Annotated in this window: 48 protein-coding genes, 1 tRNA gene and 1 pseudogene (1 of these 50 running past the window's edge); 25 read left to right on the top strand and 25 right to left on the bottom strand. The window is 38.5% G+C overall.

Annotated elements, in window-relative coordinates; translation table 11 throughout:
* A protein-coding gene (locus tag Q0X77_RS05035; RefSeq protein ID WP_297793963.1) for an ATP-binding cassette domain-containing protein crosses the window boundary here: on the bottom strand, positions 1-567 show its 5' portion. 117 nt of this gene lie to the left of the window's left edge; 567 of the gene's 684 nt are visible here — the first part of the coding sequence; the start codon lies at positions 565-567; its stop codon lies off the left edge, out of view.
* Between the two features lie 151 nt (positions 568-718).
* Between Q0X77_RS05035 and Q0X77_RS05030 the strand changes: the two genes are divergently transcribed.
* The 5 genes and pseudogenes from Q0X77_RS05030 to Q0X77_RS05010 form a co-directional block, all read left to right on the top strand.
* The gene (locus Q0X77_RS05030; protein ID WP_297793960.1) at positions 719-3,739 is read left to right on the top strand and encodes a tetratricopeptide repeat protein; all 3,021 of its coding nucleotides are present in this window, start codon (positions 719-721) and stop codon (positions 3,737-3,739) included.
* Between the two features lie 16 nt (positions 3,740-3,755).
* Positions 3,756-5,507, top strand: coding sequence for a TonB-dependent receptor (locus Q0X77_RS05025; protein WP_297793957.1), 1,752 nt, complete (start codon positions 3,756-3,758; stop codon positions 5,505-5,507).
* A 127-nt stretch (positions 5,508-5,634) separates the two neighbouring features.
* Positions 5,635-6,756, top strand: a complete 1,122-nt coding sequence (locus Q0X77_RS05020) for an OmpA family protein (protein WP_297793952.1) — start codon at positions 5,635-5,637, stop codon at positions 6,754-6,756.
* 142 nt (positions 6,757-6,898) lie between these two features.
* The gene (locus tag Q0X77_RS05015; protein ID WP_297793949.1) at positions 6,899-7,312 is read left to right on the top strand and encodes a hypothetical protein; all 414 of its coding nucleotides are present in this window, start codon (positions 6,899-6,901) and stop codon (positions 7,310-7,312) included.
* A gap of 67 nt (positions 7,313-7,379) precedes the next feature.
* A pseudogene (locus Q0X77_RS05010) lies at positions 7,380-7,667 on the top strand (amidohydrolase family protein); the annotation flags it as partial.
* 86 nt (positions 7,668-7,753) lie between these two features.
* Here the strand turns inward: Q0X77_RS05010 and Q0X77_RS05005 are convergent.
* Complete coding sequence (locus tag Q0X77_RS05005) at positions 7,754-8,299, bottom strand: DUF2911 domain-containing protein (RefSeq protein WP_297793946.1); 546 nt, start codon at positions 8,297-8,299, stop codon at positions 7,754-7,756.
* A gap of 244 nt (positions 8,300-8,543) precedes the next feature.
* Here Q0X77_RS05005 and asnB point away from each other — a divergent pair, with 244 nt between their 5' ends.
* Positions 8,544-10,214, top strand: a complete 1,671-nt coding sequence (gene asnB, locus Q0X77_RS05000; protein WP_297794002.1) for an asparagine synthase B — start codon at positions 8,544-8,546, stop codon at positions 10,212-10,214.
* A 114-nt stretch (positions 10,215-10,328) separates the two neighbouring features.
* Here the strand turns inward: asnB and Q0X77_RS04995 are convergent, their stop codons facing one another.
* Positions 10,329-11,786 (bottom strand): DASS family sodium-coupled anion symporter, encoded by a 1,458-nt coding sequence (locus Q0X77_RS04995; protein ID WP_297793944.1) that lies wholly within the window; start codon positions 11,784-11,786, stop codon positions 10,329-10,331.
* Positions 11,787-12,012: 226 nt separating this feature from the next.
* Between Q0X77_RS04995 and gyrB the strand changes: the two genes are divergently transcribed.
* The gene (gene gyrB / locus Q0X77_RS04990; protein ID WP_297793941.1) at positions 12,013-13,953 is read left to right on the top strand and encodes a DNA topoisomerase (ATP-hydrolyzing) subunit B; all 1,941 of its coding nucleotides are present in this window, start codon (positions 12,013-12,015) and stop codon (positions 13,951-13,953) included.
* A gap of 166 nt (positions 13,954-14,119) precedes the next feature.
* Here gyrB and Q0X77_RS04985 read toward each other — a convergent pair whose 3' ends face one another.
* On the bottom strand, positions 14,120-14,491 hold the full coding sequence (locus Q0X77_RS04985; RefSeq protein WP_297793939.1) for a hypothetical protein: 372 nt from the start codon (positions 14,489-14,491) through the stop codon (positions 14,120-14,122).
* Between the two features lie 255 nt (positions 14,492-14,746).
* Here Q0X77_RS04985 and Q0X77_RS04980 point away from each other — a divergent pair, with 255 nt between their 5' ends.
* Together Q0X77_RS04980 and secDF are read left to right on the top strand one after the other, a co-directional pair.
* Positions 14,747-15,673, top strand: a complete 927-nt coding sequence (locus Q0X77_RS04980) for a malate dehydrogenase (RefSeq protein WP_297793937.1) — start codon at positions 14,747-14,749, stop codon at positions 15,671-15,673.
* A gap of 204 nt (positions 15,674-15,877) precedes the next feature.
* Positions 15,878-18,832 carry a protein translocase subunit SecDF gene (gene secDF, locus Q0X77_RS04975; RefSeq protein ID WP_297793934.1) on the top strand — a complete coding sequence of 985 codons (2,955 nt, stop codon included), beginning with the start codon at positions 15,878-15,880 and terminating at the stop codon, positions 18,830-18,832.
* 140 nt (positions 18,833-18,972) lie between these two features.
* Here secDF and Q0X77_RS04970 read toward each other — a convergent pair whose 3' ends face one another.
* The 3 genes from Q0X77_RS04970 to Q0X77_RS04960 all read right to left on the bottom strand — a co-directional run bounded on the left by Q0X77_RS04970 (position 18,973) and on the right by Q0X77_RS04960 (position 22,581).
* Positions 18,973-19,164 carry a cold-shock protein gene (locus tag Q0X77_RS04970; protein WP_297793931.1) on the bottom strand — a complete coding sequence of 64 codons (192 nt, stop codon included), beginning with the start codon at positions 19,162-19,164 and terminating at the stop codon, positions 18,973-18,975.
* Between the two features lie 92 nt (positions 19,165-19,256).
* Positions 19,257-21,260: a serine hydrolase gene (locus Q0X77_RS04965; protein ID WP_297793927.1), complete on the bottom strand. Its 2,004-nt coding sequence runs from the start codon at positions 21,258-21,260 to the stop codon at positions 19,257-19,259.
* 64 nt (positions 21,261-21,324) lie between these two features.
* Positions 21,325-22,581 (bottom strand): ATP-binding cassette domain-containing protein, encoded by a 1,257-nt coding sequence (locus Q0X77_RS04960; protein ID WP_297793926.1) that lies wholly within the window; start codon positions 22,579-22,581, stop codon positions 21,325-21,327.
* Between the two features lie 250 nt (positions 22,582-22,831).
* Between Q0X77_RS04960 and Q0X77_RS04955 the strand changes: the two genes are divergently transcribed.
* The gene (locus Q0X77_RS04955) at positions 22,832-23,038 is read left to right on the top strand and encodes a DUF2892 domain-containing protein (RefSeq protein WP_297793923.1); all 207 of its coding nucleotides are present in this window, start codon (positions 22,832-22,834) and stop codon (positions 23,036-23,038) included.
* Positions 23,039-23,095: 57 nt separating this feature from the next.
* Here the strand turns inward: Q0X77_RS04955 and Q0X77_RS04950 are convergent, their stop codons facing one another.
* The 6 genes from Q0X77_RS04950 to folE all read right to left on the bottom strand — a co-directional run bounded on the left by Q0X77_RS04950 (position 23,096) and on the right by folE (position 27,712).
* Positions 23,096-23,623: a GNAT family N-acetyltransferase gene (locus Q0X77_RS04950; protein WP_297793919.1), complete on the bottom strand. Its 528-nt coding sequence runs from the start codon at positions 23,621-23,623 to the stop codon at positions 23,096-23,098.
* A gap of 10 nt (positions 23,624-23,633) precedes the next feature.
* On the bottom strand, positions 23,634-24,125 hold the full coding sequence (locus tag Q0X77_RS04945; protein WP_297793916.1) for a DUF192 domain-containing protein: 492 nt from the start codon (positions 24,123-24,125) through the stop codon (positions 23,634-23,636).
* Between the two features lie 26 nt (positions 24,126-24,151).
* Positions 24,152-25,114, bottom strand: coding sequence for a prolipoprotein diacylglyceryl transferase (lgt, locus tag Q0X77_RS04940; protein WP_297793912.1), 963 nt, complete (start codon positions 25,112-25,114; stop codon positions 24,152-24,154).
* Between the two features lie 138 nt (positions 25,115-25,252).
* A complete protein-coding gene (gene yidD, locus Q0X77_RS04935) occupies positions 25,253-25,474 on the bottom strand; it encodes a membrane protein insertion efficiency factor YidD (protein WP_297793910.1) in 222 nt (73 codons plus the stop codon).
* A gap of 57 nt (positions 25,475-25,531) precedes the next feature.
* Positions 25,532-27,016 (bottom strand): cysteine--tRNA ligase, encoded by a 1,485-nt coding sequence (gene cysS / locus Q0X77_RS04930; protein ID WP_297793907.1) that lies wholly within the window; start codon positions 27,014-27,016, stop codon positions 25,532-25,534.
* Between the two features lie 15 nt (positions 27,017-27,031).
* Positions 27,032-27,712, bottom strand: a complete 681-nt coding sequence (folE, locus tag Q0X77_RS04925) for a GTP cyclohydrolase I FolE (RefSeq protein ID WP_297793904.1) — start codon at positions 27,710-27,712, stop codon at positions 27,032-27,034.
* A 137-nt stretch (positions 27,713-27,849) separates the two neighbouring features.
* Between folE and Q0X77_RS04920 the strand changes: the two genes are divergently transcribed.
* Together Q0X77_RS04920 and Q0X77_RS04915 are read left to right on the top strand one after the other, a co-directional pair.
* Complete coding sequence (locus Q0X77_RS04920; RefSeq protein WP_297793901.1) at positions 27,850-29,655, top strand: T9SS type B sorting domain-containing protein; 1,806 nt, start codon at positions 27,850-27,852, stop codon at positions 29,653-29,655.
* Between the two features lie 124 nt (positions 29,656-29,779).
* Positions 29,780-31,207 (top strand): T9SS type B sorting domain-containing protein, encoded by a 1,428-nt coding sequence (locus Q0X77_RS04915; protein WP_297793898.1) that lies wholly within the window; start codon positions 29,780-29,782, stop codon positions 31,205-31,207.
* Between the two features lie 45 nt (positions 31,208-31,252).
* On the opposite strand, the gene Q0X77_RS04910 is transcribed toward Q0X77_RS04915, so the two are convergent.
* Both Q0X77_RS04910 and Q0X77_RS04905 read right to left on the bottom strand, forming a co-directional pair.
* A complete protein-coding gene (locus Q0X77_RS04910) occupies positions 31,253-32,767 on the bottom strand; it encodes an outer membrane protein transport protein (protein ID WP_297793895.1) in 1,515 nt (504 codons plus the stop codon).
* A gap of 34 nt (positions 32,768-32,801) precedes the next feature.
* Positions 32,802-34,118 (bottom strand): hypothetical protein, encoded by a 1,317-nt coding sequence (locus Q0X77_RS04905; RefSeq protein WP_297793890.1) that lies wholly within the window; start codon positions 34,116-34,118, stop codon positions 32,802-32,804.
* Positions 34,119-34,247: 129 nt separating this feature from the next.
* Between Q0X77_RS04905 and proS the strand changes: the two genes are divergently transcribed.
* The 3 genes from proS to rpsT all read left to right on the top strand — a co-directional run bounded on the left by proS (position 34,248) and on the right by rpsT (position 36,165).
* Positions 34,248-35,723 carry a proline--tRNA ligase gene (proS, locus tag Q0X77_RS04900; RefSeq protein ID WP_297793888.1) on the top strand — a complete coding sequence of 492 codons (1,476 nt, stop codon included), beginning with the start codon at positions 34,248-34,250 and terminating at the stop codon, positions 35,721-35,723.
* A gap of 80 nt (positions 35,724-35,803) precedes the next feature.
* Positions 35,804-35,875 (top strand) — tRNA-Glu (locus Q0X77_RS04895).
* 38 nt (positions 35,876-35,913) lie between these two features.
* Positions 35,914-36,165, top strand: a complete 252-nt coding sequence (gene rpsT / locus Q0X77_RS04890) for a 30S ribosomal protein S20 (RefSeq protein ID WP_297793886.1) — start codon at positions 35,914-35,916, stop codon at positions 36,163-36,165.
* Positions 36,166-36,213: 48 nt separating this feature from the next.
* Here rpsT and Q0X77_RS04885 read toward each other — a convergent pair whose 3' ends face one another.
* The 5 genes from Q0X77_RS04885 to rho all read right to left on the bottom strand — a co-directional run bounded on the left by Q0X77_RS04885 (position 36,214) and on the right by rho (position 40,553).
* Positions 36,214-36,411: a hypothetical protein gene (locus tag Q0X77_RS04885; RefSeq protein ID WP_297793883.1), complete on the bottom strand. Its 198-nt coding sequence runs from the start codon at positions 36,409-36,411 to the stop codon at positions 36,214-36,216.
* Positions 36,412-36,731: 320 nt separating this feature from the next.
* Positions 36,732-37,334 carry a short chain dehydrogenase gene (locus Q0X77_RS04880; protein ID WP_297793881.1) on the bottom strand — a complete coding sequence of 201 codons (603 nt, stop codon included), beginning with the start codon at positions 37,332-37,334 and terminating at the stop codon, positions 36,732-36,734.
* Between the two features lie 7 nt (positions 37,335-37,341).
* A complete protein-coding gene (locus tag Q0X77_RS04875) occupies positions 37,342-38,025 on the bottom strand; it encodes a hypothetical protein (RefSeq protein ID WP_297793878.1) in 684 nt (227 codons plus the stop codon).
* 40 nt (positions 38,026-38,065) lie between these two features.
* Positions 38,066-38,791 carry a hypothetical protein gene (locus tag Q0X77_RS04870; protein WP_297793876.1) on the bottom strand — a complete coding sequence of 242 codons (726 nt, stop codon included), beginning with the start codon at positions 38,789-38,791 and terminating at the stop codon, positions 38,066-38,068.
* A gap of 181 nt (positions 38,792-38,972) precedes the next feature.
* Positions 38,973-40,553, bottom strand: coding sequence for a transcription termination factor Rho (gene rho / locus Q0X77_RS04865; RefSeq protein ID WP_297793873.1), 1,581 nt, complete (start codon positions 40,551-40,553; stop codon positions 38,973-38,975).
* Positions 40,554-40,880: 327 nt separating this feature from the next.
* Here rho and Q0X77_RS04860 point away from each other — a divergent pair, with 327 nt between their 5' ends.
* The gene (locus Q0X77_RS04860; RefSeq protein WP_297793871.1) at positions 40,881-41,291 is read left to right on the top strand and encodes a DUF4293 domain-containing protein; all 411 of its coding nucleotides are present in this window, start codon (positions 40,881-40,883) and stop codon (positions 41,289-41,291) included.
* Between the two features lie 135 nt (positions 41,292-41,426).
* Here the strand turns inward: Q0X77_RS04860 and Q0X77_RS04855 are convergent, their stop codons facing one another.
* On the bottom strand, positions 41,427-41,921 hold the full coding sequence (locus Q0X77_RS04855; RefSeq protein ID WP_297793868.1) for a metallophosphoesterase family protein: 495 nt from the start codon (positions 41,919-41,921) through the stop codon (positions 41,427-41,429).
* Between the two features lie 153 nt (positions 41,922-42,074).
* Here Q0X77_RS04855 and truA point away from each other — a divergent pair, with 153 nt between their 5' ends.
* Together truA and Q0X77_RS04845 are read left to right on the top strand one after the other, a co-directional pair.
* Positions 42,075-42,827 carry a tRNA pseudouridine(38-40) synthase TruA gene (gene truA, locus Q0X77_RS04850; protein ID WP_297793865.1) on the top strand — a complete coding sequence of 251 codons (753 nt, stop codon included), beginning with the start codon at positions 42,075-42,077 and terminating at the stop codon, positions 42,825-42,827.
* The gene (locus Q0X77_RS04845; protein WP_297793863.1) at positions 42,820-44,586 is read left to right on the top strand and encodes an ABC transporter ATP-binding protein; all 1,767 of its coding nucleotides are present in this window, start codon (positions 42,820-42,822) and stop codon (positions 44,584-44,586) included. Before truA ends, Q0X77_RS04845 begins: the two co-directional genes overlap by 8 nt.
* Positions 44,587-44,592: 6 nt before the next feature.
* Here the strand turns inward: Q0X77_RS04845 and Q0X77_RS04840 are convergent, their stop codons facing one another.
* The 4 genes from Q0X77_RS04840 to folP are packed head-to-tail and all read right to left on the bottom strand — an operon-like array spanning position 44,593 to position 47,042.
* A complete protein-coding gene (locus tag Q0X77_RS04840) occupies positions 44,593-45,093 on the bottom strand; it encodes a hypothetical protein (RefSeq protein WP_297793860.1) in 501 nt (166 codons plus the stop codon).
* Between the two features lie 36 nt (positions 45,094-45,129).
* Complete coding sequence (locus Q0X77_RS04835; protein ID WP_297793856.1) at positions 45,130-45,375, bottom strand: DUF3667 domain-containing protein; 246 nt, start codon at positions 45,373-45,375, stop codon at positions 45,130-45,132.
* 2 nt (positions 45,376-45,377) lie between these two features.
* The gene (gene cdaA / locus Q0X77_RS04830; protein WP_297793853.1) at positions 45,378-46,163 is read right to left on the bottom strand and encodes a diadenylate cyclase CdaA; all 786 of its coding nucleotides are present in this window, start codon (positions 46,161-46,163) and stop codon (positions 45,378-45,380) included.
* A gap of 45 nt (positions 46,164-46,208) precedes the next feature.
* Positions 46,209-47,042, bottom strand: a complete 834-nt coding sequence (gene folP, locus Q0X77_RS04825) for a dihydropteroate synthase (RefSeq protein ID WP_297793850.1) — start codon at positions 47,040-47,042, stop codon at positions 46,209-46,211.
* Positions 47,043-47,153: 111 nt separating this feature from the next.
* Between folP and Q0X77_RS04820 the strand changes: the two genes are divergently transcribed.
* From Q0X77_RS04820 to Q0X77_RS04790, 7 genes are all read left to right on the top strand, one after another.
* Positions 47,154-47,699 (top strand): DUF1599 domain-containing protein, encoded by a 546-nt coding sequence (locus Q0X77_RS04820; protein ID WP_297793847.1) that lies wholly within the window; start codon positions 47,154-47,156, stop codon positions 47,697-47,699.
* A 16-nt stretch (positions 47,700-47,715) separates the two neighbouring features.
* On the top strand, positions 47,716-48,813 hold the full coding sequence (locus Q0X77_RS04815) for a BT_3928 family protein (RefSeq protein ID WP_297793845.1): 1,098 nt from the start codon (positions 47,716-47,718) through the stop codon (positions 48,811-48,813).
* A gap of 83 nt (positions 48,814-48,896) precedes the next feature.
* The gene (tpiA, locus tag Q0X77_RS04810) at positions 48,897-49,646 is read left to right on the top strand and encodes a triose-phosphate isomerase (protein ID WP_297793842.1); all 750 of its coding nucleotides are present in this window, start codon (positions 48,897-48,899) and stop codon (positions 49,644-49,646) included.
* 7 nt (positions 49,647-49,653) lie between these two features.
* Positions 49,654-50,487, top strand: a complete 834-nt coding sequence (prmA, locus tag Q0X77_RS04805) for a 50S ribosomal protein L11 methyltransferase (RefSeq protein ID WP_297793840.1) — start codon at positions 49,654-49,656, stop codon at positions 50,485-50,487.
* Between the two features lie 21 nt (positions 50,488-50,508).
* On the top strand, positions 50,509-50,784 hold the full coding sequence (locus tag Q0X77_RS04800; protein ID WP_297793837.1) for an ATP-dependent Clp protease adaptor ClpS: 276 nt from the start codon (positions 50,509-50,511) through the stop codon (positions 50,782-50,784).
* A gap of 95 nt (positions 50,785-50,879) precedes the next feature.
* Positions 50,880-53,681: a triple tyrosine motif-containing protein gene (locus Q0X77_RS04795; protein ID WP_297793834.1), complete on the top strand. Its 2,802-nt coding sequence runs from the start codon at positions 50,880-50,882 to the stop codon at positions 53,679-53,681.
* Between the two features lie 237 nt (positions 53,682-53,918).
* Positions 53,919-57,671, top strand: a 3,753-nt coding sequence (locus Q0X77_RS04790) for a SusC/RagA family TonB-linked outer membrane protein (protein ID WP_366939198.1), incomplete at its 3' end; no start/stop codon positions are given.

The raw sequence follows: 57,671 nt of genomic DNA, 5'->3' as shown, positions 1-57,671 counted from the left end.
CTTATTTATTTCCTGTAACACTTTCATTACTTCTACACTGGTCTGTGGGTCAAGGTTACCTGTAGGTTCATCGGCCAGAATTATTTCGGGATCATTCAATAATGCCCTGGCTATCGCAATACGCTGCTGTTCCCCGCCTGATAATTCATGTGGGAATTTAAAACCCTTGGTCTTCATTCCCACCTTATCTAACACTTCCTCAATTTTGGAATCCATTTTTTCCGGGTCATTCCAGCCGGTGGCTTTTAGAACAAATAGGAGGTTTTTGTTGATGTTTCTATCGGGGAGTAGTTTAAAATCCTGAAATACAATGCCAAGTTTTCTCCGTAGGTAGGGGATATCTTTTTCTTCAAGAGTTTTTAGATTAAACCCTACGACCTGACCTTGACCCTCCAAAAGCGGGAGATCTGCATAGAGTGTTTTCATGAGACTACTTTTTCCACTGCCCGTTTTTCCAATCAGATAAACAAATTCCCCTTTTTTTACTTCCAGGGTAATATCCTTTAGCACCATATTCTCTTTTTGGAATACCGCAACATCTTTCAAATTCAGAATACTTTCACCCATAATTTAAATGTTGATATAAAAGTAATAAGTTCCTTCTAAATTAAGTGGTACCAGCAGTAAAAATCTATTATTTAGTTGCTGAATATACTTGAGAACAATATTTGACGTTATTAAGGGAAATTACGGTACTTCTTAACTGCTAGAGAACATTATGCGAGAGAAAAAAACCGCGCTACTGCTATATTTTATTGGGATGGCTATTTCCGGATTTGCCCAGGAATCCAAGATTTATTCCCATCATCAAAAAGAGTATCAGGATGCCCTGGAGTTATACAACCAAGGGCAATATCAGGCTGCCCAAACAATTTTTGAAAACGTAAAACTAAGTACTAAAGACTTCGAAACCGAGGCTAATAGTGCATATTATATTGCCAATTCAGCTGTAAGACTGAATCAGTTAGGCGCCGACAGACTGATGGAGAATTTTGTTGCCAATTATCCAACTTCCACAAAAAGAAATTCGGCATTTATAGATGTAGCTGACTATTATTTTGAAAATGGAAAATATCCTTATGCCTTAAATTGGTACAAGAAGGTGGACCAGAATTCCATGTCGGCAAAGGATAAAGAGCGCTTTAATTTTAATATGGGCTATTCCCTTTTCAGTTCTAAGAAACCACAGGAAGCTGAGCGTTATTTGAGCAGGGTTGCTACATCACCCACCTACGGATCACAGGCCAAATATTACCTCGGATATATAGCTTATCAACAAGATGATTATGAAGGTGCGAACGAACGTTTCGATCAAATTTCGGATCAGGAATTGCTAAGTGAAAAACTTTCTTATTATCAGGCAGATATGAATTTTAAGTTAGGAAGATTTGAAGAAGCCATTGAATTGGCAAAAGCACAGCTTTCCAAATCTGACAGACAGGAAGTATCAGAATTGAACAAAATAATCGGAGAGAGTTATTTCAACTTAGGACAGTACGAACAAGCTATTCCATATTTGGAAGCCTATAAAGGAAAACGCGGTAGGTGGAGTAATACAGATCATTATTTACTGGGCTACTGCTACTATAAACAGCAGGATTATGCTAACGCCATAAGCCAGTTCAACAAAATTATTGAAGGCAATAATGGGGTAGCGCAAAATGCCTATTACCATTTGGCTGAGTGCTATTTAAACCTGGACAAGAAGCAGGAAGCTTTAAACGCATTCAGAAATGCTTCTCAAATGGATTTCAATCCTGAAATACAAAAGGATGCCTATCTCAATTATGCTCGTTTGAGTTATGAAATAGGAAACCCCTATGAACCTGTTCCTAAAGTGCTTACTTCATACCTTAAAACATACCCCAATGATTCTTATTCCAAGGAAATTCAGGAGTTATTGGTGGACTCTTACATTACCTCTAAGGACTTTGAAGGAGCATTGGCCCTACTAGAAGAAAACAGCAGTTTTGCAAGTAAGGCAACATATCAGAAAGTAGCATTCTATCGTGGAGTTGAATTGTTTATTGAAACGGATTATTCCGCGGCTAATGACCTGTTTGCCAAATCTCTGAACAATGCTCCGGATGAACTTTTTAAAGCCAGGGCTAGCTATTGGCAGGCAGAATCTCAGTATATGCTCAATGCATTTGAAGATGCTTTATCTGGTTTTCTGGAGTTTAAGAATAGCCCCGCTGCATCGCGGACAGCTGAAATGAATGATCTGGATTATAACCTGGGGTATACTTATTTTAAACTAAAAGATTACGGGAGTGCAATTTCCTATTTCAAGTCTTATTCCGATAAAGCTACAGATGGATCTAAGAAAAATGATGCCAATGTGCGTTTGGGGGATTGTTATTTTGTAACAAGTAAATACTGGCCTGCTATTGAATCTTATAATAAAGTATTGCAATCCGCCAGCCCGGAGAAGGATTATGCAGCGTTCCAAAAAGCCATTAGCTATGGGTTTATTGGTAAAGGCGATACAAAGTTGGAGGAACTAAATGCCTTTATATCGAGGTACCCTAAATCGAGTTTAAAGGATGATGCACTCTTTGAATTAGGTAATTCATATATTAAAAACAACCAGGAGGACATTGGATTAGAATCCTATGACAGACTAATAAGCGATTATCCGGGCAGCAGTTTAGTCCCCAGGGCACTGCTAAGGCAAGGACTTGTATTTTATAATTCCAATAAAAATGATCTTGCTTTAAACAAGTTTAAAACGGTGGTACGCAATTATCCGAATTCACAGGAAGCCGTTCAGGCTGTGGCCACGGCCAAACTCATATATGTTGACACAGGGCAGGTTGGTGAGTATGCCAAATGGGTAGAAGGATTAGATTTTGTTGAGGTTTCTGATGCCGAACTAGATAATGCCACCTATGAATCTGCAGAAAAACAGGATCTTCAGGGGAGAAAAGAAGCAGCCATCAAAGGATATGAAAACTATATTCGGAATTTCCCTAATGGACTTCACTCGATAAATGCCAATTTTAAACTTGCCCAATTGTATTTTGCGAAAGGAGATAAGAACCTTGCACTTGCGGGATATACCTATGTTGCTAACAGCGGCGCAAGTGAATATTCGGAGCAAGCCCTGGCAAGAGTCTGTGAGATTTATATTGCAAATAAAGACTATAACTCTGCACTTCCCTTCCTTCAGAGATTGGAAACCACAGCAGATATTCAACAGAACCGGACTTTCGCCCAATCCAACTTAATGAAAGGGTATTATGAGCAAAAAAATTATGAACAGACCATAGCTTATGCGGAGAAAGTACTGGCAACAGAAAATATTGATAACAGGATAAAGAGTGACGCCCAAATTATGATTGCCAGATCTGCCATTGCAACGGGTAATGAAGAAAGAGCAGAATTAGCATATAGTGAAGTATTAAAAATAGCGAGTACGGCATTGGCGGCGGAAGCTTTGTACTATGATGCTTATTTTAAACATAAGGCAGGCTTGTATGAAGCTTCCAATACTTCGGTTCAAAAATTAGCGAAAGATTACTCCACGTATAAAGAATGGGGAGCCAAAGGTCTGATTTTAATGGCTAAAAATTATTATGCTCTGGATGATGCCTATCAGGCAACTTATATTCTTGAAAGTGTAATTGCCAATTTTGGAGATTATGCGCTGGTTGTAATTGAGGCAGAAGAGGAATTGGCAAGAATAAAATCCAAAGAAGCACAACGCAATTCATCCATTGTTCCGGAAGGACAGTAAATAGTGAACACTAAGTATGCAAAAGGAACTTAAAATCATATTAATCACTTTGATATCTTTTGTGCAGTTTATATCTGCACAGGATGAGAAAGATCTTGGAACGGAAACGGTTACCGTGGTTAGACCCTATTCACCCACTGTATCCGATGCCTTTAAGCTAAAGTCTGTTCCAAATCTCAATGATTCCATCGTATTGCAAAAGAAGAAGATCGAGTACAGTATTTTTTCAATACCTGTAGCTTCAACTTTTACACCGGCGAAGGGAAAGGCTGCCGTTGTACAAAAAGCAAAACCTGAAAAGCTTTATAATTCTTATGCTTCAGTCAGTTTAGGGAATTTCAGTAATGCACTGGCAGATTTTTATACCAGCCGAGATATTGACAGGGGAAAAAAAAGAATTGATTTTGGACTAAATCATCATTCTTCAAGAGGAGATCTGGAGGATGTAGCGCTCGACACGGATTTTTACAATACAAAACTGAATGCTACATACAACCAGAAAGACAGAGATTTGAATTGGCGGGCCGATATTGGGTTTCAACATCGTAAATATAATTGGTATGGTCTTCCGGAAGGAGTTTTTGATGCGGCTACTATAAATTCAATAAATGAAAGCCAAAATTATTATAACCTGGAAGCAGGTGCACAGCTCCAGATGGAGGAGTCAGTATTTGCAGGAGGTGAGGTGTTATATCGCAGGTTTTGGGATGCTGTTGAATCTGGTGAGAATAGGTTTTTGGTAAAACCCAAATTTCAATTTCCGGTTTCTTCTGAATTGGTAACTTTAAATGTGATTTTTGACTATGTAGGAGGAAGTTTTAAGAACGCAAGTCTAAATAGTACAACAAATACTTCGGGCATTGACTATGGACAAATGCAGGTTGGGGTTAATCCAAATTTAGAGTTATCGGGAGATTCGTATACCCTGAATTTTGGGGTCTCATTGGTTTATGGCCTGGATTCGGAGCTTAGCGATAGCAATTTTTATATTTATCCGGTAGTCAACGCTTCCTATAGATTAGTAGACGATTCCTTAATTGCATATGGAGGTATAGAAGGCGCCTTAGATCAAAATTCATATTATGGTTATGTTGGTGAAAATCAGTTTGTATCACCTACGCTGACCATAATTCCAACAGATCGGAAATACGATGCATTCCTGGGAATCAAAGGACAGATAATTCAAAGTCTAAGCTACAATATTAGAGGGTTCTACAAAGCTGAAAACAGAAAACCTCTTTATAAATTAAATCCCGAGAATAGCTTCAGGACAGATGAAAAGGGATATTATTTTGGTAATTCTTTTGAAGTCTTTTACGATGATATTAAAACTACAGGATTATTTGCCGAATTAAATGTTGACATAAACAGAGCTTTTACCCTCGGTGTTAATGTTGAACTCTTTGATTACAATACGGAAACCAATAATCCTGCGTGGAACCTGCCAGAGGTTAAAGGCTCTTTATTTTTGGATTATCAGATTGGAAAAAAATGGTACCTCGGGACCAATCTGTTTTATGTAGGTGAGCGCCAGGATTTAAGTTCACAGGCAGTAGAAAATGCGCTACCCGGAGAATTTCCTGCCACTTTGATAACCCTGGATAGTTTTTTTGACGCAAATGCCTATGTGGGATATCATGTGAATGAACACCTTTCCGTTTTTGCCAAAGCCAACAATATTGCAAATAACGCATATCAAAGATGGGCAAATTTTAAGGTGCAAAGCTTCCAGGTATTGGCAGGAATATCCTATAAGTTTGATTTTTAACTAATCTGGAATACCCTAAATCTGAATTTTAGCTCAATCATCTGTAAAAGAGACTGTTAAACGGTATTTGCTTTTTACCTGAAGATTAATGCCTAAATTTAAAGAACCATATTAGCCCCTTTTTATTTTGGTTTCGAAATTTACATACAGTTCGCTGCTCACTTGTTTTTGGGGTATTTCATCTTTATTAGCTCAGAACCTCATACATAATCCAAGCTTTGAGGAATTTGAAGCTTGCCCGGAACGTCTTGGTAACTTTGAAAATGATGTTATTTTGTGGACTACTCCTACCGAGGGATCTACGGATTATTTTAACGGCTGTAGTACCATCATGGGTACACCAGAGAATTTTAATGGTACGCAACCAGCAGATTTTGGCAATGGGTATGCAGGACTATATTTGTATGCCCCGAATGATTATCGGGAATATATACAGGCCTCGCTCAGACAGACGTTGGAGAAAGGTAAAACCTATCAGGTTTCATTCTATGTCAGTCTTGCTGAACGTTCAGATTTTGCGGTTAAGGATTTTGGCGTACTCTTTTCCAGCGATAAGTTAAACCTGCAAATAAAAAAAGAGCTCTCCAGAATGCAGCGTTACAAGATTGCGGGCAACAACTATAATTTTATGGAGATAGGCTATACTAATTTTTATAAAGATACCCGAGACTGGGTTTTGGTAAGTACCAGATTTGAAGCAAAAGGCACAGAAAATTATATGATCATTGGCAACTTTAAACATAATGCAGGTACAAGAAAGTTCAAAACTAAAAAAGGAGCGAAACAGGGGGCCTACTATTATGTGGACATGGTTGCCCTAAAACCAGTACAATCTCAGGATTCCGAGAAGAAATCCCCTTCCGGGGCAGAGGTCGTGGTGGAGAATTATGAGCTTGATAAAATTCACGTTTTTAAAAATGTACTCTTTAATTTTGATGAATTTGAGCTATTGGATTCCGCTAAAGCGGATGTTCGGAGAATCTATGATTATCTTGTTGATAATGAATCCCTGCGGATTAAGGTAGACGGACATACAGATAACATTGGTACAGAATCTTATAATCAGGAATTATCTGATAGGCGAAGTTTTGCAGTGGCTCAATATTTAATAGATCTGGGACTTTCCAAAGATCGGATCAGTTGGAAAGGACATGGTGGATTATCGCCGATTGCCAGTAATGATAATGAAGAAGGCAGGCAGCAAAACAGACGTGTGGCGTTTGTAATTTCGAAAATGGAAGAATTCTAAGATCAATAATTTCATTCATACTTCTAAGAGAAAAGTTGATTTCTTTTCCGCCAAATCGCAATTGCTCAGAAACAGTGGTTTCAATTAATTGTCAACTAAAAAAAATGCAGTAAATTTAGATTTGAACCTATACTTTTATCCAATGAAAATAATTTTGCAGAAGTCCGTCCTTTTAGTTCTCATTTTGATTGTATCTAATGGATATTCAAATAAAAAGAGTGATAACAATTATGACCTTAAAACTATTGAAGTTACAATTAAGAAAAAGAAATGGATTGGAGTTTGGGATTATTCGGTTCAGGATGTTCCCCCTGAATATAGCTCAGGAGTACTCCATATAACTAAAAAAAAGAAGGTGTATAAGGTGCAACTTGAGTTACCCAATGGAAACCTGTCTGCAAGCCGGGTAACGGTTAAAAAAAACAAACTGACTTTCTCTGTGGATATCGAAGGAAGTGCCGTAGATGTGGCTCTTGTCATGGATCGTGATTCTTTTACAGGAGAAAGTTATACCCCGGACGGAACCTTTATGCTTGAAGGAAAACGTCGTATGTAAGGTCTGCTAATTCCATGATATATATTGGAAAATCTTCAGGATTCTATTTTATTTAAACTTCAGTAAAACTTTTTACGCAGCTGTTGCCAGAAAGGACTTGGAAGATTTCCCTGAGGGTGGTTTTCAGATTCAGGATGCATTATCGCGAGAAGAAACACTAAAAGGAATGACAAAATGGGCAGCTTATTCTAATTTTGACGATGACGAAAAAGGCAGTATTGAGGCAGGCCTAAGGGCCGATTTCGTGATTTTAAGTCAGGATATTATGGAAGTAACTTTGAAGGATATTCCCTACACAAAAGCGGAGCAGGTGTATATAGGCGGCCTCCTCGAGTCCGGAAATAGTGATAATTAACCGCTTATAATTTAGGCCTGTATTGGTTGCCAATGAAAAAGCCGAAGTTTTTCACTTCGGCTCTCAATTTTTGATTTAAAAGCTTATTACATGCTCAGGCTAAATGGAACAGCTACTCTGGTAGTACCCCAACCCATTAACATATGTACGCCACCGTCAACTTCTTTGAAACCGATGGAAAAAGCTTCAAGAGACTCATCTCCAGTGCTAACAGAAGCTTTCACTCGTGCTACATCTGCAGATTCATCATAAGAATATGCTCCCCATTGATTTAAGTTACCATTTAAAATCACAGTCCACTCGCTATCCCCGGGTATAGTAAAAAGGGAATAAGTTCCTGCTTTTACAGATATATCTCCAACCATCATATCTTTGTACAGTGTAATCTCCGCAGCTTCATTAGCTCCTGTACGCCAAACTTTGCCCTCTGGTGCAAGCTGTGATAACGACCTGTCCTTCAATTGAGGTCTGCTATAGACCACCTTAATCAGTTTATCGGAAACTTTGTAACTAGATGGGTATGAAGCAATATCTGCCGGACTTTTATCCATCCCGCTAAACTCCTGTGCAGTAATTTCATTGGTAAAAACCAGGGCCAGGGCCATGATTGTTAATGTCAGTAATTTTTTCATAATTGTTTTAAATTTTGTGTTTTTCAAATCTACTTAGTTAACCTTTTGAAGTCTTATAAAAAGTCGTTAAAATTTTAACTTCTTACAAAATGATAGTTTACTGTCTTGATTTTTGGTTTTTTAATTATTAATAAGGTCAATATTTAAATATAGACTTACAGTATGAAGGTAAAAAGGGCATTTATATTTTAAATTATCAATAAAATAAACATATTTGCCTAATAAACGATATAAAACAAATGAAATGTGTGGAATAGTTTGTGCATTTAATATTAAAGAAAGTACTGAAACCCTTAGACCTCAATTATTGGAAATGTCAAAAAAAGTAAGGCATAGAGGACCTGATTGGAGTGGCATTTATGCAGACGAGAAGGCAATTTTGGCCCATGAACGCCTTGCAATTGTTGATCCGGCTTCTGGAAAACAGCCCTTATTTAGCGAAGACAAGAAATTAATTTTGGCCGCAAATGGTGAAATCTACAACCACATGGAGTTAAGGAAGCAATTTGAAGGTTCTTACAACTTCAGTACACAGTCCGATTGTGAAGTGATCCTGGCGCTTTATCAGGAAAAGGGTCCTGCATTTTTGGACGAAATGAATGGAATTTTTGGATTTGCAATTTATGACGCTGAAAAAGACGAGTATTTCGTGGCCAGAGATCATATGGGCATAATTCCATTATATATGGGCTGGGATAAGAACGGAACTTTTTATGTTGCTTCAGAACTCAAGGCCTTAGAAGGAACCTGTACTAAAATTGAACTTTTTCCTCCGGGACATTATCTTCACAGTAGTGATGGGGAATTAAAAAGATGGTACGACAGGGATTGGATGGATTACCATGCGGTAAAGGAAAACCAAACGAGTATTGATGAAATAAGAGAGGCCCTTGAGGCTGCGGTTCATAGACAGCTCATGTCTGATGTGCCTTATGGGGTATTATTATCAGGAGGTCTTGATTCCTCGGTTACTTCGGCTATAGCCAAAAAATATTCTCAAATGCGAATTGAGTCCGATGATACCAAAGAGGCGTGGTGGCCCCAATTGCATTCTTTTTCCGTGGGATTAGAAGGATCTCCGGATTTGGCGGCTGCTCAGGTTGTTGCCGATCATATTGGCACAATTCATCATGAAATCAAGTTTACCATTCAGGAGGGGCTGGATGCAATTAAGGATGTCATATATAACCTGGAAACCTATGATATCACAACCATTCGGGCATCAACACCTATGTATCTAATGGCTAGGGTAATAAAATCAATGGGGATCAAAATGGTACTATCCGGTGAAGGGGCGGATGAACTCTTTGGCGGATACCTATACTTTCACAAAGCCCCTGATCCAAGGGAATTCCATGAAGAAACTGTCAGGAAACTGAGCAAATTGCATATGTATGATTGCCTGAGGGCAAACAAATCATTGGCATCTTGGGGCATAGAAGGCCGGGTACCTTTTCTGGACAAGGAATTTATTGATGTAGCCATGCGGATTAATCCGAAAGATAAGATGATAAATGGAGAACGTATGGAAAAATGGGTAGTGCGTAAAGCATTTGAATCTGTTTTGCCGGAAAGTGTGGCCTGGAGACAGAAAGAACAATTTTCTGATGGGGTTGGTTATAGCTGGATAGACACTTTGAAGGAAGTAGTTGACAAAGAAGTTTCTGATGAACAGCTGGCTAATGCCAAGTTCAGATTCCCAATACAAACGCCTACTACGAAAGAAGAGTTTTATTACAGATCCATATTTGAAGGGCATTTTCCCAGCGATGCGGCAGCAATGTCTGTTCCTCAGGAAGCGTCGGTGGCCTGCAGTACCAAAATTGCCCTTGAATGGGATGAGGCCTTTAAAAACATGAATGATCCCTCGGGAAGGGCTGTAGCCAGGGTACACGAAGATGCTTATGTTAAGTAAGCCATACACTGGCTTTTAGCGTAGTTTATGCATATCCTATGTTGAGGTATAAATAATCAAAAAGGAGTGCTCAGTAGGCACTCCTTTATTCTTCCACAGCCTTAAATACTGTATTTACATGATCATTTGGAATAGAAGGGATATGGCAAAAACACAAAATGTGATGATAATTGGCCCTAATATTCCAAAAAGTGTACCGCCAAAGCGGAAGTCTTTTTGATCGAGTTTTCCTGTACTATATGCAATAGCATTAGGTGGAGTTGATATGGGCAGGTATAATGCCGTGGAGGCACTCAAACCGATTACCAGGGGTAATATAATTGGATTTTCAAAGGTAAGAATAAGACTTATTGGGATAAGAATTGTAGCAGTAGCGGTATTACTCATGATATTTGACATGATAACTGTGAGGAAAGCAAAACTCATTACTATTACGTAGAAATTCAAATTGGTTTGATCTAGTTGTTTGATATAATAACTGGCTAGTCCTGTATCCTTAATGGCGAGCCCAAGTGCCAGACCTCCCGCTACAAGCATAAGAGTGTCCCAGGGTAGTTTGCGAACGTCATCACCTGAAATAATACCTGTCATGGTCAATAAAATAATGGGAACAAAGGACACCATAGCTGCAGGAATACCATGTAAATTTTCTGTAAGCCATAAGAGAAGTGTAAGACCCAACACCGAAAGGACCACCTTTTTTTTGATTTTTTCGAAGCGGTAATTGGGGTCATTGGGATCCAGGGTTTCCTCCTTTACATCAATATGCATTTTCTTTTGTCTGGGAATATATTTTTTGGTTAGGGCAAACCAAAACAGTAAGGTTAGAAGGATGGCAATCGGAAATCCGACAATCATCCATTCCAGAAAACCTATGGGGATTCCGTAATTGTTCAACGCTTCTACCGCAATTGCGTTTGGCGGTGAACCAATTAATGTACCCATGCCACCAAGTGAAGCAGCACCGGAAACACCAATAAGAATTGCCTTGGCAAAGGGAGAATCTTTGTCCAGCGTATTAATAAAAGGCAATACGGATGCAATCATCATAGCTGTTGTGGCAGTATTGGACATGATCATGGAGAATAAAGCCGTAGTAAGCATTAGTCCCAATAATATATATTTTGGTTTGCTTCCAAACTTTGAGATAGACATTTGAAATACGGCCCTATCCAGCTTTGTTTTACTCATGGCCTCGGCAATAAAGAATCCTCCTAACATCAGCCATATGACACTACTCGACCAGGAATTGACATACTCAATCATGTGGCCTTGTACATTCTCAGGGTCAACTTTGCTATAATAATTGCCCATGGCAAATATTAAACCCCCAAAGACAAGCAACCCGACTGCAAAGGGTGGTATGGCCTCAGTAAACCATAGGCTTATTGCCAGGAACAGTATAAACAGGACATAAAGTTGGGCTTCATTTAGGGAAGGTTCGTATAAAAAATAGGTAAGCGCTCCTGCGGCTATAATGCTTAACAGGAAGTAGATTATCTTACTTTGAATATCGACAACCTTTTGAATTTCAGAAAGAATTTTAATCGAGGCGGTTCTGGAATCAGCCATTTTTTTATTGTAAAGTTTCCGCGCAAAAGTACGGTATTTGCCAGTTAAGATAACTAACAAAAGTCATGTTTGTCAAATTTTCATAGCCTTCCCTAAAAGAAGTATAAATTGTTGTTAAATTGTTGATAACTTAAGGGCTTCATATAAGCACAAACACTATATTCTATGGGGTATTATCTATATTTGTAAGATTGCAAAAAATTAGATTAAATACTTAAATTATTGTATGAGCGAAGAAGCTAAGAAAAACGAATATTCTGCTGACAGTATTCAGGCATTAGAAGGGATTGAGCATGTGCGAATGAGGCCATCAATGTATATTGGAGATATAGGAGTCAGAGGCTTGCATCATTTGGTATATGAAGTAGTAGACAATTCAATTGACGAAGCAATGGGAGGCCATTGCGACGCTATTGAAGTTATTATAAATGAAGATAATTCAATTACAACCAAAGATAATGGTCGGGGAATACCAGTTGATATTCACAAGAAAGAAGGAATATCTGCACTGGAAGTAGTAATGACCAAAATTGGTGCCGGGGGTAAATTTGATAAAGATTCCTATAAGGTTTCCGGTGGCTTACATGGTGTAGGGGTCTCTGTTGTAAATGCGCTCTCAGATCATTTGAAGGCATCTGTACATAGAAACGGTAAGATTTGGGAACAGGAATATGAAAGGGGAAAGTCTCTATACCCGGTTAAAAGTGTAGGTGAATCAAGCGAGACCGGGACTATTGTCACTTTTCATCCCGATGCTGAGATTTTTAAGCAAACTATCGAATATAGTTATGAAACCCTTGCTAACAGGATGAGGGAACTCTCCTATTTAAACAAGGGGGTGACCATAAGTATAACAGACATGCGTCAGAAGGACGAGGAAGGCAATTTTGTTTCGGATACCTTTTATTCAGATGAGGGATTAAAGGAATTTGTACGGTTTTTAGATAGTAACAGGGAGCCGTTGATTCAGGATGTAATTTCAATGGAAGGTGAAAAGAATAGTATCCCCGTTGAGGTGGCGATGATTTATAACAATAGTTATACAGAAAACTTACATTCTTATGTAAATAATATCAATACCCATGAAGGGGGGACACATCTTTCAGGATTCAGAAGAGGACTTACAACAACTCTAAAGCGATACGCCGATAGTTCAGGAATGTTGGACAAGGTGAAATTTGAGGTTGCCGGAGATGATTTTAGAGAAGGACTAACAGCTATTATCTCTGTTAAAGTAGCCGAACCTCAGTTTGAAGGGCAAACAAAGACAAAACTTGGAAACAGGGAAGTTTCTTCAGCCGTGAGTCAGGCCGTTTCGGAAATGCTTACCAACTATTTGGAAGAGAATCCTGATGATGCTAAAGTTATTGTGCAAAAGGTTATCCTTGCCGCACAGGCTCGCCATGCCGCTACCAAAGCACGTGAGATGGTGCAACGTAAAACGGTAATGAGTATTGGAGGATTACCGGGAAAATTGTCTGATTGCTCTGAGCAGGATCCAAGCTTATGTGAAGTCTTTCTTGTTGAGGGAGATTCAGCAGGGGGTACAGCTAAACAGGGGCGCGATAGAAATTTTCAGGCTATACTTCCGCTGCGTGGTAAAATCTTGAATGTAGAGAAAGCTATGCAACATAAGGTATTCGAAAATGAAGAAATAAAGAATATCTATACAGCCCTGGGAGTAACCATTGGTACTGAGGAAGATAGTAAGGCATTAAATCTGGAAAAATTGCGCTATCATAAAGTTGTGATCATGTGTGATGCAGATGTAGATGGAAGCCATATAGAGACATTAATCCTGACTTTCTTCTTCCGTTATATGCGTGAATTAATAGAAGGTGGCCATGTTTACATTGCTACTCCACCACTTTATCTGGTGAAGAAAGGCAGCAAAAAACGCTATGCGTGGTCAGATAAGGAAAGGGATGAGATTGTGGATAGTTTTGGTGGTAGTGCTCCAATTCAGCGTTATAAAGGTTTGGGTGAAATGAATGCTGAACAACTTTGGGATACTACTATGAATCCTTCATTCCGAACTTTAAGGCAGGTAACCATAGACAATGCAACCGAAGCTGACAGAATATTCTCAATGCTAATGGGTGATGAAGTTCCACCAAGAAGGGAGTTCATTGAGAAAAATGCAGTATATGCCAATATTGATGTATAGTACATACAACTTAAGATAAAGTAAGATCCCGCGGCACAGGCTGCGGGATTTTATTTTTTAATAGGATTCAGGGAACTCATAAAATGCAATTGATACCTGATATTCAAAGAAAAAGCAGCCTTATAAAAGACTGCTTTTTGCAACTATATGGAAAAAAATTGGGGACTTACTCTCTCTTTGCGATGATTTCTCCTTTTATATCTTCAAGCACCATTCCTTCATCGGACTCTTTCATACTCACAATATCATTGGCCATATCTGTACCGGGATAAGAAATCGTATAAATTCCTTTTTCCTCAGCCCAACTAAAATCGGTTAAAAATTCAATTTGAGACCCATTGTATTTTTGGTACCTGCCTAAATAAACATCATTGAATATCCATTCCTGGCGGATAGTTTGTCTGTTTGTTTCACTGGTGTTAACAACATCAACTCTATACCAAATTCCAATAACGGGATCGTTGTTTTCGGGGATTCTTGAACAGTTACTGGCGAATACAATAGAAACTATCGCCAAAAAGGAGAACAGTTTTTTCAATTTTAGTAAGTTTTAGATTTGGGATCTATTATTCAGGATAACGAAAGTTGAGAAATAAGTATTGTTAAAAATCGATGTATTACACCCTAATTTGACTTTCTTCGTTGAACTACATTTTTTTTTAACAATTTTATAATGAATTGCACCACTAAATTCAACACTCAAGCCGAAATATATGTCGCAAATGAGTTCTTAAATCTGTTAAAATTCAGTAATTTTGACAGTCTTATCAATCACTTTAAAATTTAAATTAACATGAAAGTTACAGTAGTTGGAGCGGGTGCAGTTGGTGCTAGTTGTGCCGAGTATATCGCAATTAAAAATTTTGCCTCTGAAGTTGTTTTACTTGATATCAAAGAGGGTTATGCCGAAGGAAAGGCGATGGACCTTATGCAAACGGCTTCTCTTAATGGTTTTGATACTGAAATTACCGGAACCACAGGAGATTATTCAAAAACAGCCAATAGTGATATTGCCGTAATTACATCGGGTATTCCAAGAAAACCAGGGATGACACGTGAAGAACTTATTGGGATTAATGCCGGGATCGTTAAAACAGTGGCATCCAGTCTTTTAGAGCATTCCCCAAACGTAATTTTGATTGTGGTAAGTAATCCTATGGATACGATGACATATTTGGTACATAAAACTACCAATCTTCCAAAAAATAAAATTATAGGAATGGGCGGGGCATTAGATAGCGCCCGTTTTAAATATCGTTTGGCGGAGGCACTTGGGGCACCAATTTCGGATATCGATGGCATGGTGATTGGTGGCCATAGTGATACCGGGATGGTACCATTGGCCAGTCATGCCGCCAGGAATAGTGTGAAGGTATCTGAATTCTTGTCTGAAGATCGCTTAAAGCAAGTCGTGGAAGATACCAAAGTTGGCGGCGCTACTTTAACGAAACTTCTTGGAACCAGTGCCTGGTATGCTCCCGGTGCAGCAGTTTCCTCCCTGGTTCAAGCGATTGCATGTGACCAAAATAAAATGTTTCCATGTTCTACTTTGTTAGAAGGGGAATATGGATTAGATGATATCTGTATAGGTGTTCCTGTATTGCTGGGCAAAAATGGAATTGAAAGTATTGTGGAGATTGACTTAAGTGATGCAGAAAAGTCTAAAATGCAGGAAAGTGCCGTTGGGGTTAGAAATACCAATGGATTGCTTGAGCTATAGTCATAATCATTTTTAGCGGTATAAGAAACATCACTATGCGTGATGTTTCTTTTTTTATGTAGATCCAGACCATAAAAACCTTCTCAAATAATACGTTAAACCAGAATTGGGTCCCTACAAATAACATAAATAAATTGTCAGTTCTTAAGGGAAATGATATATTTGCACGCTGTTTAAAAATTCCATCAAAAAATCAATTAAACCATGCAGAATAAAGGACTTATAAAGCTATTTGCTTTCTTGTTCGGACTGGTAAGTATCTATCAACTTTCCTACACATTCATTACCGCCAAGATAGAAAAAGATGCCGCATTATATGCTACATCTGCTGTTTCACCTTCTGAAGATGACTATGTTGCTAAAAGAGAAATGGTTGAAGCCGTTTATTTAGATTCCATAGGAAGCAATCCTATTTTAGGATATACCAGTTATGATGATGCCAAGAAAAAAGAATTAAATAAGGGATTGGACCTTAAAGGAGGAATTAATGTTACGCTCCAGATATCAGTCAAAGATATCCTTAAGGGCCTGGCAGATAATACAAAGAATCCAATCTTTAATAAAGCCCTGGCGGATGCAGATATAGCTTCCAAAGACAGTGATGAAACCTATATCGAACTCTTTTTTGAGGCGTTTGATAATATTAAAGGAGATGCGAAATTAGCTTCTCCGGATATTTTTGCGAATAAAAGTCTTAGTGATGAGATAAATTTTCAAATGACCGATGATGAGGTAAAACCCATAATCCGTCGAAAAATTGATGAATCCGTTGTATCTGCATTTGAGGTCTTACGTGAACGTATTGATGGTTTTGGAGTTACCCAACCTAATATTCAGCGGGAAGGTAAATCCGGAAGAATTTTGGTTGAATTACCCGGGGCAAGAGATATTGCCAGAGCACAGGATCTATTGTCGAGTACAGCGCAACTGGAGTTCTGGGAGACCTATGAACCGGGAAATCAGAGTTTGATAAACTTCTTTATCCAGGCTAATGAACGTCTAAAAACCCTGGTGGAAGATACTGAAGAAGACGTAGTTGATAAAGAGGAATCAGAAATTGATTCCTTGCTATCTGATGTAACCCAGGATTCTTTGGACCTTGCAACTGAGCGAAATCCATTATTTGAAAAGTTGCAGTTAAACGGACCGGGTTTTGCTGTGGGGATAGCCGCAATAAAAGATACAGCTGAAGTTGGTGCATATCTTCGCATGCCGGAAGTTCGACGTTTGTTGCCGGCTGAAGTACAATTCACAAAGTTTTTATGGGAACGCCCTACTAAAGACTCGGAAGTAGCCGCGTTATTTGCCTTAAAATCTAACAGGGATAATGCCCCTAGAATTAGTGGTGACGTGGTGAGCGATGCAAGAGATCAGTTTGACCAGTTTAACAGGCCTGCCGTGGGTATGGACATGAATGTTAAAGGAGCCAAGCTTTGGGAAAAACTAACAAGTGAGGCTAATCTTAACAATACAGGAATCGCAATTGTACTGGACAATAAGGTATATACAGCACCTGGTGTTTCTCAGGTGGGTGGGATATCCGGAGGTAGTTCTGAAATTACAGGAACTTTTACCGTAAATGAAACCAAAGATATTGCCAACGTGTTAAGAGCCGGTAAATTACCAGCTTCTGCTGAGATTATTGATTCTTTCGTGGTTGGGCCTTCCTTAGGTCAGGAAGCGATAGACAGCGGCTTTATGTCGTTTTTAATTGCCATGGTTTTTGTCCTCGTTTGGATGGTCTTCTATTATGGTAAAGCAGGTATTTTTGCCGATATCGCATTGGTTTTTAACATTGTGCTCATCTTTGGTGTATTGGCTAGCCTGGGAGCAGTACTTACATTGCCTGGAATAGCAGGTATTGTTTTGACCATAGGTATGTCTGTGGATGCAAACGTGCTTATTTTTGAACGTATAAAAGAAGAATTAGCGAAAGGAAAAGGCAAAGGACAAGCAATCTCCGATGGATTTGCCAATGCACTATCATCAATTCTGGATGCTAACGTTACTACAGGTCTTACAGCAATTATATTATTGATATTTGGTAGTGGTCCAATTAAAGGTTTTGCCACAACCTTGATTATTGGTATTCTAACCTCATTGTTTACCGCAATTTTTATTACAAGATTGTTGGTAGAAGCCTATATTTCCAAGAAGGGGAGAACGCTTGATTTTTCAACACCACTAACGAAAAACCTCTTTAAGAATTTAAATATCGACTTTTTAAGTAAACGGAAAATAGCATACGTACTTTCCGCTATCTTGATTGCCGTGAGTGTATTCTCTTTAGTTACTCAGGGCCTGGATGAAGGAGTTGATTTTGTTGGGGGCCGTAATTACCAGATACGTTTTGTAAATCCCGTTAATCCATCAGAAATTACAAGTGAACTTTCAGAGACCCTTGGAAGTGCAAGTGCCAAAACTTTTGGTGATGCTAACCAGATTATGGTAACAACCAAGTACAAGGTAGATGTGCAGGGTACAGAAGTGGATGACGAAATATTAGGAATATTATATACCTCTTTACAGAAATATTTACCGGATGGTGCTACATATGAAGACTTTATCCCTGGCGGGACAAATGGGGACATTGGTGTACTTAAGTACCGTAAAGTTGGTCCGACCATTGCAGATGATATCAAGAAAAATGCACTTTGGGCTATCTTTGGTTCTTTAGCTGTGGTATTTCTTTATATATTATTAAGGTTCCGTAAATGGCAGTATTCATTAGGTGCGGTTGTAGCCGTTTTTCACGATGTGTTGATCGTATTAGGGATCTTTTCATTAACAAGCAAGATAATGCCTTTTAGCATGGAAGTAGATCAAGCCTTTATTGCAGCGATTTTAACTGTAATAGGTTACTCCCTGAATGATACCGTGGTGGTTTTTGACCGTATCAGGGAGATGGTGGCTGAACATGGCTGGAAAGCTGGAAAAACAATTAACAATGCTTTAAACAGTACATTGAGCAGAACATTGAATACCTCCCTCACTACACTTGTTGTGTTACTATCGATATTTGTATTCGGCGGGGAATCTTTAAGAGGCTTTATGTTCGCCATGATAATAGGGGTAATTGTAGGTACCTATTCCTCTATGTTTATTGCGACCCCAGTTATGTTTGATACGCTGAGAGGTGAGATAAATTCTGAGAAATAGGATTTACCAATCCCAAAGTTTATATGTAAGCCGCAAAACTTAATAGAAGTTTTGCGGCTTATTTTATATTATATCTAATAAAAAAAGCCCGTCGTTTACCGACAGGCTTTTTAAAACAATTACTTAACTCAAAATGATGATTAAATCACCTCAACATTTACTGCGTTTAATCCTTTTGGACTTTCTTCTAGATCGTAGCTAACTTTGTCTCCTTCTGATATTTCATCTGTTAATCCACTTGCATGGACAAATACATCTTTGTCTCCTTCATCCGGAGTGATAAATCCATATCCTTTAGCGTTGTTGAAAAATTTTACTGTACCGTTACTCATGATTATATATTAAATTAGATGCAAAAGTAAGTTAATATCCTTAAATTTAATTAATTAAACCATTAATTTTTCGTTGAGGTGTCATTATTTGGCTATTTCTTAAGGAATTGCAGATTCCTTACCCTACCAGAAGACACTTTACAACCACTTATCTTCTTATCAGAATCTCTGGTGAATTCAATAGTTTTGAAAAACCACTCACTTCCCGTAAACGTATCTTGTTTTACCGGATCCAGAACAATATCACTGTGCCTGCTATGTTTAGCAATTAGTTTATCACCTGCTAACATGAATTTGTATTCTGTAGACAGTTCTTCGCTGTAAAAACTTCCAGAAAATTGGGATAGATCAACAGTAGATTTATCAAATGCAATTATTCTCGGGGCATTCATAATTTGGCCTCCCTGTTCCAGCTTAATACTCTCCGCTTTCTCATTCTCAGTGGTGTTAAAAGTAATTTCGGCTTCCACTTCTGATACCTTAAACTTTTTTTGGGATAAAGGAATTAAGTTTACAATTTCTTGTCCCGACGCCTGCGCGAACAATTCACCGCTGTCTTCGGTGATGCTAATGATAAAGCCTGGCTGCAATTCATAATCTCCCAGGTAGAACGTTATTGTTTCCTTGTCTAAAGTTATTTTTCCATTTGTATTTTGGGAAGCCACAATATTTTCCTTTGACGCTGTTTTTATATAATCTTTTAGATAGATATCCACTATTTTATGAGCCATGGACCCTGATGAAAAAGAGGCATCATTACTAAAAACGGCAACGGAAAAATTTTGATCGGGAAAACGTGTGAGGTATGACCTGTATCCTGCATCTGCCCCTCCGTGTTGGATCTCATTCAGGCCTTTATACTTTCCTACAAATTGCCCGAGTGCTCCTCCAAATGTCTTACCGCTTTTCAAAACTGCGGGAGTATTCATTTTTGCAAAAAGTTCAGGGCTCCCAATTTTTGGTGATGAAAAGTTTAGTGCCCATAAACTTAGGTCTTCAACGGTGGTGAAAAGACTGGTTGCCCCAACATTAGCATAATTCAATACACTTTTTTTATAGCCCGAACTGTCTGAATAATAAGAATATGCCCTGTTTTTTACAATCTTTTCATGATCATCATAAAACAGTGTATTGACCATATTCAAAGGTTTAAAAATACGCTCTTTGGTGAATGTTGCAAAAGACACTCCGGACACTCGAGCCACAACTTCAGCCAATAAGGTAAAACCAGTGTTACAATACATATATTCCTCGCCGGGCTCAAAATTTAGCTCTTTTTGTCTGCTTACAAGTTTAAGAACTTGTTCCTTTGTGATAACATCGTCTAACCGCCAGCCCGCCATAGCTAACAAATTCCATTGATCCCTTAAACCACTGGTGTGATTTGCTAAATGTCGAAGTGTGATAGTCTTGCCAAAATCCGGGACCGCCGGGATGAATTTTCTTATATCGTCATCGAGTGTCAATTTTCCTTCGCTTTCCAGTAATAAAATGGAGAAAACCGTAAACTGTTTGGAAACAGAGGCAATATGAAATATTGTTGAAGGAACAATTGGGATATCATATTCTAAATTCGCCATCCCATACCCTTTTTTATAGATAATTGAACCGTTTTTAACTATAGCAACTGATGCTCCGGGTGTTTCCTTATTGTCCCAGACGGTAAACAATTCATCAACCTGCCCATTTAAGGTTTCTGCCCTCGGTTTTATTTTTTCAAGGGAAATTTCATATTTGCCATTAGGTTGATGTTCATCAAGCGGATAAATTTCCACAATATATTCACCATCAATTGTGGAAGTCAATGTTATGTATTCATATCCGTTTTTGCCATTGGGACTATCAAAGTCACTAATTTTATTGCCACTTGCATCATAGGTGGTTATTTTTAGATCAACACCGCGTTGCATCAACTTAAAAAAGGCAAACTGATCTCTGCCCATATTCACTTTATACTGATGCGTTTCATTTGGTAAAATTTCAGCAAAAATTGGATTTCCCTGGGATAGTTTCCCTTTTAGAAATTGAGCATTCAGGGAAACTGATATAAAAATTAATAGAAGGGTAATCCCCGATTTAGCTATGCAATGATTCATATTGTACTTTTTCTTGTTGAGTTTAAACACTTTTTAGACGACTCATTATCTAACTTGTAACATTCTAATTTCTATTTTGTATTTCTGATACCTTACCAACAGACCCCTCTGAGGTCAATTCTAATTGGTATACAGAATGAGCCTTTAATTGCGGTTCCTTTCTATGTGATACAAAAATGGTTGTAGTCTGACTTTCAGCAGCCATTTTGTTTACTAGAGCAACAACCAGGGCAGCACTTTCATCATCCAGGCCGGCTGTTGGCTCATCGAGGATTAAAAGAAGCGGGTGCTTAATCATTGCCCTTACGCACATGATTAGTCGCTGTTGACCCAGACTTAGGTCATGAAAATAACTATTCTTTTTATTTTCCATTCCCAGTAGCGCAAGCCATTCCCTGGCTAGCCTTAGTTGCGATTCATGGGGTTTAATATAAAGTCCAATTGAATCTAAAAGCCCTGAAATCAGCATATTTTCAAGACTATGGTAGCCCTTGAACCGATCTACCATGGCAGGAGTAAAATAGCCAATATTTTTTTTGATATCCCAAACACTTTCACCACTCCCTTTCCGGGTACCAAAAAGAAAAATATTCTCTCCGTAAGCTTTAGGGTTATCGCCTGTGATCATAGAAAGAAGTGTGGTTTTACCACTTCCATTTTTGCCGGTCAATTCCCAGAATTCTCCCGGTTTAATGGTCCAGTTAATTTTTTGTAGGACGGGTTTCTGTTCATAGCGTACTGAGACATTGTTAAATTCAATAAGATTTTCGTGGGAATACTTAAAGTGATCTAATGGTTCGGGGACTTTACCGCGAAAATTTTGTGTTTTTTTGGATTCCAGTAATGAAAGGTCTTTGATGATAATCAGTTCATTGGATACCAGGCGAAAATAGTTGGTAACAAAAGGAAGCAGATCTGCCGACCTGCTGATTAATTGAATTATGACCACGTGATCAGAAATACCATAGAGAATTTCTTTGAGTTGGCTTTGTGATCCCCTATCCAGATTATCAAATGGATTGTCTAATATCAGAAAGCCTGGTTTAGTTTCCAGAAGATAGTTTAACAGTGCTTTTTTACGCTCCCCACTACTCATAGATTGAAGGCTTTGAGAGGTTGATGAAGTAAGTAACTTGAGATCATGCCTGACTTCTTCTTCAATAAAATCGTCCAGGGCCAGTTTGGAGAATAATGCGCCATTCAATCCTTTTAAAGACTTAAAAGGAGCAGGGAGATTAGTTTCTGACAGCAATTGCTCAATAAAGCCCTGTTTATTGGATTGATTATTGAGAAAAACAGCCCAGTGCTGGATTTGGGTCATAATGGCGGATACGTATTTCAAACAAATATAGTAGTTAGCTGTCAGAAGTTTTATTTATGATTATGCAATTGGGTTAAATAAGCTAATTACAATTTATTTTATATTTCATATTTTTAGTTGCCCGTAAAACAAATAAAGTGTACGATGAGTAAAAAAGTAATAAAGTTGATTCAGGCATGCACTATTTGTTTGGGATTGATTACGGGTCTGGTCTTTTTACTGGACTATATTTTTAATTAAATAAACCATTATGAAAAAGAATATGGGATCTGCGGATCGAACGATTCGATTTATTATTGCGGCAATTTTCTTTGTGCTCTATTTTACGGGTACAGTTACCGGGACATTGGGTATAGTTTTGCTGGCGCTGGCCGGTATATTTGTCTTAACCAGTTTAGTTAGTTTTTGTCCACTTTATGCTCCTTTCGGATTAAGTACCTGTTCTAGCAAGACATAATTATCAAATTGTGATACATTCGGGAAGCCTTTCTTATTAATTCAGATTAAATTAATATCAACTTTCAGGAAGATATACCCTAAAAATATGAACCGGTATACCCTTATAGGTCGTGGTTTTATCTAAATGCATTCCGTTATTAAGGGCTACTTTTTGTGATCCAATATTATCTATATGGATGATTGAAATGATGGATTCGGCCAGCTTATGTTCAAAAGCGTAAGCCTTACACTTTTTGGCTGCCTCGGAGGCGTAACCTTGTCTCCAGTATTCAGGTAAGATAGAATAACCTATCTCCAGTTCCTGAATTTCATCCACAGTTTGTATCAAAAGGCCACACATGCCTATAAGTTTCCCGCTATCTTTACTTATTAAGGCATTAAGTCCACCAAGATTGTTTTTATATCTTTTAAATACTTTCGTAAACCAATTTTGGCAAGCTACCTCAGGTTCAAAAATCTCACCGGCAAAATGTATTGAACTCAAGGGCTCCTGGTGAAATGGTAACCAACTATCAAAATCAGTCTTTGCTACTTTACGGAAAATAAGTCGATCACTTTCCTCCCCTTCAAGAAGTAAGTTCATTTTCTACTTTTTACATTCGTATAAACGCAATGCGATCGCCAACTTCCAACGCATATTTTTTACGCTGTCCGGCATTGAGTTCCAGTACATATTGAACCGGGACTTCGGATGACAGGCCGGTCTCATCCATAGGTTGGGCATTTTCTTTATAACTCGCAATCCTCAGTTCCTCGTCTATAAATATAAGATCGAGGGGAATTTTGGTGTTTTTCATATAAAAAGAATGAAAAAGCACATCCGGGAAGATAAAAAACATCCCCTTATCCAGCTCCATGGATTCTCTGTACATAAGACCTGTCTGTGTCTCATAATCAGATTCGGCGATTTCAATATCGTATTTAACAATTATAGAGTCAGATTCCGCCTTATAGATAGTTAATTCTCCCTCTTTTGTAAATGTTATGGGTTCAGTTTTTACAACTTTTTTCTGGTCTTCTTTGCAACTACCAAGCGTTGCGAAGGCCAAAATCAAGAAAAAACCATATAACGTCAGTGTTTTCATCTTACCGTATGTTTACTCGATATTCACTAAGCGGAAACATTCTTTTTTCTGAACATAAAATAAAAGCCCACAAGGATAAATGGAATACTCAACCATTGTCCTGTTGATATTAGCCCTAAGGTCTCTTCAAACCCACCCTGACTTTTCTTGACAAATTCAACGAAGAACCTAATAGTCCAAAGCAAAACCAGGAATAACCCAAATAAAAATCCGGGATGCTCCTTTTTGTCTGTCTTCCAGTAGAGGTAATAAAGGATGATAAAAACAAAAATATAGGCAACACCTTCATATAATTGCGCCGGATGTCTGAAGGGAATAGCGCTGAAATATTCAGAAAAATCAGAGTTGTTTTCCAATGCTTTATAGGCTGCGTTAACCGTTTTTTCCTTCGTTATCTGCAAGGCTGAGGCTGCCGGCATATCATCGGAGTCCCGAACGAATTTTGTAGCAAACGCAAAGTTTTCATCGGTTATTTTGCCATTTATCTCGGAGTTAAAAAAATTACCTAATCTCACGAAAAATGCCCCTATAGATACCGGAATTACGACACGATCCAGAAGCCAAAGCATTTTAAGGTCTTTATACTTTCTGGTTAACAGGTACATGCCAATAATAATTCCAATAGCGGCGCCATGGCTTGCCAGCCCTGTAAAACCAGTGAATTCATAGCCATTAATTATTCCAAATAATGTACTGCCGGCACGTTCCCTTATGGGAAGAAGAATTTCTATAAGATGATTCTTATAATAAGGCCAGTCATAAAAAAAGACATGTCCCAGACGTGCTCCAAGCATTGTAGAGAGCACCGTATAGATAAAGAGGGAATCTAATTGCTCCAGGGATTTTTTGTCATTTAAGAAAATCTTTTTGGTAATAAACCAACCAAGGGCAAAGGCCACAATCCATGAAAGATTGTAGTATTTTATTTGCAAAACACCTATTTTGAAAAGGGTGTCATCCGGATTCCAGACAAAACCTAAAAAATACATAGAACGAATTTTAAGTGGCTAAGATAAGAAAATAGAAAAGAGGCCAATGGTAAAAAGTAACTGAACTTTTAATGTCTATTGTTCTTATAGATTTAAGTTAAAATTGATTAATGGTCAAAGATTTTTAAAAGCGGGCGATTATGGTACCGGATCATACCCTTTTCCTCCCCAGGGATTGCAACTGAATATTCGTTTAAGGGACAGCCATCCCCCTTTAAATAGCCCATGTTTTTGTAGAGCCTCAAGTGTGTACTGAGAGCAGGTAGGGGAATACCTGCAAGTGGCCGGGGTCAAAGGTGAAATAAACATCTGGTAAAACCTGACTAAAAACACGAAAGGGGCTATTAGAAATTTTTTCACTTAAAAAGTATTATTTAGAGATCAAAACAGATATATTTTCTCAACGATGGCGCATACCTATCCGGACATACTGAAAGTAGTACCTTCTTTACTGTCCTTCAATTGAATACCAAGGGCAGCCAACTGATCCCTGATCTTATCTGAAGTACCAAAATCTTTATTTGCACGGGCTTCGTTGCGCAATTTAATAAGCAAGTCAACCACACCGGTCAATTTTTCCATATCCTTACCCGAATCATTTTTATTTTCCAGGCCAAGAACATCAAAAACAAAGCCTGTCATACTCTCATTAAGTAATCTTAAATCTTCAGAGGATATTTTTTCCTTTCCTTCTTTTATCAGGTTGATATGTTTAACTCCTTCAAATAAGTTAGCGATTAGAATGGGGGTATTAAAATCGTCGTTCATTGCATCGTAGCACTTTTGCTTCCATGCTTTTACATCAAAATCTGAAGTACTATCCGTATTTAATTTGTTAAGATCGTTAACGGCTTCCATAAGTCTTTGATATCCCTTCTCCGAGGCCAGCAAAGCTTCGTTACTCAAATCCAAAATACTGGTATAATGCGCCTGCATCATAAAAAACCTTACCACAGAAGGTGAAAATGCTTTACTTAGAATGGTATTATCACCACTGAAAATCTCATCAGGGAGAATATTATTCCCCGTGGATTTGGCCATTTTTTTACCATTTAGGGTAAGCATATTGGCATGCAGCCAGTATTTTACGGGAGCCTGGCCATTACTAGCTTCGGCCTGGGCAATTTCGCATTCATGGTGAGGAAATTTCAGATCCATACCACCTCCGTGAATATCAAACCTCTCACCCAGATATTTGGTGCTCATGGCTGTACATTCCAGGTGCCATCCCGGAAAACCATCGCCCCATGGGGAAGGCCAGCGCATAATATGTTGCGGTTCCGCCTTTTTCCAAAGTGCAAAATCCTGAGGGCTTTTCTTTTCATCCTGGGCAGTAAGCTCGCGGGTATTGGAAATCATGTCTTCCAACTTCCTGCCACTCAGTTTGCCATACTCAAAAGCCTCATTGAATTTTTTGACGTCAAAGTATACCGAACCATTAATTTCATAGGCATAACCTTTATCCAGGATATCTTTTATAATTTCAATTTGTTCAATAATATGACCCGTAGCAGTAGGTTCAATGCTAGGGGGTAAAAAGTTGAATTTCTGAAGGATATTGTGAAAATCTACCGTATAGCGTTGAACCACTTCCATAGGCTCAATTTGCTCTAACCTGGCCTTTTTCGCAATCTTATCTTCTCCTTCATCCAGGTCATCTTCGAGATGGCCCGCGTCTGTAATATTTCTTACATATCGAACTTTATACCCTAAATGCCTGAGGTATCTGAATATCATATCAAAAGACATGAAAGTTCTGCAATTTCCCAGATGTACGTTGCTGTAAACTGTAGGTCCGCATACATACATTCCCACATGTCCTTCGTTAATTGGTTGGAATGGTTCTTTAGTACTGGTAAGGGAATTGTAAACTATAAGGTTTTGCGTTTTATACAATTGCATTTTTCCTATATACAATTAGAAATTGGTTTCCAGGTTGATATAATCCAGGAACTCACGTCTGGTTCCTTCTTCTTTAAATTTACCACCGTATTCCGCGGTGACTGTACTACTGTCTACATCGCGTATTCCACGTGAATTAACACATAAATGTTTAGCATCTATGACACAGGCAACATCTTTGGTCCCTAAAACTTTTTGAAGTTCTTTTACAATTTGGATATTTAAGCGTTCCTGAACCTGTGGTCTTTTCGCAAAATAATCAACGATTCGATTCATCTTGGAAAGTCCAACCACGGTGCCATTTGAAATATAAGCAATATGCGCTTTTCCTACAATTGGAAGAAGGTGATGCTCACAGGTAGAATATACTGTGATATTTTTTTCAACCAACATTTCACCATATTTGTACTTGTTGTCAAAAGTGGAGGATTTAGGTTTTTTCTTTGGCTGTAAACCACCAAAGAGTTCCTTTACATACATTTTTGCAACCCTGTCTGGTGTACCGTTTAAACTATCATCTTCCATATCCAGTCCCAGAGTAAGCATTATTTCCCTTACATTTTCACGGATACGTTCAATTTTTTCTTCATCGCTTAAAACAAACGCATCTTTTCTCATTGGCGTCTGTTCAGATGATGAGACATGATCTTTACCAAAGTCCTCAAAATGTTCTTCCAATGTACTGTCTAATTTCATCCTGATACCTCTTTTAGCAAGGGCAAAGATATACATTATATGGCACTTTATACGCTGTTTAAGGCGATACACAACATAAATTAGTGTTAAGGATAAGTACGGGGTATTTTTATAAATTCCAAAAGGTATGCCTGTCTATGAAGTGTAAAAGCTTAATATTCTGGATTTTAACAGTTCTTGGGACCAACTCACTAATGGCCCAGGTGGCGGCTGATTGCAGCAATGCTGTACCTATATGCAGTAATACTCCTGTAAATGGTGGTACTCAGGGATATGGTTTGGATGACTATAACGGGGCAACCACCAGTGGTTGCCTGGAACAAACAATGACCGGCGCAATAGAGTCTAATTCGGCCTGGTATCGATTTCGAACAGGCGCATCAGGGCAATTGGGTTTCAATATTGGTTTTGATACCTCTGAGGACTGGGATTTTGCACTATACCGGGCAAGTGACTGCAATAATTTAGGAGACCCTATCCGCTGTAATTTCTTTGATAACAGTGATGAGGAAGCCTTTATGGGGGTAGGGGAAGACCCTACAGGAAATACCGCAACTGTTCTCTATGAAGATTGGTTACAGGTTATGCCCGGGGAGGATTATTACCTGATGATAAATAACTTTAGTAACAATAATTCAGGGTTTTCAATTCAATTTTCCGGTGATATTTTTATAACAAACCCATTTGATGCACTGGACTGCTCTATTATAAACAATCTTCTTGGACCACCGCTCGCAGCCTGCGATAACGAAAATATTATTCTAGATGCTACCACTGCAGACGCTCTGAGCTATACCTGGTATAGTGATACAGGGTCTGGATTTCAGCTTATAGCAGGAGAAACCGGTTCAACGCTGCATGCACTGGTATCCGCCATGTACAGAGTTGAAATAATCACCACATCAATGGCCAATATTATAAGTGATGTGCAAGTTGCTTTCAATACATCCCCGGTTTCAAATCCCGTACCTGATGAAATGCTATGTTCAGAAGCCAACGGATTTGACTTGACTCAAAAGGATAGTCAGGTCCTGGGATCCCAGGATCCTGCTGCTTTCAGGGTTAGTTATCACAATTCTTTAAATGATGCCCAGCTCGGCATAAATTCAATAATATCGCCCTATTCGTTGAATGCGGGCACGGAGACCATCTATATTAGAACCAGCTCGATAGAAAATCCAAGGTGTTATGACGCATCAGAGCAATTTCAACTAAACGTTATAGAAACACCCATTTTAAATATTCCTACAGAAATTTTTATTTGTGAGGATTCCGCGGGATTAGAAATTGGTGAAACCATGCCCAACCCCAGCTATTCGTATTCATGGGATACCGGTGAAACCACACCGAGTATTCTGGTTTCCCAGGCAGGGAATTATACCCTGACGGTTACGAATACACAATGGGGGCAAACGTGTTCAACGACTATTGCAATTGCAGTTGTCGTTTCTGAAACTCCCGTAATAACGGACGTTTTAATTGAAGATTTGCAAAATAATAATACCGTTGAAGTGCTGACCGATATTATGGGTGATTTTGAATACCAAATAGACAATGAAGCATACCAGACCAGTAATATTTTTACTAATGTTTCACCTGGGATTCATACGGTGACCATTAATGATCTCAATGGATGCGGTTCGGTATCTGAAACAATTACCGTAGTAGGATTCCCCAGTTTTTTTAGTCCCAATGGCGATGGAATTAACGATTATTGGCATATACTGGGAGTTAGTAACCTTGAAGATCCTATGGTTTATGTTTATGACAGATATGGGAAACTCCTGAAACAATTAGATGAAACGAGCCTTGGCTGGGATGGTACATTTAATGGCAGGGAATTGCCTTCTACAGACTATTGGTTTAAACTTACTTACATTGATTTTGAAGGCCAGCGTAGCGAGGCCAGGTATATCAATAATCATTTTTCATTAAAAAGATAATCGGCAGGTTTATTGAAGCAGGCCGTTTGTCGATAAAGTGCAGAAAAACTTGGGCGAGATATACTAAATTTTGGACCTGAGAGTTATAGTAATGATTATTTATATAATGATAGCCCCTTAATCTATGCGAACACTCGTTAGCTCCCTGTGCTGCCTGCTCCTTTTCTGTATTGGACTTAATGCACAGAACTCTCCCGATTGCCGTAGTGCCATACCTGTATGTGCCGATGCACCTATTCTATCCCTGACCGATGGTTTGGGAGATGTAGACGATTTTGATCCTGATGTAATCAGGCAATCTGGCTGCTTGGAGAAAGGGAGTGTGAGTTCCGCAAATATTGAAAATAACACATCCTGGTATGTTTTTAGGGCAGGAACTGATGGTCAAATTGGTTTTGATATAGAAGCGTTACCGGCGGTAGGAACTACAATAACTTCTGAATATGATTTTGCCTTGTATGGACCAGACACTTCTTGTGCAGACATAAGCAATGGTACAGCGCAACCTATACGATGTAATTACGAAGTAAATAGCACAAATTTTACCGGAGTAGGGGTTAACCCGGAAAACGGCCAGGAAGGGGCGCCACCTCTTACGGCTAATCAAAATACTTATGATGAATGGCTGGACGTGATCGAAGGAGAGATTTATTACCTCCTGATTAATAATTTCAACACCAATTTTGATGGAAACCCGGAACCTTTTTCATTGACTTTTACAGGCAGTTCTGTGGATGCAGATCAAAATACGGCGCTTGACTGTACGTTGCGAGATGAATTTTTAGGATTGGATATTGTTGCATGCGAAGGGGATCCTGATATAACCTTAACAGCATTAAATTCCCCTGCCGGGCCGGATATTGCCACAGTAACCTGGACGGTAGATTATGATGACGACGGAACAATAGATGCCACCCTTCCGGGAACAGGACCTCTTGGAGCAGAATTAGTAGTAAGCAGTCCAAATTCCGGACGTTATTTTGTGGAGATATTAACCACCCTGGCTACAACTATCACAGATGATATTCTGATAACCTATTATGGAATTCCGGTTTTATTACCAGATCCTGATGGGATAGTTATATTGGACGACTTGTCTGATAGTAATAATGTAGAATTTTTTGTGGATGGTGATGGCGATTATGAATATGCCATCAACGGAGGTGAATTTCAGGACGAATCCGTATTTTTGGATATTCCTCCGGGTTTAAACACGGTAATTATAAATGACAAAAACGGATGTGGTACTACAGAACCCATTGAGTTTTTGGTTGTAGGATATCCTAAGTTCTTTACCCCAAACGGCGATGGTATCCATGATGCGTGGAATATCAAGGGAATTGAAACACTTTCTAACCCTGTGGTGTTTATTTTTGACCGCTACGGTAAATTGTTAAAACAACTGGATGAAACCACCATAGGATGGGATGGTACATTTAACGGAAGACCCATGCCTTCTTCAGATTATTGGTTTCGTTTAGAGTATGCTCGTAATGAAGATGGGGTTCTGGTAGCGAATACCATACGTACGCATTTTTCTCTGGTGCGATAATAAAAAAACCCTGAAGTTCATCAGGGCTTTTTTAATTTCATTTTTCTAGAAGTTTATGGTATACCCGAAACTATAATTATTTATAGCTGCGTATACACTTGCCGGGGTAGAGATGCCAACATCTGCAAGTTGCACATCAACATCACGGGTAGCCCTGCTATAGGTAAAGTCGAATCTGCTTCCTCCAAAATTGTATCCTATCCCTGCAGAAAATCCGTTTAAATCACCTATTGTAATTTTGTTTCTGAAAGGACTTTGTTCGTAGCGATAGCCTCCACGAAGACTAAACTTTTTTATTCTATATTCGCCACCAACCCTAAATGTGGATACAGCTCTGAGTTCCTGGCCAATCTCAGAATTTACTCTAGCAAAACTAGCATCAGAGGTAGGGCGTAATTCGGCATTGGACATATCCTGATATCCGTAATCGAGACTTAACAGACCATTAGCGCCAAACACAAAAGCCATACTTCCATTAAACTTGCCCGGAGTCTTTACTTTGTAATCAGGAAAAAGATTGACAATATTAAAATCAATAAATCTTATATCGGGATTTTTTACAGGAGAATCCGAATTGATTCTTTGCGAAAAATCATCCCTTAAATCATACCAGGTAGGAGATTGATAACTAGCCCCCATTCTTATAAATTTGTTCAATCGTGCAATTAGTCCGAGACTGAATGAAAATGCGTTACCTCGCGAAACCAGTAGATTATCAAAATTAGTAAATTGAATTTCCGATGAAGCATCATATCCTGCTTCACTCAACTGCGTATATTTTTCATAATAGATGCTGTGAAAATTCAAGGATGCGCCCATAAAAAGGAAATCCTTGTATTGGGAACCGAAATTCATTGTAAACTTACTGTTATATCCCCGTGTCGATTGTAAAAATTCCTGATTCACCGTGCCATAATCAGCATTGGAAATATATTGGGTATTGCTGTCATCATCAATATCCACAGGGTCGATAACCCCGGACTGAAATCCTAAAAATGCCTGCTGTGGTCCAAAACCAAGACTACTCCCTATATCCAGATAAGCTTCTTCAATAAGCTCCCCGTCCTGCACACGAAGCGGACCTAAAGGTTCGCCCTGAGCAAAGGCAAGAAAGTAGTTGTCTATTCCTTCATTGCTATTCCCGGAAGCAAAAAACTCATTGCTAAAATTCCGTACAAGATCGTAATTAAAGGCTAAGGAATATTTTCTCCAATCCGAACCTTTGTTCATGTTCTTAAAAACAAAAACACCACCTATCTGATTAATTTTAAATGAATTAAGTCGGGTATTATTTGTTCGCCCAAAGTAAGCAGCATCATTATTTCTATTGTAGTTAGTACCTGTCATGGTAAACTGACTATTGTTGAAAACGGCTGAACCTGCAGGATTAATATTTAAGGCTGAGAGATCACCTCCAAGTGCTCCAAATGCGCCGCTCAACCCTTGAAAACGAGCCGTTCCATTAGTGTTTTCAATACTGTACCTGAGTACATCCTCTATATTCTGCGCGTTTGCAGTTGCACATATCAATACCAGGATGAAAAATATAGATCTTTTCATATTATATAAATTTAATACTACTGTTTTTATGGGATTATTGTCTGCCTCTGCTACCTGATGATCTGGATCCCCCGGAACTTCTTCCGCCACCAGAACTCCTCATGCCGCCACCGGAACTTCTCATGCTGCCGGAACTCCTCATACCACCACCGGAACTTCTCATACTACCGGAGGACCTTGAAGAAGATCTACCTGAACTTCTATAGCTTCCTGAGCTTCTGGAGCTGCTACCCGAACTTCTATAACTTCCGGAGCTTCTTGAACTACTCCTCGAGCCTCTATATCCGGATGTCCTGGGCATAGATGATGAAGATCGTGATCTGGAATACCCTGAGCTTCTCTGAGCGGGAGCCCCGTAAGACCTTCTGGCCGCGCTAGATCTGCTGGCTGTACCTCTGTTATAAGAGCTTGTACCAGCTGTAGGCCGTCTATAGGTATTCCTACTTCTTGTTGAACTTGAATATCCGGGTACAGATCGCGTACTTCTGCTTGACCTGTATGCCCTGTTTCTTTCTATAGCAGCGGTACTAACCGATCTCCTTGCTGTTGCTCCCGAACGTGATCTACTATAAGCACCTGAGCTTCGTGTTGCCGAAGATGTCCTTCCTGTGCCGGACCTGGCGGCACTTGATCTTGTGCGGGAAGCGGTTCTTCCATTTCCTGAGGTCAAACTAGACCTTCCCCTGCCGGAAGTAAGATTAGATCTTCCTCTCAGTGAATTGGATGCTAAGGAATTACTACCGTAATAGCCTCTCCTGCTTCTGTTATATGAATATCTTCCTCCATAACCATAACCATAACCGTAATAAGGATAGTAGCCACCCCAGTAGCCACCCCAGCCCCAGCCATAACCAGGATATCCCCAGCCCCAGCCTGGATAGCCCCAGCCACCCCAGCCCCAGCCTGGATAGCCCCAATAACCACCCCAGCCGATACCAAAACCAATACCAATGCCAGCACCACCCCAACCCCAACCAGTGTTGTAGTTGTTGATGGTTACATTAGATTGATTATCGCCCCAGCCAGCATAGCCGGCATAGTCGTTATAGTCCTGATAATAATTTCCTTCCGGTACAACCTGCAGACTATCATTTTCTACTTCCCCTCCATAATAATCATCAACATCCGTAAAGACTTCACCTTCCATGTAGTCATCAATATCATCTGCTCTTTGACCAAAATAGTCTCCATAAACTCCATCACCCTGATTTTGTTTGGACTGCTTCTTTTGTTTTGTATAGACCTTTTCGGTCCCTTCTGTATAGATACCATCATTGTCATAATAAGAGGCTTCCTGATAAGAACCACAAGAAACCACTAATATGCCTACTAACAGAACTATAGTAGTCATAGTTAATTTGGGTAGGGGTAAAGATTGTATCATCGCTTAAAATTTATATTGTTGAACATTTTAAAAATAGTTAGTTTTACCAAACTATTTCGACAATAAGAATACAAGTTTTGTGCCAAAGTATATTTGATGGGTAAAAAATTAACGAAAAGGAGCGAGGATTATTCCAAATGGTATAACGAACTCGTCATTAAGGCTGATTTGGCCGAAAATTCTGGTGTTAGGGGATGTATGGTTATAAAACCATACGGCTTTGCCATTTGGGAAAAGATACAAGCAGGTTTGGATAAGATGTTCAAGGATACAGGGCATCAGAATGCATATTTCCCTTTGTTTATCCCAAAATCATACCTTAGTAAAGAAGCGAGTCATGTTGAGGGTTTTGCCAAAGAATGTGCCGTGGTCACCCATTACAGGTTAAAAAATGCGGAAGACGGCAGTGGTATTATCGTCGATGAGGAGGCCAAACTGGAGGAAGAACTTATTGTGAGACCCACCTCGGAAACTATTATCTGGGATACTTTTAGAAAGTGGATTCAGTCCTACAGAGATCTTCCCCTATTGATTAACCAATGGGCCAATGTGGTGCGTTGGGAAATGAGGACACGATTGTTTCTTCGCACGACAGAGTTCCTCTGGCAGGAAGGGCATACCGCGCACGCTACTGAAAAAGAGGCAATTGAGGAATCTGAGTTGATCCTCGATATTTATGCAGATTTTGCTGAAAACCATATGGCTGTACCCGTTATTAAGGGAACAAAAACTGAAAATGAACGCTTTGCAGGGGCAATAGAAACCTATTGCATTGAAGCGCTCATGCAGGACGGGAAGGCTTTACAAGCCGGGACATCACATTTTCTGGGCCAGAATTTTGCTAAAGCTTTTGATGTTAAATTTGCGACAAAAGAAGGTAAGCAAGAATATGTATGGGCTACTTCGTGGGGCGTTTCTACCCGATTAATGGGTGCTCTAATTATGACGCATAGTGATGATAACGGTTTGATATTACCACCTAAACTGGCGCCTATTCAAGTGGTAATAGTCCCTATTTATAAAGGTATGGAGCAATTAGATACCATCACAGAACGGGTAAACCCGCTGTTAAAGGAATTGCAAGGCAAAGGTATTTCTGTGAAATATGATAAGCGCGATACCCATAAACCGGGTTTTAAGTTTAATGAATATGAATTAAAAGGAGTTCCGGTCAGAATTGCTATTGGGCAACGCGATATGGAGAACGGAACCTATGAACTGGCGCGCAGAGATACATTGGAGAAGGAAGTTGTAGCAGCAGACGACGTGGTTTCCAGAATTGAATTTTTACTGGGGGATATCCAGAAAAATATTTTTGACAAAGCCAGAAATTATAGGGAGGAACATATTTCCAGGGTTGATAACTACGAAGACTTCAAAGAAGTTTTAGAACAGAAAGGCGGCTTTGTTTTGGCACATTGGGATGGCACTTCTGCTACTGAAGATCAAATAAAAGAGGAAACCAAAGCCACAATCAGGTGTATTCCTTTAGATGCTGAAGAAGAGTCAGGTAGCTGCATGGTTACGGGAAATCCTTCCTCAAAAAGGGTTCTATTTGCGAAGGCGTATTAAGAGGAGTCAAAAAAAAATATAATGGAGTTGGTATAGTAAAAAATAATTGTATTTTTGCATCCGCAATTATGCGATCTAAAGGCCCGTTCGTCTAGGGGTTAGGACGCCAGGTTTTCATCCTGGTAACAGGGGTTCGATTCCCCTACGGGCTACAAAAACTGGAAGCCCGAATAAATAAAATAAAAAGAAGATGGCAAATCATAAGTCGGCATTAAAAAGAATCAGAAGGAACGAAGTTGTGCGGTTACGTAACAGGTATCAGCATAAAACAACAAGAAATGCAATTAAAAAATTAAGGGGTGAGACCGATAAAAAGAAGGCCGAAACCCTACTGCCAGATGTGGTTAGTATGATAGACAAGCTGGCTAAGCGCAATATTATACACTCCAATAAAGCGGCTAATTTAAAAAGTAAGCTTACAAAGCATATTGCTGCATTGTAAAAAAATAAGCTCAACTCTCAGAGCCCTGACCGGTTGGTCAGGGCTTTTTTATGGCGTATAGTGCCTGTCATAATATGTAATGGCCTCAGGTTGAGACATGGCTGCAAAGCTTTTATATCTTGAATGCACATCCACGATTTCATCCATTACCTCGTCAACAAGTTCACGATTTTTCCATTTGCTCAACGATGAGACCACAATAGCCAAACCCCCTTTTTTACAGGAAATCTGTTTTACCAATTTCACCTGCTAGATTAATTGCAGTTTGTCACTATTTATCATTTTCAGAGCTTAGCATAGTTTTGTTCGTCTTTACTATTTTGGGTTTTAAGGTACTTTCCGTATGGTACAATTTGCCGGTTACCGTATATGCGGCCTTGCGAATATAGGTGTCCTCATCAGAGAAATACTTTTTTATCGCAGACTATCGCTCTTGTGAAGATCATTAATTATATCGTTCTGTATTTCATCCACAAGACTTTCCCTTTCCTTCTATGGTAAGTCGTAGAATCCCATCTGGTCAAATTATTAAGCGTTTATTACCCTAAGCGTAATAAATAATCCTATTAATCATATATGCGAATTATTTCTCCATTCACTTTTCCTTCTACACTTCTTATATATCCCCTTAGCATTTTATCCATTGGAATAGGGGTATGACCCGGAAAGTAGTCCCCGTATTTATCCACTGCTTTTTCCACAAGGCCCGGGGAAACTGCATTCACCCTGATTTCGTTTTCCATTTCAAGGATGACAGATTTTACGAAACTATGAATTGCTCCGTTAACCATGGCTGCACTGGTGGTCATTACAACAGGATCGTCGGCAAGTATCCCTGTAGTTAAGGTTATGGAGCCTTTGGCGTTGACATGATTTTTCCCAATTCGTACCAGATTAACCTGGCCCATTAGTTTACTCCGTATACCTATATAAAAATCTTCTTCAGACAGTTCATTGAATGGAGCCCATTTGGCTTCACCGGCACAGCAAATTATGGCATCCACAGGGCCGGTCTTTTTAAAAAGTGCTTCAATAGATTCACTATTTGATATATCCACCAGGAGATCAGCTTTGCTTCTACCTGCCGTTAGGACTTCGTGTTTTTTAGAAAAGTAAGCAGTAAGTTTGCTTCCAATTGTACCCTTCCCGCCAATGATCAGAATTGTCATAATTGCCTTATTTGGTTAATAGTTTTCGCCTCCTCATATTAATAAATCCGTAAGCAAAACAAACGTTCATTGCCACAATCAGAATCAGGTGTGCCTCCCTGAGCCAGGTGCCAAATTCGTATAATTCAGGATAATTCCTGCTTATTTTAATAGGAAGGTAACCCACATAGAAAATGAGGATTCCAAGACTTAGCCAGGACAAAAGATCCCTTTTTAAAAATGATACCCCGAAGTGCTTCTTTAAATGCCTTCGATAAAAAAAGATACAACTAATTAAAATTAAGGCGCCTGCAATATAAGAGGCCAGTTGCGGTTTCGTGGCAAAGGATTGAAAAAATAGGTTCACGATCGATATGACCAAAAATACAACTGCTCCTGCTTTTATAAGTTTTCTATGATTTTTATTAGAGACATAAGAGTAGTAGACAAAATAGAAATACAGAAAAAATACAATATTGTAGATGTTGAAAATAAGCCAATTGTTATTGTAATAGATCTCCTTGAATATAAGGCTAATCTCATCATTTTCTCTAATAAATTGCCCCAGTATTTCCGTTAGAAAAGTATACATTAACAAAACAGGTAAAAAGCGCAAGGGGGTATCATAGTACCTTGGATACCTCCAAAGAGATAGCAATAAGACAATGCCATACAATGGCAGGTATATATATTCCAAAATTGAATCCAGCAAACTCAGATTTAATGGTTATTTATTAGGTTGGTCAAGAAATTTATTTTCTTGGTGGAGGCGCAGAGCTGCCTTCGTTTAAAATGGTACTACCACCTCCAAATTGCAATGGGCTCATAGTTGAGGTATTCGCATTGTTGAAATTTGGTCCCATAGAAGCAAATGATTTGTCATTCTTATGTACGGCACCCATTCCTTCAGGAATATAAGGAGATAAATCCCAACTTAAATAGGCCGGCCTCAGGGAGCCATCTTCCTGTTCCTTAAGATAAAAACCATATTGTGCATTATCTACAGTTGATGCAGGTAAAATAAATATAGAATTTTGTCTGGGATGAATTACTGGATTTCCATCTTCAAACCTGGCCTCATCGGGGTAATTGGAGAAATAAAAACGTAATGTTGAGATTTCAATATCAGCTTTTGCAGCTTCTTGTTCTATATAGGCCAAATAGTCTTTGATGGTCTGGTAATCATAATAGACATATCGGGCAACATCGAAAGAGTCCTTGACTTTAGGTTGTTCTTGTTTTTGTAGCTCTTGTGATTTTTCGTAATTCTGAATTAGGGGCACTCTTCGTTCCGTATAGCTCTGGTACATTTTCCTTGCCTGTTCTACAGAAATAATCTGTTCGGGAGCTTTTACTTCTTCAATTTTTTCAACAGTTTCCGCTTCTTTCGTTTTTTGGTCACCGCAAGCGGTGAATACAAAAAGAGCCGCATAAGTGAAGAAGAGCGCAAACGGAACATTTTTTTTAAAATTTTTCATGGTTCTAAAATTATAGACATATATTAATTAAACTTTTGGGGAACCGTTTTTCTATTCCTAAATGTAACACTTATTCTATTAAAATAGAGAATTGACTTACAAATAGCCACAGTAGATATCCGGAATAAAAAAATCCCAATGATTTGCTACCATTGGGATTTTCTTTAATCGAGGATGATTTTTATTGACTCATAGTCATCAAAAACTCCTCATTATTTTTCGTTTGCTTTATGCGCTGTTCCATAAATTCCATAGCCTCCACAGGATTCATATCCGCAAGGTATTTTCGCATAATCCACATCCTTTGAATGGTATTTTCATCTAATAAAAGGTCATCCCTTCTTGTCGAAGATGAAATAAGGTCTATAGCAGGGAATATCCTGCGGTTACTTATGCGCCTGTCTAGCTGCAATTCCATATTACCGGTTCCTTTAAATTCCTCAAAGATAACCTCGTCCATTTTAGATCCGGTTTCCGTAAGGGCCGTAGCGATAATAGACAATGAACCTCCATTCTCAATATTTCGGGCTGCTCCAAAAAATCGTTTGGGCTTATGTAGTGCATTTGCATCTACACCTCCACTGAGAACTTTTCCCGAAGCGGGTTGAACGGTATTATAGGCCCGTGCAAGCCTGGTAATGGAATCCAGAAGGATTACTACATCATGTCCGCATTCTACCAGCCTTTTTGCTTTATGAAGTACAATATTGGCTACGCGCACATGCTCTGTTGCTTCTTTATCAAAAGTAGAGGCAACAACTTCACCACTCACATTCCGCTGCATATCGGTAACTTCTTCAGGCCGTTCGTCGATTAACAGAATAATCTGATAAACTTCCGGGTGATTTGCGGCAATAGCATTGGCAATATCTTTTAAAAGCATTGTTTTACCCGTTTTAGGCTGGGAAACAATCATTCCTCTTTGCCCCTTGCCTATAGGTGAAAACAAATCTATAATTCGTGTGGAAAGGTTACTTTGACGTTCGGCCAACTTAAATTTTTCCTGAGGGAACAAAGGTGTCAGGTGTTCAAAAGAAACCCTGTCCCGCACTACCTGAGGATCCATTCCATTAATTTTGTTCACCTTAATTAAAGGAAAATATTTTTCTCCTTCTTTTGGCGGACGTACGTTTCCTAAAACCGTATCTCCCGTCTTCAGGCCAAATAGCCTTATTTGCGACTGGGAAACATAGATGTCATCAGGAGAAGAAAGGTAATTATAATCCGAAGATCTGAGAAAACCATAACCATCCTGCATGATATCCAGAACACCTTCGCTTTCAATAATACTGTCAAATTCGTATTCGGGCTGCTTGTATTTATTTTTCAGGTCCTTATCAAAGTTACTGTTCTTGCTGTCTTGCCCATTTTTATGGTGCTGAGGTTTTTTTCCTTGCTGACCCTTACTGTGTTGAGTACTGCTTTTTGGATGCTCTTTTTTAGGATGATGCGAAGAACCGCTTTGCTGGGAACTATGTTGCTTTGGCTTAGGTTTAGCCCCCTTATCCTCAGATGTTTGGGTCTTTTGGGGAGCTTTCCTGACGCTCTTTGCAACATCAGGTCTGTGAACCGGGGCCGTTTCTTTTTCCTTTACGGCTACTGTGGTGCTTTTCACAGCTTGCGGATTACTGGCTTGTAAGTCTAGGATTTGATATACCAAATCCAGTTTTTTTAACGTCTTATATTTAGGGACGTTTAAATTTTTAGCAATATCCTGAAGCTCAGGCAGCTTTTTTGCTTTTAAATCTGAAATCTCAAACATTGAGTATTGAATAAGTTATAATATATAAAATTGAAGTATGTTGATATTTTGGGTATTACATGGGATTGAGATCCCAATAGGTAAGTGTTAGAACTACTAACGTCACAATATTACGAATTATTTTAAACAAATCACCGCATATTATTTATTAATTTAATTCTCCTGCGTTCTGCTTAACCCTTTAAATCCTATAAATAGCTCATATTTATAAAGGCACTACCTTAAATTATACAAATTGTATCTCCTTACGACAGTATTTTTTACTTTATATTCCATGGTTATATTTTAAAAGACATGTACTTTTGCATTTCTATTTTTAGATAAACCATGATTCAGCGAATACAAACTGTTTATTTAATTTTGGTTACTCTTATTACAGGGGGATTACCATTTTATGTAAGCCTTTGGACAGAAACTGAAAGCAATGAGGTTTTTGCCTCGGATATTCCCTGGATAGCCATAGCCTTTTTAGTTTCCTCTGCCTTAACCCTTATTTCTATATTTTTATTTAAGAACCGAAAAAATCAATTTGTTTTTAACAGGTTGAATATAATATTACATCTTTTTTTACTAGGATTTTTCGTTTACCGATCGCTAAACTTATCCGGAGAGACCTCGGTCTCTGAGAAGGGTATTGGGATGCTGATTCCTGTATTTTCTATCGTTTTTTTAGTCCTGGCCAACAGGGCTATAAAGAAGGATGAAGATCTTGTAAAATCTGTTGATCGCTTACGTTAAACCTGATATCTTAGTAGTATTAGTGCGTAACCCTGAAGTATGTTTATCTCTGCTTCAGGGTTTTACGTTTTAAATATGGGCTTTTGGTAGTCGCTTTCCGCTCAATGCGCAAGAGCTCCAACAATACCTCAATCCCTAGCGCTTTCCTAACTCTATTACTTCCAGGTTCTTTATTTCTTGCCCGTCAATATCAAAACGTAACATAGTTCTGATCTGATGAAATCCATTCTTTCCGCAAGAACCCGGATTCATATGTAATAAGTTTAACTTCTTATCCCACATCACCTTTAGAATGTGTGAATGCCCGGATATAAAAAGTTTAGGGGGATTGCGCCTTATTTCATCCCGAATCCTCCTATCGTACCTGTTGGGATAGCCGCCAATATGGGTCATCCATACCGAAACATTCTCGCATTTAAAACGGTTATTTAAAGGAAACTCCTTTTGAATTTTGTGATCATCAATATTCCCGTGAACCGCACGGACAGGTCTTAGTGCTGCCAGCGCATCGGTTACCTTAAAGGAACCAATATCGCCTGCATGCCAGATTTCATCCGCCTGCCTGGCATATTTTAGAATGGTATCATCTATATAGCCATGTGTGTCTGATAGTAGTAAAATGTGCGTCATTTAGTTCAGCGAATGATATAATCTGTGGTTGGCCATTAAATAAACTTATCCTATAAAGGCATTAAAGTTTGTATAGATTTAGACAAATTCAAAGCACCCATTTCTAATGTCCAACTTCGTTATCTTTGCCTATCACAAAAATAGACTAATCGATTGAGATATTTTATCGCTTTTTCATACTTCGGGCTGTCATATCACGGTTGGCAAAGGCAACCCAATGCGATTTCTGTTCAACAAATAATAGAAGAATCCTTAAGTACACTCTTAAAAATGCCTCTTAGTGTTGTTGGCGCGGGCAGGACCGATGCGGGAGTACATGCAAAAAGTATGTTTGCCCATTTTGATTTCCCTGAAATCCCCGACCTGGAAGATCTCTCATACAGGTTAAATTCCTTTTTACCTGATGATATTGCCATCCAAAGGATCTTTAAGGTTCCTGAAGAAGCACATGCCCGTTTTGACGCCTTGGAGCGTACTTACGAGTATTGGATTGTACAGGAAAAGAATCCGTTTTATAAGGATACAGCACACTATATTAAATATCCTTTGGATATTAAAGCAATGGACGCAGCAGCGGCTTTATTGCTCGATTATAAAGATTTTGAATGCTTTTCCAAATCCAACACCGATGTAAGAACTTTCATCTGCAACATTAGTTTAGCATCCTGGAATATGGAGGAAGAGCGACTTGTTTTTAGCATTACGGCAGACCGGTTTCTTAGGAATATGGTACGCGCTATAGTCGGAACCCTGCTCGATGTTGGGATGGGAAAAATCACTTCTGAAGATGTTAAGACTATTATAAAAAGCAAGGATAGGCGCTCGGCCGGCGCTTCTGTCCCGGCAAAAGGCTTATATTTGACGAAAGTTATATACCCTTCAACCATTCTGGAATTTAATGGATAAAGACACCGGAAAAGCATTTGACTTTAGATTATTTAAACGCGTTTTGGCGTTTACCGGGCCCTACAGACTTACCTTTTTTGGGGTAGCCCTGGCTGCTATTCTAATTTCCGGTTTTGCAGTGTTAACACCTCTGATAGTAGGTGAAATTATTGATGGAGCCATAAAGCAGAGCGACTCTGAAAAGTTATTGTTTCTTATCATGGCTTTGGGCTCAGTATTATTGGGACAGGTTATAAGCCAGTTGTGTTTTAATTATTATGCCAATTGGCTGGGGGAATCTGTAATCAGGGATATCCGGATTTACCTGTTCAGGAAAATGATCGGGTTTAAAATGAAATATTTCGATAACTCCTCAATTGGACTACTGGTTACGCGGGCAGTAGCGGATTTACAGCGTATTGGGGAAATTTTTAGCCAGGGATTTTTTGTCATTGTCTCCGATCTTCTGAAAATGTTTGTTGTAGCCGGAGTAATGCTGGTTCTGAACTGGAAATTGGCGCTTATTGTTTTTGCTGTCCTTCCTGTAATTTTATATGCTACCCGAATCTTTCAGCGTGCTATGAAAAAGGCTTTTATAGATGTAAGGGCAGAGGTTTCTAATCTCAATTCCTTTGTGCAGGAGCGTATTACGGGAATGAAGATCGTTCAGCTCTTTACGCGTGAAAAAATTGAAAGTGACAAGTTCAGGGAAATAAACAAGAAGCATATGAATGCCTGGCTTAAAACGGTCTGGTACAATTCTTTTTTCTTTCCTATTGCCGATTTCGTTTCATCCATTACCATTGGATTGATAGTATGGTACGGAGGACTTCAGAACGTAACCAATATTGAAGCAGACGAATACGGGACAATTTTTGCCTTTATTCTCTTGTCAGGCATGTTATTTCAACCACTAAGACAAATAGCAGATAAGTTTAATACGCTTCAAATGGGGATGGTAGCTGCAAACAGGGTTTTTAAAATCCTGGATACCGACAGTCATATAGAAGATAAGGGCACTTTAGAAAAGGATCATGTTCTGGGGAATATTAAATTTTCCAATGTTCACTTCGGTTATTTGGAAGATGAGGAAGTATTGCATGGGATCTCTTTCGATGTAAAAGTAGGTCAGACAGTAGCCATAGTTGGGGCAACAGGTGCCGGAAAATCCACGATCATAAATCTGTTGAATCGTTTTTATGAAATTAATTCAGGTGAAATCCTGGTAGATAGCGTTAATATAGCAGACTACAAATTATCTTCCCTTCGCAGAAACATTGCAGTGGTGCTTCAGGATGTCTTTCTCTTTGCAGATACCATTGCAAATAACATATCACTGAGGGATAAAAATGTTTCTTTAGAAAGTATAGAAGATGCTGCAAAACAAATAGGTGTGCATGAGTTTATCAGCAGTCTGCCCGGTGGATACCTATATAACGTAAAGGAGCGGGGAACCATGTTATCAAGTGGTCAGAGACAGCTCATTGCCTTTCTGAGGGCCTATGTGAGCAATCCCAGTATCCTAATCCTCGATGAGGCTACTTCCTCTATAGATACCTATTCTGAGCAGCTTATCCAAAAGGCTACGGAAAAAATCACTTCTGGCAGGACTTCCATTATTATTGCGCACCGACTTGCCACCGTAAAGAAAGCGGATAAAATTCTGGTCATGGACGCTGGGAAAATTGTGGAGAGTGGTACGCACAAGGAGTTACTCAAAAAAGGCGGTTATTACAATAACCTCTATGAGGCGCAGTTTATGGCTGAGGAAGTAGCTTAACCGTTTTTACTGCTCTACCGGTTTAAAGTCTTCTAAGTTAATTGTTCCGGTTGCGAAAAGTATCGAATAGAAAACAATAACTATTCCCAAATAGCCCAAAAATGCCAAAACTAGAAAAAGACACATTCTAAGAATAAATTTGCCTGTCTTAAACCTATTTATCCTTTGCATTACATATATTGAGAAAGCTATCATCGCAGGAAGCATAATAGTAGACAGCTTTAAATAATCATCAGGAGTGAATATTATCACACTCAGACTTATTGGAAAAGAAATAATACTCCAATGCGGTAATGTGTAAAGGAACACAATTATGTATTCTGAAAAGACATATCGTTTTCTGTTAAAAGTCAACCAACCGGCAATTGCCAGGAGTGGGATAAATAAAACAAAGACTAAAGACGAAAAGTCCATCACAATTGGCATTATCTTTTGAGTCAATTCAGGATTTACGCCTTCACGATAGACGTCTAGATCGAACTTTACATCAAAAACTTTCTGTATCAAATAAATTGTAAGACCGGATAGTGTTAATGCAATTCCTTAATAACTTATCGGATTTAGATACTTTCTTCGGATGCCAGAGATATAACCTTCAATTACCTGTTCTGGTTTTGTGAACATATGTATAAAGGTCCTGAGAAAAGTATTGTCAAGATCAAAATAACGCTCAATAAGGTCATGCGACAGGTTTTTAAAGGTAAGCCTCTTGCGAATTATTCTGGCCCCACAATTGGAACAATAGTTAACATCTTCGTTTAGGGTTGTACCGCAGTTTTTGCATTCCATACCTAAATGATATCTACCTTGATAAGGTTCGCCAGTTCGGTTAAATCTTTATAGGAAACAAATGCGCCATTATTGATATAAGAAATAGATCCTGTTTCTTCACTAACAACGAGTGCAATAGCATCTGTTCGCTCTGTAATCCCCACAGCGGCCCTGTGCCTTAAGCCAAAGCGCAGAGGAATATTACGTTCATTGGATAAGGGAAGAATAACCCGGGTAGCTGTTATGATATTATTTTCAATAATGGCCGCCCCGTCATGTAAAGGACTATTTTTATAAAAAATACTTTCTATAATAGGTTGGTTAACTTCTACATTCATCTGATCCCCGGATGATTTTACAAAATCCAGTGAATTACTTCTTTTTATAACTAAAATGGCACCTGTTCTGCTTCTGCTCATTCTGTCACATGCTTTTAGAATAGCATCGATATCCAGTGTTGAAGAATTACTATCCTGCCTTAAGAATTTAAATCGCTTTACAAAGTTCCGTTTATTGGACAAATTGGTAGACCCGACCATAAGAAGAAATTTCCGTATTTCCTGCTGGAAAACAACAATTAAAGCAATTAACCCAACAGACATGAAACCACCAACAATACTGCTAATCATTTTCATATCCAATAACTGGGTTAATTTCCAAAACCCCCATACTATTACGATTCCAATAAAAATATTGATAGCAACAGTACCTCGTACCAGTTTGTAGATATAATAGAGCAGTATAGCCACAAGGAGGATGTCTATAATGTCCGTGATCTTTAAATCCAGAAAGTTAAAAAAGTCCAATCCTTGTAGTTTTTGTAAAATTAGAAAAAATAGGTAAACAAAAAATTAATCTTCAATTTGCTCTACTGCCTGCATTAATTCTATGCATTCCACTGCTTCTTTAACGTCATGGACCCTTAAAATATTGGCGCCTTTGGTCAATGCAAAGGTGTTTAATGCAGTGGTACCGTTCAACGCCTCATCAGGCTGTATACCCAAAGTCTTATAGATCATGGACTTTCGGCTCAAACCTACAAGGATTGGCAACCGGAAAGTCTTAAAAAGGTTTAAGTGCTGTAACAGGAAAAAACTCTGAGCCGGGGTCTTCGCAAACCCAAATCCGGGATCAAGAATGATGTCATTAATTCCCAGGGAATTGGCAAGAGCTACTTTTTCAGACAAAAAATAAATGACATCTTCTATGATATTGCTATAATTAGCCTGTTTTGTCATGTTTTGTGGTGTTCCTTTCATGTGCATCATAATATAAGGCACCTTATGCTCAGAAATGGTCTGCAGCATGTTTTTATCCAAATTCCCCGCGGAGATATCATTGATCAGGGAAGCACCCATCTCAAGACAGCGCTGTGCTACTTTACTGCGAAAGGTGTCTATGGACAGATAAATATCAGGAAAAGTCTTCAATAGCAGCTCCACAATGGGCAGAATCCTGCTTAATTCTTCTTCTTCGGAAATATGAGCTGCGCCTGGCCTGGAACTGTAGGCTCCGAGGTCTATAAATGTGGCTCCCTCATCAAGCATTTTCTCAGTTTGTTTAAGAATAGCGGCTTCATCCCTGTATTTTCCCCCATCGTAAAAAGAATCTGGCGTAACATTTAATATGCCCATAACTTTGGGCTTTTTTAAATCAATTAACCTGCCTTTACAATTTATTGTCATTGGATATTTTTAATCTATTTTGGAGCGCAAATTATTTTGAAGACCAAGATTATCCGAACTTTGATGTTTCCATTATTTTGAGCGAAATTTACGCAAATTAGAACAATTTACATGCAGCAAACCTCGGAACAATACGATGGCATCATAACTACTTGTCGGGACCTGTTTTCAAAGAAAATGAAAGATTACGGAAGTGCCTGGCGAATTTTAAGACTACCTTCTTTAACGGATCAAATTTATATTAAGGCCCAACGCATCAGAAGTCTGCAGGAAAACGAGGTTCGCAAAGTAGATGAAGGTGAAAAGTCAGAATTTATTGGTATTATAAACTATGCCATTATGGCCCTCATTCAACTAGAGAAAGGTGTTGCTCAGGAACCAGATCTTGCTCCTGCAGAAGCCCTCGATTTATACAATAAACAAGTTGAGATTACTAAATTACTCATGGAGAAGAAGAATCATGATTACGGGGAAGCATGGAGAGACATGAGAATAAGTTCGTTGACAGATCTGATTATTCAAAAATTATTGAGGGTTAAGCAAATTGAAGATAATAAAGGCAAAACTTTGGTTAGTGAAGGCATTGAGGCAAATTATCAGGATATAATAAACTATTCAATTTTTGCCATGATTCATATGAATGATTCCACACAATAAAAATTCTTTTAATAGTATGAAACATTTGGTAGGCTTTTCGCGAGTATTTGTTGGAGTGCTATTTATAATCAGCGGTTTTATAAAACTTAATGATCCGGTAGGCTTTTCATTCAAACTGGAGGAATATTTTAGTCAGGGAGTTCTCGATTTGCCATTTTTAATGCCATATGCCCTTGCTATTTCAATCTTTGTAGTCATTTTTGAAGTAGTTTTAGGTGTTTTCCTCTTAATAGGGTATCGTAAGAGTTTTACAATATGGAGCCTGTTAATCATGATCCTGTTTTTTACTTTTCTTACCTTTTATTCGGCTTATTTTAATAAAGTAACGGATTGTGGATGTTTTGGAGACGCTATTAAATTAACGCCCTGGGAATCATTTACCAAAGACATAATCCTGCTGGTACTCATCCTGATTTTATATTTTGGCAGTCAATATATAAAGCCTCTCTTTAGTCAGAAAGTGCAGCAAATTATTGCTTTGGTAGCTGTAGTCATTTGTATTCTATTTGGAAACCATGTGCTAAATCATTTACCGGTATTCGACTTCAGGGCTTATAAAGTCGGGGCAAATATAGAAGATGGGATGCGATTTCCTGAAGATGCACCGAAACCCATTTATGAATATTCCTGGAAATTTAAGAACAATGGGAAAGAATTAGTAGTCGTCACCAATGGAGAGTACCCTGATGTTGACGGGGAATTCATTGACGTGGAAACCAAAGAAATTCAGAAGGGTTACGAACCTCCTATTCACGACTTTACTATTGAACAGGAGGGGGAGGATTTTACCCCACTATTGATGCAGGAGGCTAAATTACTAATGGTGGTTACTTATGACCTTTCCAAAAGTGAATATGTAGCTTTTGAAAAAGTAAAAGCAATAGCCGATAGAGCCGTTAACCAGGGTTATAAGGTTATTGGAATGTCGGCTTCTAATAGTGAATGGACGAATAGAATAATACAGGAATACCAATTGGGATTTGAATTTTATTTTACAGATGAGACTACTTTAAAAACCATCGTCAGATCCAATCCCGGTATTCTAACTCTTAAGAATGGTACTATTACTCAAAAAGTACATTATAATGATATTGAGGATTTGATAATTGAATAAGTTTTCAGCTAACCTGAACTTAATCAACTGTTATAACAATTAGAATTAGAGAACACCTATTGTAAACATAAAAGAACTAAAAAATGAGAAGTAAAATAGTTGCCGGAAACTGGAAAATGAATAAGAACTTAAGTGAAACCAAGGCCTTATTGGAGGAATTATCTGAAAAATTACCTGCTACTGAAGCAGAAGTTATCGTGGCACCCACTTTTGTAAATCTGGCAGATTCCTCACGTATGCTCAAATCATCCAAGATAAAAGTTGCCGCCCAGAACATGCATTTCGCAGAAAATGGTGCATATACCGGAGAAATATCGGCAGATATGCTCCTGAATATCGATGTAGATCTGGTTATCATAGGACATTCAGAGCGCAGGGCGTACTTTGGAGAAACAGATGAATTGCTGTCTAAGAAAGTGAAAGCAGCATTGGCGAAGAATATGAGGGTAATATTTTGCTTTGGAGAGGAGTTGGAAGAACGTAAGGCCGGGAATCATTTTAGCGTTGTGGAATCCCAGCTAAAAAATGGTCTTTTTGATTTACCTGCTGAAGCCTGGCAGCATATCGTACTTGCTTATGAACCTGTTTGGGCTATTGGTACCGGCGAAACTGCTTCTCCGGAACAGGCGCAGGAAATGCATGCCTTTATCAGAAAAACGATTACTGATGCTTATAACGCATCAATAGCCAATGAAGTATCAATTTTATATGGTGGTAGTGTAAAACCATCTAATGCACGGGAAATTTTTTCAAAACAGGATGTAGATGGTGGTTTAATTGGAGGCGCTGCCCTGGTGGCAGATAACTTTATATCTATTATTCAGGCTATTTGAACTCAGGATGCAGGAACGCTTTCTTGAATTAAAATTTACGGTACATCCATTACAGCCTGCTACAGATATCTTAATGGCAGAGCTGGGTGAAATAGGTTTTGACAGTTTTGTTGAAACAAAGGAAGGGATGCAGGCATATATTAAAAAGGAATTATGGAATCCCATCGATTTAAAAGATGTGCAGATTCTTTCAAATACGGATTTTAGTATTACCTATGAAGTTGGTGAAATTGCCCAGGCAAACTGGAATGAACAATGGGAAAAGAACTTTGATCCTATCCTCGTTGATAATCAGTGTATGGTGAGAGCTCCGTTTCATGATAGATCGGATGTAGATTTTGATATAGTGATAACACCAAAAATGAGTTTTGGTACCGGGCATCATGAAACTACGCATATGATGCTTAAATTTATTTTAACACTGAATATTGAGGGTAAAAACGTGTTGGATATGGGTTGCGGTACTGGCGTCCTTGCTATCTTGGCTTCGATGAAGGGAGCTCATTCTATTGATGCCATTGACATAGATAACTGGAGCTATCTGAATGCCTTGGAAAATGTTTCTGGAAATAGCTGTGATGGGATAACAGTCTTGGAAGGGGATGCCGCTTTGTTAACAAATCAAAGCTATGATATCATCTTAGCAAACATTAACCGCAATATTTTACTTTCAGATATCTCAATCTATTCAAAGCATTTAGTAAAAGGGGGCATATTGCTTCTAAGTGGATTTTATAAAGAGGATCTTGCCTTGATTTCAAAGGAATGTGCTGCCCAGGGCCTCTCATTTCAAGAAAATTTGGAAAAAAATAACTGGGTTGCTGCAAAATATGTATTTTAGTTCAAACAAAAACCTATCTGCATGAGTACTAAGGAAAAAGTCTCCGAAGAACTACTTTTGGATGAGGAGACGGTAAAACAAAATGAAATTGTATTGTTCAATGATGAAGTAAATACGTTTGAACATGTAATTTATACCTTAATTGATGTTTGTGAACATACTGCAGAACAGGCAGAACAATGTTCACTAATAGTTCATTACAAAGGTAAATGTACAGTTAAAACCGGCGAGTATAAAGACTTGGAACCTCGTTGTACCAAGTTATTACAGGCCGGATTAAGTGCTGAGATTGTCTGAATTTGCATGTTCTTCGGGTTCATTATTTGGGCTAATAGTCTTTTCTTACCTAATAAAAAACATGTAAAAGAATAGTTCCTCTTTATATCCATAGTTTGAGAATAACCTTTATTCTTCTGTTATTATTTTCCAATTTCCGGGGTTTTACTCAGGAATTACCCCCTATTCAGAATTATGCTCCAATAGATTATGATGCAGGAACTCAAAATTGGGCTATATCCCAGTCCGGTGAAAAGTTGATATATGTGGCCAATAACGATGGGTTGCTTGAATTTAATGGCGCCCAATGGAAATTGTATCCTTCTCCAAATGGCACATTAATAAGATCGGTTCACGTAGTTGAAGATCTAATTTACACCGGATGCTATATGGAGTTTGGATATTGGAAGAGAAACGAGTTTGGCAATTTGATTTATTTCTCACTGACCAATCAGCTTAAGGAAGATTTAATTGAAGATGAACAATTCTGGAATATTTTGGAATTTGAGAAATGGCTATTGTTTCAGTCTTTAGATCGCATATATATTTATGATACCAAGGAGAAATCTTTTAATATTCTCGAAGCCAGGAGTATTAGGGCAGAAATATTTAATGTAGACGGTACGATCTATTTTCAAAAGGTAAATGAGGGCATATTTAAGATTGAAAATGGAAGATCTGTTCTGGTCTCTGATGACACTTTAATCAGGGAAAATATTGTTATTGGGGTGTTTAATCGTAATGACCGGGTACTAATTCTTACAGAACGCGGTGAGTTTTACTTCCTTACCCCAGATGGTCTTGAAAGATGGAACATTAAGGGGAGTAAAGAATTGTCGTCCGTTAATGTTTATAGCAGTTTACGCCTTGAGGACGGGAGTTTCATTTTAGGAACTATTTCTAATGGAATTTATCAATTGAATGATAGTGGAGAGGTTATTCGAAAAATTAACCAGCAGAAAGGCCTCAATAACAATACAGTGCTTTCCATATTTGAAGATATGGAAAACAATCTTTGGCTCGGATTGGATAATGGGATAAGTAGCATAAATTTAAATTCTCCCTTTAATGAATATATTGATAAAATAGGAAAGCTGGGGGTTGTTTATACTGCTGTTATTTATAAGGGTATCCTTTATCTGGGAACAAATCAGGGTTTATTTTATAAAAGACAGGATGAAGAAGGAGATTTTGAGTTTGTAAAAAAAACGAACGGACAGGTGTGGTGCCTTAGGGTTATAGGAAACACTTTGTTTTGCGGCCACAATGCAGGAACTTTTGTCATTGACGATAATACGGCAAGAAAAATTTCGGATTTCCCGGGGACATGGGATTTAAAGCCCTTATCAGATAATCCTGAATTAATTCTGCAGGGCAATTATACTGGTTTAAGTGTTATTCAGAAATCAAATGATATTTGGCAGTTTAGAAATAAAATAGAGGGATTTGACATTTCAAGCAGGTTTATAGAAAGAATTGAGGAAAGGTATATTTTGGTGAATCATGAGTACAAAGGAATTTTTAAAATATCCGTTGATGAGGACTTCAGAAGTGTAATTAATATTAAAGAAGAAACTTCAAAAGGGATTGGTTCCAGCCTAATTTCATATAATAGTAATCCCCTGTATACTACAAATAATGGGGTTTTTAAATATCAAAAGGAGGAGCATAAGTTTTATTTAGATACCTTATTAACGGGGAAGCTATTTAATGAGGATGATCCAATTATTGGTGTATTGAGCGCTGATAATATTGCTAATAAGTTATGGGGGTTCACAGAATCTAATATTGTTTATGTGTCTCCGGGTAAGTTTGATAATGAGCCAACCGCAGTTCGGATAGCAGTTCCCTCATTTTTTCGAAGAGATCTGGGGGTTCCGGGATTTGAATTCATTACCCCATTGAATGAGCATTTATACCTTATAGGAATTACCAATGGTTATATCACCTTAGATTTAAAAAAGCTTAGGTCCAAAGAATACGCCATTAGTATTAGTAATATATACCAGGAATTCTATGATACGGCAGGTAGTAAGATCCCTTTCAATGGCGACAATGAATTTGAATTTGAAGAAAATAACCTGCATTTTTCATATAACGTAGCAGAATATGATAAATATTCGGAGGTGAATTATCAATATAGGTTGGATGGAATGTATGACAATTGGAGTAGTTGGTCATCAATTCCGGAAATCTCCTTTAAGAATTTGCCCTATGGAGACTATGTTTTTAATGTTAGGGCAAAAGTTGGCAATACCCTGACAAATAACACCGCTTCTTATTCATTTAGCATTAAAAAGCCCTGGTACCTTTCCAATATGGCCATCTTGCTATATATACTTGTCTTTGTTCTTATTAGTTTTCTAATTCATAGGTCATACCGCGCTTATTATCATAAAAAACAAAACCGACTCCTTCAAGAGAATAAGAAGAAACTAAAGCGCAAAAAATTAAAGGCACAGAAGAAAATTATCCAAATCAAGAACGAGCAATTAAAATTAAAGATTGAAAGTAAAAATCGTGAATTGGCTGCCTCTACAATGAGCATCATTAGGAAAAACGAGTTTCTTAATACAATTAAAGATCAACTTCAGGATTCAGAAAGTACACATCAAATAAAAACGGTAATTAGAACAATAGATCGTAATATTAATGATTCAGACGATTGGAAATTATTTGAGGAGGCATTCAATAATGCCGATAAAGGATTTCTAAAGAAAATTAAGAAAATGCATCCTGAGCTGTCGCCAAATGATCTTCGCTTATGTGCATACCTAAGGTTAAATCTATCATCAAAGGAAATAGCACCTTTGCTAAATATTTCTGTAAGAAGTGTAGAGGTTAAACGATATCGATTGCGTAAAAAATTACAAATGAAGCATGAAAATAGCCTTACCGACTACATTCTGCATCTTTAGACTACTACATCAACCCTATAAAGTACCACAACATTACCTATACAACAACCCTATTTTGATTTTTTCAAGCATTGTTGCTATTTAGAATAAAATATGGTACTCATAATATTTTCAGGTGTTTTTTGCGGATTTCATAAAATCTCTACCAAAATATTATTATGTATGTTTTTTGTAGGGGTAAGATTTACTAATTTTTGAGAAGGATAGAATATCTTTCAGTCCAAAAAATTACTACACATGAAGTACTTTGTTTTAGTCCTTACATTCCTTTGTTGCACTTCAGGACTCTGGAGTCAGGATCTTACCATAAGTGGAATTGTTAAGGACGTGGCATTTGATCAGCCCTTACCGGGAGTTAATGTTATTGTTAAGGGGGAAACAAGAGGGACAACCACAGATTTTGACGGAAACTTTGTAATTGCCAATATGGGTATAGGCGATGTACTTGTATTCTCTTACCTGGGTTTTGTTACACAAGAAGTAACTATAAATAATGCTGATCCACTTACAATTATTTTGCAGGAAGATGTAAGCGCCTTGGATGAGGTGATTGTTGTGGGTTATGGTACACAAACTAAAAAAGAAATTACCGGAGCTGTTGCCGTAGTAGGATCAGAGAGTATAGAAGAATTGGCACCAACCCGAATTGAACAAGCCCTGCAAGGTCAGGTAGCCGGGGTACAGGTTACGGCAGAATCCGGATCACCGGGTAGTGGATCAAATATTCGTATCAGGGGTATTTCCACTAATGGAGACAATCGACCTCTGATTTTAGTAGATGGAAATGTCATAGAGGATTTGAGTGTTATTAACCCCAGTGATATTGAAAGTATAAATATCCTTAAGGACGCAACAGCCGGTATATATGGTGTAAGGGCAGCTAATGGTGTAATCTTGATTACTACTAAAACAGGTAGGCGTAATACCGAATTAAAGTTTAGTTATGATGCATGGGGAGGATTTCAACAGACCTCAAGGCAAATCCCGGTATTAGATGCTACAGAGTATGCCATAATTGTTAATGAGGCTTTTGCAGCGGGAGGAGGTACTTTACCTTATCCGGATGTTTCTTCTTTAGGTAGGGGAACCGACTGGCAAGATGAAGTATTCCAGACTGCGCCTATTCTTAACCAGAACATTACATTAAGCGGCGGAGGTGAAAAAACAACATTCTCAATAGCATCTTCTTATTTAACGCAAGATGGTATAGTAGGAGGGCCTAAAGCTAATTTTAGAAGATCTACCAACAGGGTGAATTTGAATTCAGAAATTTTCAAAGATTTTAATGTGGTAGCTAACCTTATATATACGGGTACCACACGTAAAACCCTGCCTGAGAACGCCCTTGGGTCGGTGTTGTTCAATGCCTTGAATAATGCACCTACTTTTGCGGTTAAAGATCGCAATGGAGAATTTACCCTCGCAGAAGGTTTAGGTAATGAGGTTATTAACCCCCTTGCTCAGATTGAAAATACGTTTAATCAGACAGATGTAGATAAAATAAGCGGAAAATTTGGAGTAAGTTATGATTTCCTAAATGACTTCAAGGCCGAAGCCAGTATTCAGTTTAACTATGCTGAGGTAAAAGGAAAAATATTTAATCCTACCATATTTTATGGTTCAGGTAAAGTTTTTAACAATACGGGCAGACCAACATTATTCGTAAATAAGGATATCTTCCGGGACTATACATTTGATGCCTTTCTTAATTACGATAAAACCCTCGGTGAAGATCACAATATAAAAGGTACCCTGGGGATGTCAATATTTGAAACCAGTGGGGTATTCTCCGGGACGACGCAGGGATTTTTTGAAACACAGGATGTAGACTTTGCAAATGCCGATATAGAGGATACAGTGGATAGGAGAAATGGTTTGCAGGATAGCGGATTAAGCGGTAAGTTCAGGGACAGATTATTATCTTACTTCCTAAGGGCGCAATATAACTACAAAGGCAAGTACTTGGTTTCAGCTATAATAAGGCGGGACGGATCTTCAAAGTTCGGACCCAATAATAAGTTTGGCTACTTTCCTTCAGGTTCCCTTGGATGGGTTGCTTCAGACGAGTCTTTTTTAAAGGATAGTAAGGTTATTGATTTTATGAAGTTTAGAGGCAGTTACGGTATTGTTGGGAACGATAGAATTCCAAGCAATGCGTTTAGATCTGTATTATCAGGTGAAGCTGCTTATGTTTTCTCCAACCAACTTGTATTTGGAAAGGCAGTAGGGGTACTATCTAATCCTGAAATTCAATGGGAAGAACAAAAGACCTTGGATATTGGTTTAGATATGAGGTTGGTTGACAATAGGATTGATATTACCGCAGATTACTTTAATAAACGTACAGATGGACTTTTACTGCAACCCCCTGTGTCAGGAATTTTAGGGGCTGCTGCTCCGGGATCGCAACCCCCTGTTGTAAATGCCGGTCTCGTGGAGAACAGTGGATTTGAATTTGCTATCGGATATAGCAATAACTCTTCCAATGACTTCACCTTTGGAATCAATTATAATGTTACTTTTTTAAATAATAATGTAGTTTCTGTAAATAATGGCGTTGGGTTCATTGCTGCAGGATCTTTTGGTGTAGGTCAGGAACCGCCATCCAGAATGGAAGAAGGAAAACCTATAGGATATTTCTTTGGGCTGCAAACCGATGGAATTTTTCAGAATCAGGCAGAAGTTGATGCGCATGCCACTCAGGTTGATGCAGCTCCCGGAGATTTGAGATTTGTAGATATAAACGGAGATGGCCAAATAGATTCAGATGACAGAACGGATCTTGGAAATCCAATTCCCAATGCAACTATGGGGCTTAACTTTTCATCTAAATACAAAAACTTCGATTTTACAGCTTATGCCTTCGCTTCAATAGGAAACGATATTGTTAGAAATTATGAAAGAAATCAACCCTTGGTAAACAAATCTATTTACACCTTGAATAGATGGACCGGGGAGGGGTCTACAAATTCTTTTCCAAGAGTGACAACAGGAGCTACCCAGAATACTCTTTTTTCAGATTTCTACGTGGAAGATGGCTCCTTTGTTAGACTGCAAAATGTACAATTAGGGTATACTTTAGGTGCCGATGTAGTCGAAAAAGTGGGGATAGATAAGCTTCGCTTTTATATTACGGCAAACAACCTGTTTACCTTAACGAAATACAAAGGCTATGATCCAAGTGCTTCTTCCGGAGCACCAATTGGGGCTGGAATTGACCAGGGATTTTATCCGGTACCCAGAACTTTTTTATTATTTAATGAGGACTCTGAAAATTTCTTTAACTCGCAACAAGATTATGAAGATGCGCTTATTGGTGCTTATGATTTGCTACAATCATCATACCTCAATGTATTATTGGGCGAAATTGCCTCGGATAATACAGTTGCCGGTGGTGAGAGTGCTACAGATGTACCAGGAATACAGGAAGTGGATAAAATGACACATACCCCTGTCAATGCGCAATTAAGAGATATCTGGAGCTGGATGTTTGCGGGAGTTAACAGGGCCAATTACATTTTGGAATTTAAGGATAAGACAGACTTCCCCGATAGAACCAAGATTATTGCGGAAGCTACTTTCCTTAGAGCTTATTATTATTTTGAATTGGTAAAATGGTTTGGGGATGTTCCTCTCGCAGTAGATCAAAGACTACTATTCGGGGATCAGGATGTGGTTGATAGAACCCCTAAAGCAGATGTTTACGCTCAGATCGAGCAAGACCTTATTTTTGCTGCGGCAAATCTTCCGGTAACACAAGATCAAATAGGTCGTGTAACAAAAGGAGCTGCTCAAGCCCTTTTAGGCAAGGTTTATTTGTATCAGGATAAGTTCTCGGAAGCATCTGTAGTCTTAGAAGATGTTATAAACAACGGACCATATGACTTACTTGCCGATTATAGTACAATGTTTGAAAATGATAATGAGAATAATATTGAATCTGTCTTTGAAGTTCAATATACGGATGAAGAAGGAGCAGGATTTGGATGC

The sequence above is a fragment of the uncultured Eudoraea sp. genome (genome assembly GCF_947258925.1).
GTDB lineage: Bacteria > Bacteroidota > Bacteroidia > Flavobacteriales > Flavobacteriaceae > Eudoraea.
This window is presented reverse-complemented; position numbering and strand designations above follow the sequence as displayed.

Excerpts from the sequence above, each read along its gene's own strand:
- Q0X77_RS05030 (WP_297793960.1), top strand. The coding sequence starts at position 719 with ATGCGAGAGAAAAAAACCGCGCTACTGCTATATTTTATTGGGATGGCT.
- Q0X77_RS05025 (WP_297793957.1), top strand. The coding sequence starts at position 3,756 with ATGCAAAAGGAACTTAAAATCATATTAATCACTTTGATATCTTTTGTG.
- Q0X77_RS05015 (WP_297793949.1), top strand. The coding sequence starts at position 6,899 with ATGAAAATAATTTTGCAGAAGTCCGTCCTTTTAGTTCTCATTTTGATT.
- Q0X77_RS05005 (WP_297793946.1), bottom strand. The coding sequence starts at position 8,299 with ATGAAAAAATTACTGACATTAACAATCATGGCCCTGGCCCTGGTTTTT.
- asnB (WP_297794002.1), top strand. The coding sequence starts at position 8,544 with ATGTGTGGAATAGTTTGTGCATTTAATATTAAAGAAAGTACTGAAACC.
- Q0X77_RS04995 (WP_297793944.1), bottom strand. The coding sequence starts at position 11,786 with ATGGCTGATTCCAGAACCGCCTCGATTAAAATTCTTTCTGAAATTCAA.
- gyrB (WP_297793941.1), top strand. The coding sequence starts at position 12,013 with ATGAGCGAAGAAGCTAAGAAAAACGAATATTCTGCTGACAGTATTCAG.
- Q0X77_RS04980 (WP_297793937.1), top strand. The coding sequence starts at position 14,747 with ATGAAAGTTACAGTAGTTGGAGCGGGTGCAGTTGGTGCTAGTTGTGCC.
- secDF (WP_297793934.1), top strand. The coding sequence starts at position 15,878 with ATGCAGAATAAAGGACTTATAAAGCTATTTGCTTTCTTGTTCGGACTG.
- Q0X77_RS04970 (WP_297793931.1), bottom strand. The coding sequence starts at position 19,164 with ATGAGTAACGGTACAGTAAAATTTTTCAACAACGCTAAAGGATATGGA.
- Q0X77_RS04965 (WP_297793927.1), bottom strand. The coding sequence starts at position 21,260 with ATGAATCATTGCATAGCTAAATCGGGGATTACCCTTCTATTAATTTTT.
- Q0X77_RS04960 (WP_297793926.1), bottom strand. The coding sequence starts at position 22,581 with ATGACCCAAATCCAGCACTGGGCTGTTTTTCTCAATAATCAATCCAAT.
- Q0X77_RS04955 (WP_297793923.1), top strand. The coding sequence starts at position 22,832 with ATGAAAAAGAATATGGGATCTGCGGATCGAACGATTCGATTTATTATT.
- Q0X77_RS04950 (WP_297793919.1), bottom strand. The coding sequence starts at position 23,623 with ATGAACTTACTTCTTGAAGGGGAGGAAAGTGATCGACTTATTTTCCGT.
- Q0X77_RS04945 (WP_297793916.1), bottom strand. The coding sequence starts at position 24,125 with ATGAAAACACTGACGTTATATGGTTTTTTCTTGATTTTGGCCTTCGCA.
- lgt (WP_297793912.1), bottom strand. The coding sequence starts at position 25,114 with ATGTATTTTTTAGGTTTTGTCTGGAATCCGGATGACACCCTTTTCAAA.
- cysS (WP_297793907.1), bottom strand. The coding sequence starts at position 27,016 with ATGCAATTGTATAAAACGCAAAACCTTATAGTTTACAATTCCCTTACC.
- folE (WP_297793904.1), bottom strand. The coding sequence starts at position 27,712 with ATGAAATTAGACAGTACATTGGAAGAACATTTTGAGGACTTTGGTAAA.
- Q0X77_RS04920 (WP_297793901.1), top strand. The coding sequence starts at position 27,850 with ATGAAGTGTAAAAGCTTAATATTCTGGATTTTAACAGTTCTTGGGACC.
- Q0X77_RS04915 (WP_297793898.1), top strand. The coding sequence starts at position 29,780 with ATGCGAACACTCGTTAGCTCCCTGTGCTGCCTGCTCCTTTTCTGTATT.
- Q0X77_RS04910 (WP_297793895.1), bottom strand. The coding sequence starts at position 32,767 with ATGAAAAGATCTATATTTTTCATCCTGGTATTGATATGTGCAACTGCA.
- Q0X77_RS04905 (WP_297793890.1), bottom strand. The coding sequence starts at position 34,118 with ATGACTACTATAGTTCTGTTAGTAGGCATATTAGTGGTTTCTTGTGGT.
- proS (WP_297793888.1), top strand. The coding sequence starts at position 34,248 with ATGGGTAAAAAATTAACGAAAAGGAGCGAGGATTATTCCAAATGGTAT.
- rpsT (WP_297793886.1), top strand. The coding sequence starts at position 35,914 with ATGGCAAATCATAAGTCGGCATTAAAAAGAATCAGAAGGAACGAAGTT.
- Q0X77_RS04880 (WP_297793881.1), bottom strand. The coding sequence starts at position 37,334 with ATGACAATTCTGATCATTGGCGGGAAGGGTACAATTGGAAGCAAACTT.
- Q0X77_RS04870 (WP_297793876.1), bottom strand. The coding sequence starts at position 38,791 with ATGAAAAATTTTAAAAAAAATGTTCCGTTTGCGCTCTTCTTCACTTAT.
- rho (WP_297793873.1), bottom strand. The coding sequence starts at position 40,553 with ATGTTTGAGATTTCAGATTTAAAAGCAAAAAAGCTGCCTGAGCTTCAG.
- Q0X77_RS04860 (WP_297793871.1), top strand. The coding sequence starts at position 40,881 with ATGATTCAGCGAATACAAACTGTTTATTTAATTTTGGTTACTCTTATT.
- Q0X77_RS04855 (WP_297793868.1), bottom strand. The coding sequence starts at position 41,921 with ATGACGCACATTTTACTACTATCAGACACACATGGCTATATAGATGAT.
- Q0X77_RS04845 (WP_297793863.1), top strand. The coding sequence starts at position 42,820 with ATGGATAAAGACACCGGAAAAGCATTTGACTTTAGATTATTTAAACGC.
- Q0X77_RS04835 (WP_297793856.1), bottom strand. The coding sequence starts at position 45,375 with ATGGAATGCAAAAACTGCGGTACAACCCTAAACGAAGATGTTAACTAT.
- folP (WP_297793850.1), bottom strand. The coding sequence starts at position 47,042 with ATGACAATAAATTGTAAAGGCAGGTTAATTGATTTAAAAAAGCCCAAA.
- Q0X77_RS04820 (WP_297793847.1), top strand. The coding sequence starts at position 47,154 with ATGCAGCAAACCTCGGAACAATACGATGGCATCATAACTACTTGTCGG.
- Q0X77_RS04815 (WP_297793845.1), top strand. The coding sequence starts at position 47,716 with ATGAAACATTTGGTAGGCTTTTCGCGAGTATTTGTTGGAGTGCTATTT.
- tpiA (WP_297793842.1), top strand. The coding sequence starts at position 48,897 with ATGAGAAGTAAAATAGTTGCCGGAAACTGGAAAATGAATAAGAACTTA.
- prmA (WP_297793840.1), top strand. The coding sequence starts at position 49,654 with ATGCAGGAACGCTTTCTTGAATTAAAATTTACGGTACATCCATTACAG.
- Q0X77_RS04800 (WP_297793837.1), top strand. The coding sequence starts at position 50,509 with ATGAGTACTAAGGAAAAAGTCTCCGAAGAACTACTTTTGGATGAGGAG.